Annotated in this window: 50 protein-coding genes, 1 other RNA gene and 1 pseudogene (1 of these 52 running past the window's edge); 38 read left to right on the forward strand and 14 right to left on the reverse strand. The window is 54.0% G+C overall.

Annotation, left to right across the window (positions count from 1 at the left end):
* Positions 1–279 precede the first annotated feature (279 nt).
* Both C7445_RS14905 and C7445_RS12090 read left to right on the forward strand, forming a co-directional pair.
* Positions 280–402, forward strand: a complete 123-nt coding sequence (locus C7445_RS14905; protein ID WP_279586217.1) for a hypothetical protein — start codon at positions 280–282, stop codon at positions 400–402.
* Between the two features lie 81 nt (positions 403–483).
* A complete protein-coding gene (locus C7445_RS12090; protein WP_134160661.1) occupies positions 484–714 on the forward strand; it encodes a hypothetical protein in 231 nt (76 codons plus the stop codon).
* A gap of 697 nt (positions 715–1411) precedes the next feature.
* On the opposite strand, the gene C7445_RS15090 is transcribed toward C7445_RS12090, so the two are convergent.
* Positions 1412–1504 (reverse strand): hypothetical protein, encoded by a 93-nt coding sequence (locus C7445_RS15090; protein WP_481725902.1) that lies wholly within the window; start codon positions 1502–1504, stop codon positions 1412–1414.
* Positions 1505–1604: 100 nt separating this feature from the next.
* Positions 1605–1898 (reverse strand): annotated as a pseudogene (locus tag C7445_RS15095) (transposase); the annotation flags it as partial.
* A 260-nt stretch (positions 1899–2158) separates the two neighbouring features.
* Between C7445_RS15095 and C7445_RS15015 the strand changes: the two are divergent.
* From C7445_RS15015 to C7445_RS12145, 11 genes are all read left to right on the forward strand, one after another.
* Positions 2159–2575, forward strand: a complete 417-nt coding sequence (locus C7445_RS15015) for a CBO0543 family protein (RefSeq protein ID WP_424923011.1) — start codon at positions 2159–2161, stop codon at positions 2573–2575.
* A gap of 176 nt (positions 2576–2751) precedes the next feature.
* A complete protein-coding gene (locus C7445_RS12100; RefSeq protein ID WP_134160663.1) occupies positions 2752–4245 on the forward strand; it encodes a rhamnulokinase in 1494 nt (497 codons plus the stop codon).
* 22 nt (positions 4246–4267) lie between these two features.
* Complete coding sequence (locus C7445_RS12105; protein ID WP_134160665.1) at positions 4268–6313, forward strand: bifunctional aldolase/short-chain dehydrogenase; 2046 nt, start codon at positions 4268–4270, stop codon at positions 6311–6313.
* A 20-nt stretch (positions 6314–6333) separates the two neighbouring features.
* Positions 6334–7563, forward strand: coding sequence for an L-rhamnose isomerase (rhaI, locus tag C7445_RS12110; RefSeq protein ID WP_134160667.1), 1230 nt, complete (start codon positions 6334–6336; stop codon positions 7561–7563).
* A gap of 95 nt (positions 7564–7658) precedes the next feature.
* The gene (locus tag C7445_RS12115) at positions 7659–9011 is read left to right on the forward strand and encodes an MFS transporter (RefSeq protein ID WP_208320914.1); all 1353 of its coding nucleotides are present in this window, start codon (positions 7659–7661) and stop codon (positions 9009–9011) included.
* Between the two features lie 31 nt (positions 9012–9042).
* On the forward strand, positions 9043–9405 hold the full coding sequence (locus tag C7445_RS12120; protein WP_134160669.1) for a sensory rhodopsin transducer: 363 nt from the start codon (positions 9043–9045) through the stop codon (positions 9403–9405).
* Between the two features lie 271 nt (positions 9406–9676).
* On the forward strand, positions 9677–11188 hold the full coding sequence (locus C7445_RS12125; protein ID WP_134160671.1) for a sugar ABC transporter ATP-binding protein: 1512 nt from the start codon (positions 9677–9679) through the stop codon (positions 11186–11188).
* A gap of 27 nt (positions 11189–11215) precedes the next feature.
* On the forward strand, positions 11216–12193 hold the full coding sequence (locus tag C7445_RS12130) for an ABC transporter permease (RefSeq protein WP_134160673.1): 978 nt from the start codon (positions 11216–11218) through the stop codon (positions 12191–12193).
* A 53-nt stretch (positions 12194–12246) separates the two neighbouring features.
* The gene (locus tag C7445_RS12135) at positions 12247–13197 is read left to right on the forward strand and encodes an ABC transporter permease (RefSeq protein ID WP_243835174.1); all 951 of its coding nucleotides are present in this window, start codon (positions 12247–12249) and stop codon (positions 13195–13197) included.
* Between the two features lie 59 nt (positions 13198–13256).
* Positions 13257–14306 carry an autoinducer 2 ABC transporter substrate-binding protein gene (locus C7445_RS12140; protein WP_134160677.1) on the forward strand — a complete coding sequence of 350 codons (1050 nt, stop codon included), beginning with the start codon at positions 13257–13259 and terminating at the stop codon, positions 14304–14306.
* 173 nt (positions 14307–14479) lie between these two features.
* On the forward strand, positions 14480–15244 hold the full coding sequence (locus tag C7445_RS12145; RefSeq protein WP_134160678.1) for a DeoR/GlpR family DNA-binding transcription regulator: 765 nt from the start codon (positions 14480–14482) through the stop codon (positions 15242–15244).
* Positions 15245–15436: 192 nt separating this feature from the next.
* Here C7445_RS12145 and C7445_RS12150 read toward each other — a convergent pair whose 3' ends face one another.
* The 4 genes from C7445_RS12150 to C7445_RS12165 all read right to left on the reverse strand — a co-directional run bounded on the left by C7445_RS12150 (position 15437) and on the right by C7445_RS12165 (position 18920).
* Entirely contained in the window at positions 15437–16114 is a 678-nt protein-coding gene (locus tag C7445_RS12150; protein ID WP_243835168.1) for a LutC/YkgG family protein, read from the reverse strand.
* The gene (locus C7445_RS12155) at positions 16107–17537 is read right to left on the reverse strand and encodes a LutB/LldF family L-lactate oxidation iron-sulfur protein (protein WP_134160682.1); all 1431 of its coding nucleotides are present in this window, start codon (positions 17535–17537) and stop codon (positions 16107–16109) included. The genes C7445_RS12150 and C7445_RS12155 overlap by 8 nt, the downstream gene beginning before the upstream one ends.
* Complete coding sequence (locus C7445_RS12160; RefSeq protein ID WP_134160684.1) at positions 17534–18280, reverse strand: (Fe-S)-binding protein; 747 nt, start codon at positions 18278–18280, stop codon at positions 17534–17536. The genes C7445_RS12155 and C7445_RS12160 overlap by 4 nt, the downstream gene beginning before the upstream one ends.
* 208 nt (positions 18281–18488) lie before the next feature.
* Complete coding sequence (locus C7445_RS12165) at positions 18489–18920, reverse strand: DUF2243 domain-containing protein (protein WP_134160686.1); 432 nt, start codon at positions 18918–18920, stop codon at positions 18489–18491.
* Positions 18921–19058: 138 nt separating this feature from the next.
* On the opposite strand from C7445_RS12165, the gene C7445_RS12170 reads away from it, so the two are divergent.
* The 7 genes from C7445_RS12170 (at position 19059) to C7445_RS12200 (ending at position 25216) form a co-directional block, all read left to right on the forward strand.
* Positions 19059–19265, forward strand: coding sequence for a DUF1657 domain-containing protein (locus tag C7445_RS12170; protein ID WP_058095398.1), 207 nt, complete (start codon positions 19059–19061; stop codon positions 19263–19265).
* A gap of 66 nt (positions 19266–19331) precedes the next feature.
* The gene (locus C7445_RS12175; RefSeq protein ID WP_134160688.1) at positions 19332–20192 is read left to right on the forward strand and encodes a DUF421 domain-containing protein; all 861 of its coding nucleotides are present in this window, start codon (positions 19332–19334) and stop codon (positions 20190–20192) included.
* Between the two features lie 11 nt (positions 20193–20203).
* On the forward strand, positions 20204–20677 hold the full coding sequence (gene spoVAC / locus C7445_RS12180) for a stage V sporulation protein AC (protein WP_134160690.1): 474 nt from the start codon (positions 20204–20206) through the stop codon (positions 20675–20677).
* 3 nt (positions 20678–20680) lie between these two features.
* A complete protein-coding gene (spoVAD, locus tag C7445_RS12185; RefSeq protein ID WP_134160692.1) occupies positions 20681–21709 on the forward strand; it encodes a stage V sporulation protein AD in 1029 nt (342 codons plus the stop codon).
* A complete protein-coding gene (gene spoVAE, locus C7445_RS12190; RefSeq protein ID WP_134160694.1) occupies positions 21706–22056 on the forward strand; it encodes a stage V sporulation protein AE in 351 nt (116 codons plus the stop codon). The genes spoVAD and spoVAE overlap by 4 nt, the downstream gene beginning before the upstream one ends.
* Before the next feature lie 144 nt (positions 22057–22200).
* The gene (locus C7445_RS12195; RefSeq protein ID WP_134160696.1) at positions 22201–24126 is read left to right on the forward strand and encodes an acyltransferase family protein; all 1926 of its coding nucleotides are present in this window, start codon (positions 22201–22203) and stop codon (positions 24124–24126) included.
* Between the two features lie 28 nt (positions 24127–24154).
* Complete coding sequence (locus C7445_RS12200) at positions 24155–25216, forward strand: Ldh family oxidoreductase (protein ID WP_134160698.1); 1062 nt, start codon at positions 24155–24157, stop codon at positions 25214–25216.
* A gap of 20 nt (positions 25217–25236) precedes the next feature.
* Here the strand turns inward: C7445_RS12200 and C7445_RS12205 are convergent, their stop codons facing one another.
* Positions 25237–26271 carry a glycoside hydrolase family 5 protein gene (locus C7445_RS12205; RefSeq protein WP_243835169.1) on the reverse strand — a complete coding sequence of 345 codons (1035 nt, stop codon included), beginning with the start codon at positions 26269–26271 and terminating at the stop codon, positions 25237–25239.
* A 193-nt stretch (positions 26272–26464) separates the two neighbouring features.
* Here C7445_RS12205 and C7445_RS12210 point away from each other — a divergent pair, with 193 nt between their 5' ends.
* Positions 26465–28312 (forward strand): bifunctional diguanylate cyclase/phosphohydrolase, encoded by a 1848-nt coding sequence (locus tag C7445_RS12210; RefSeq protein WP_166669134.1) that lies wholly within the window; start codon positions 26465–26467, stop codon positions 28310–28312.
* 17 nt (positions 28313–28329) lie between these two features.
* Here C7445_RS12210 and C7445_RS12215 read toward each other — a convergent pair whose 3' ends face one another.
* Both C7445_RS12215 and C7445_RS12220 read right to left on the reverse strand, forming a co-directional pair.
* On the reverse strand, positions 28330–29130 hold the full coding sequence (locus tag C7445_RS12215) for an SGNH/GDSL hydrolase family protein (protein WP_134160702.1): 801 nt from the start codon (positions 29128–29130) through the stop codon (positions 28330–28332).
* A gap of 88 nt (positions 29131–29218) precedes the next feature.
* Complete coding sequence (locus tag C7445_RS12220; RefSeq protein ID WP_134160704.1) at positions 29219–30043, reverse strand: SGNH/GDSL hydrolase family protein; 825 nt, start codon at positions 30041–30043, stop codon at positions 29219–29221.
* A 321-nt stretch (positions 30044–30364) separates the two neighbouring features.
* Between C7445_RS12220 and C7445_RS12225 the strand changes: the two genes are divergently transcribed.
* Positions 30365–31513, forward strand: a complete 1149-nt coding sequence (locus tag C7445_RS12225) for an acyltransferase (protein ID WP_279586218.1) — start codon at positions 30365–30367, stop codon at positions 31511–31513.
* An 87-nt stretch (positions 31514–31600) separates the two neighbouring features.
* Positions 31601–33136, forward strand: a complete 1536-nt coding sequence (locus C7445_RS12230; RefSeq protein WP_134160708.1) for an AMP-binding protein — start codon at positions 31601–31603, stop codon at positions 33134–33136.
* A 4-nt stretch (positions 33137–33140) separates the two neighbouring features.
* On the opposite strand, the gene C7445_RS12235 is transcribed toward C7445_RS12230, so the two are convergent.
* A complete protein-coding gene (locus C7445_RS12235) occupies positions 33141–33617 on the reverse strand; it encodes a hypothetical protein (RefSeq protein ID WP_134160710.1) in 477 nt (158 codons plus the stop codon).
* 178 nt (positions 33618–33795) lie between these two features.
* On the opposite strand from C7445_RS12235, the gene C7445_RS12240 reads away from it, so the two are divergent.
* On the forward strand, positions 33796–34764 hold the full coding sequence (locus C7445_RS12240) for a peptidyl-prolyl cis-trans isomerase (protein ID WP_243835171.1): 969 nt from the start codon (positions 33796–33798) through the stop codon (positions 34762–34764).
* 86 nt (positions 34765–34850) lie between these two features.
* Here the strand turns inward: C7445_RS12240 and C7445_RS12245 are convergent, their stop codons facing one another.
* Positions 34851–35060, reverse strand: coding sequence for a DUF378 domain-containing protein (locus tag C7445_RS12245; RefSeq protein WP_134160712.1), 210 nt, complete (start codon positions 35058–35060; stop codon positions 34851–34853).
* Positions 35061–35286: 226 nt separating this feature from the next.
* On the opposite strand from C7445_RS12245, the gene lysA reads away from it, so the two are divergent.
* The 3 genes from lysA (at position 35287) to C7445_RS12260 (ending at position 39798) form a co-directional block, all read left to right on the forward strand.
* Positions 35287–36612 carry a diaminopimelate decarboxylase gene (gene lysA / locus C7445_RS12250; protein ID WP_134160747.1) on the forward strand — a complete coding sequence of 442 codons (1326 nt, stop codon included), beginning with the start codon at positions 35287–35289 and terminating at the stop codon, positions 36610–36612.
* A 110-nt stretch (positions 36613–36722) separates the two neighbouring features.
* Complete coding sequence (locus tag C7445_RS12255; RefSeq protein WP_134160714.1) at positions 36723–38249, forward strand: fumarate hydratase; 1527 nt, start codon at positions 36723–36725, stop codon at positions 38247–38249.
* A gap of 253 nt (positions 38250–38502) precedes the next feature.
* Complete coding sequence (locus C7445_RS12260; protein ID WP_134160716.1) at positions 38503–39798, forward strand: Nramp family divalent metal transporter; 1296 nt, start codon at positions 38503–38505, stop codon at positions 39796–39798.
* A 23-nt stretch (positions 39799–39821) separates the two neighbouring features.
* On the opposite strand, the gene C7445_RS12265 is transcribed toward C7445_RS12260, so the two are convergent.
* Entirely contained in the window at positions 39822–41141 is a 1320-nt protein-coding gene (locus C7445_RS12265; protein WP_134160718.1) for a lipopolysaccharide biosynthesis protein, read from the reverse strand.
* A gap of 173 nt (positions 41142–41314) precedes the next feature.
* On the opposite strand from C7445_RS12265, the gene C7445_RS12270 reads away from it, so the two are divergent.
* Both C7445_RS12270 and pepF read left to right on the forward strand, forming a co-directional pair.
* Positions 41315–43066: a pyrimidine-nucleoside phosphorylase gene (locus C7445_RS12270; RefSeq protein ID WP_134160720.1), complete on the forward strand. Its 1752-nt coding sequence runs from the start codon at positions 41315–41317 to the stop codon at positions 43064–43066.
* A complete protein-coding gene (gene pepF / locus C7445_RS12275) occupies positions 43063–44919 on the forward strand; it encodes an oligoendopeptidase F (protein ID WP_134160722.1) in 1857 nt (618 codons plus the stop codon). The genes C7445_RS12270 and pepF overlap by 4 nt, the downstream gene beginning before the upstream one ends.
* Before the next feature lie 67 nt (positions 44920–44986).
* Here the strand turns inward: pepF and C7445_RS12280 are convergent, their stop codons facing one another.
* Positions 44987–46273, reverse strand: a complete 1287-nt coding sequence (locus C7445_RS12280; RefSeq protein ID WP_134160724.1) for a sensor histidine kinase — start codon at positions 46271–46273, stop codon at positions 44987–44989.
* A gap of 159 nt (positions 46274–46432) precedes the next feature.
* Positions 46433–47281, reverse strand: coding sequence for a pyrroline-5-carboxylate reductase dimerization domain-containing protein (locus C7445_RS12285; protein ID WP_134160726.1), 849 nt, complete (start codon positions 47279–47281; stop codon positions 46433–46435).
* A gap of 163 nt (positions 47282–47444) precedes the next feature.
* On the opposite strand from C7445_RS12285, the gene C7445_RS12290 reads away from it, so the two are divergent.
* From C7445_RS12290 to ssrA, 9 genes are all read left to right on the forward strand, one after another.
* Entirely contained in the window at positions 47445–48632 is a 1188-nt protein-coding gene (locus C7445_RS12290; RefSeq protein WP_134160728.1) for a phosphoglycerate kinase, read from the forward strand.
* Between the two features lie 30 nt (positions 48633–48662).
* On the forward strand, positions 48663–49430 hold the full coding sequence (gene tpiA / locus C7445_RS12295) for a triose-phosphate isomerase (protein ID WP_134160730.1): 768 nt from the start codon (positions 48663–48665) through the stop codon (positions 49428–49430).
* Positions 49430–51001: a 2,3-bisphosphoglycerate-independent phosphoglycerate mutase gene (gene gpmI / locus C7445_RS12300; RefSeq protein ID WP_134160732.1), complete on the forward strand. Its 1572-nt coding sequence runs from the start codon at positions 49430–49432 to the stop codon at positions 50999–51001. Before tpiA ends, gpmI begins: the two co-directional genes overlap by 1 nt.
* Before the next feature lie 126 nt (positions 51002–51127).
* Positions 51128–52408, forward strand: a complete 1281-nt coding sequence (eno, locus tag C7445_RS12305; protein WP_134160734.1) for a phosphopyruvate hydratase — start codon at positions 51128–51130, stop codon at positions 52406–52408.
* A gap of 53 nt (positions 52409–52461) precedes the next feature.
* A complete protein-coding gene (secG, locus tag C7445_RS12310) occupies positions 52462–52704 on the forward strand; it encodes a preprotein translocase subunit SecG (protein WP_134160736.1) in 243 nt (80 codons plus the stop codon).
* Between the two features lie 116 nt (positions 52705–52820).
* Positions 52821–53999, forward strand: coding sequence for an MFS transporter (locus C7445_RS12315; RefSeq protein ID WP_243835173.1), 1179 nt, complete (start codon positions 52821–52823; stop codon positions 53997–53999).
* A gap of 107 nt (positions 54000–54106) precedes the next feature.
* On the forward strand, positions 54107–56914 hold the full coding sequence (rnr, locus tag C7445_RS12320) for a ribonuclease R (protein WP_134160740.1): 2808 nt from the start codon (positions 54107–54109) through the stop codon (positions 56912–56914).
* A 118-nt stretch (positions 56915–57032) separates the two neighbouring features.
* Entirely contained in the window at positions 57033–57503 is a 471-nt protein-coding gene (gene smpB, locus C7445_RS12325) for an SsrA-binding protein SmpB (RefSeq protein WP_040290781.1), read from the forward strand.
* A 162-nt stretch (positions 57504–57665) separates the two neighbouring features.
* Positions 57666–57671, forward strand: a transfer-messenger RNA (tmRNA) gene (gene ssrA / locus C7445_RS12330) (it continues 365 nt past the right edge of the window).

Here is a 57671-nt window from a genome sequence, read left to right on the forward strand (position 1 = left end):
CCTGCGTCAACAAATCTTGTACGCTCATTAGTGATCCACCTTTCAGCATGGATACTCTCCCTTCTGAACCCGGCTAGGTCTGAAGAGAGATATTCAACTGAGGTGGGTCATTTTCATTCCGGCGAACCTGGGTCAATTATAGTCCGGCGTTAACAGATTTGCTCAACATTCGTTATCTGAAGATCGGGGATAAGGATGAGCTGGCTAAGGCTCTTTCGACGATAGTCAAGCGCATGGTGGAACAAAGTCAGGGCAATGGCGCGGGAGCACAATTGTTCGGTGGAGGACATCAGCTTGGTGGAGGACATCAGCTTGGTGGAGGACATCAGCTTGGTGGAGGACATCAGCTTGGTGGAGGACATCAGCTTGGTGGAGGAATATCCCGAAGAGATAGAGTGGTAGAAGAGCGGGGAAGAGCTTGGGATAATAGAAGGGACACGAAACTTGAAAAGGCAACTTTCGCGCCAGAAGGGGTGACTGCGCTTGTATGACAAAGAAGTTCCGCCGAGCATAGCCGACCTTGTTCGCTACGTTTCCTTTCTCATGCTCGCTGCTCGGATTACAGAACGTCACGTGGAACCCGAAGTGCGCCTGAAATCGCTTGAACAACTGCGTCAACCGCACGAAATCGCCGATTCTCCGTCCTGCTGCCGTCGCGTTATCAATGACCAGTCGAGGCGGGACGCCCTCGATGTGGAAGAAAATGTACGGTAACCCCTGGTAAAGGCACTCCGCGATCTCACCACGAAAGTACTGGACAAACCCTGCGTTGCTGTAACGATACGGCGAGGTACTTCGACATGCAGCGCAGCCCGTTGATGAACATGTTGCATTCTCCAAAGTCGGCCTGCGCCTCTCTGGTCAGACATTCCAGTTCAAGGAATCCGGTACGGCTCATTTGCTGGCGCTCACGGTACGCACGGACATACCGGTTTACCGTTGGGTAGGAGCAGTTAAGATCCGGATACAACTTCACCAAGCGGTCTTACACGCGCTTTCCGGCGTGTCGCTGCTTGTACCGATTCTGAGAATCCGCAAGCAGCCACGCTTCAATCGTCGCTTTGTAGGGGGCGAGCTTCGACGGCCTGTCCGCGTGTACAGGAGCTTCGGGAGAAAATTCTTTCCTGCATCATGTACCTACACACGGTTTTCGGATCGATACCTAATTTGTGTAAATCTGGTACGCTCCTTTCTGCTGCGACTGCAGCTCTTTGATCCGATGGATCTGCTCCATACTCGTCGTCATCCCTTCTCCTCCTTGTCGGACTACAAGGAGGATTGTAAGAATTGAAGTACATAAACGGGATCGACTGGATGATTTTCCAGATCCGATCAATGAATTCATGATGCCATCAGCAGGGACTTCCCGTTGATAAGACCAGGGATTTTTCGTTGACCAGAACCTCCATTTTTATTTGACCATACACAGCTTGGAACGCTCACTCTCAGGACGCCTGAGCGATGCATAATACCAGCTTCGAGACACGCCCAATATTTTGCACATCTTCTGAACCGGAAATTTGGATCTGTATCTGTGGATGAATTGGTATCTTACTTCCGTCGCTTGTGAAGATGCGCACAGCTTTTAAGATCGCATTTTCCTCTCGCAGTTCACGGATTTTCCGCTCCAGGTCCCGCAAGGCCTTCGTCTCAGGCTTGAGGTTTCCGCTACAGACGAGCGGGGTAGAGGGATCCTCCTTGTACTTCGCCATCCAGCCATACAACGTCTTTTGCGATACGCCCAGTTCCTGAGCTACCTGGCTCGCCGGCTTCCCACTCTCCAAAGCCAACTGCACTGCATGCAGTCGGCGCCCTCCACTCTCACGACATGTACAGCTTCTGCTGGGGTGTTTGGCGAGTCCATGATATAGCCATTTACCTGAGAGCACGATGCTCATTCCGCTCCGTGCTCAAAAAGATGAGAAAGTGAAGTTCGGAATTGGGTTTCCCGTGGTCTGCTGACAGCAGCCGTATCAAAAGACATCTTATCGAGCACCTGAAACGGGGAAACAGGAATATGATTGAATTGAAATGGGACATAAAGGGGACCTTGAACAATGAGCTACAACGGTATTTGGACAATCTCATAAGGCAAGGATGCTGACCGATGACCCTGCTTGTGGTCTCCCTCATAGTGTTTTACGCCGTTGCCATATTCATGCCAAAACATATCTCAGGACTTCAAATTTGGTCCGTCTCGTTGTTTTCATTGGTGACCGAATGCCTGTCCGATATGATCTTGGATCTGAAGTTAAACCTGTTCGGCTACTTTTCTCCAGGATATCAATGGTCTGGCTTCCTTCCAATATTTCTATATCCCCCGATCAATGCGGTTTTCTTGAACTACTATCCGTACAAAGCGAGGAAATGGTATAGGCTGCTCTACATTGTGGGCTGGATTGCGTTTTGTCTCGGTTACGAGATAGCCGCACTGAAGTCGAAGTTTTTTTATTATCATCACTGGAAACTGTGGTACTCCGCAATGTGCTACCCCGTTTTATTGCTCATGGTTCTTTGCAACTTCAAGTTTACACAGTGGCTCCAGCGCCGCGATCGTTCGGCTCATGGTGGATAGTAGTCGTGTCATCAGTTTGGCGTTCGATGTAAACGGCTGTGCCTGTGGTTCCCTCGCCCACAAATCACCCTGTATTCAAACATAAACAAAAACAAATACACAAAAATGTAGGTTGTTGATGTATAATCATGTTGTGATAGCACTTTCAAACCAGTGAGGCGCGAGGAGGTGATCCTATGCTGAATTTGGTTGCTGTTGATCTGGGAGCCTCCAGTGGGCGTATGATGGTTGGTCAGTATGACGGCCGCGCTTTGACACTCACCGAACATGAGCGTTTTTCCACTCTCCCCGTGACGAGCGGAAGATGGTTGCACACGAACATTCAGTTTATCTTCGAAAGAATGCTCAAGGGATTGGTACGCAGTGCCACGCACGTTGGTGTGGTATCAGCCGTCGGCATTGACAGTTGGGCGGTTGATTTCGGGCTTATCGATCGATTCGGTAGCCTGATCGACCACCCTCGTCATTACCGCGACGAGCGCCATGCGCAAGCAATGAAGGCTGTTGTGGAGCGAATTGGCATTCATCGTCTGTTTCAGGAGACGGGCATTCAAATCCTTCCGTTCAACACCCTTTTTCAACTTTACGGGATTCAAATGGAAGAACCAAACGTGTTCGATCGCGCCGCTACCCTCTTGTTGTTACCTGACTTACTGAACTATATGTTGACGGGCGAGATGCGTGCCGAATGGACGAATGCGACGACCACCCAGATGATCCGAGTCCAAACGCGCTCTTGGATGAATGACCTGCTACAAGAACTGGGATTACCCACAACGATCCTGCCAACCATCGCACAACCTGGCAGTGTCTTGTCGAGGTTGGCACCTATGCAGCGCGGTATGCATGAAAACCTATGCGATGCGAAGGTAGTGCACGTGGCTTCGCACGATACGGCTTCAGCTGTTGCAGCCGTTCCTGATCACGCTGATCCCTATCTCTATATCAGTTCGGGTACGTGGTCATTAGTCGGCACAGTCGTACAACGTCCAATTACAACTCCATTGGCGGAGCACTACAACTTCTCGAATGAGGGCGGTATCGGCAATTATCGCTTCTTGAAGAATGTTATGGGTCTCTGGCTTATTCAGGAGATTCAGCGTGAGGTGCAAGCCGGTGGTCAGGTGGCAGACATTCATACACTGCTGCAATTAGCAGAACGGGCCCGGCCGTTCCCGTTTGTCTTGGATCCTGACGATCCGCTTCTGTTACATCCCGCCTCGATGGTGCGCACGATTCATGAAATCTGTGTGCAGACAGGTCAACGGCCCCCAGCTGAACTAGGGGAACTTGTACGAGGCGTGCTAGAATCCCTGGCCTTCAAATACCGCACCGTGTTGTTAGAACTTCAAGAGGTGACGGGGTGTACCTTTTCTCGTGTGCACATCGTCGGAGGCGGATCGCAGAACCAGTTGCTGTCGCAGTTTGCTGCGAACGCGACAGGATGTCCCGTCATCACGGGCCCGGTGGAGGCGAGTGCGCTGGGGAATGTGATGTTACAGCTGGTTGCACTTGGTGAATGTAAGTCGGTCTCCGAAGCCAGAGAGGTCGTCTTGCGTTCCGTCGCCACTGCTTTGTATGTTCCGCAAAGTGCCGAGGTGTGGCAAGAGAAGTATTCTGCGTTCCAACAAGTTGTCCGCCGCCAGGCGGCTTCCAGAAAGGCTATCTAAAGAATGTAAAGGAGGACGGCAAATGCTTGCGACTCAGGATTCTACTGTTTTGCAGGAACTCGTCGATCGATCTCGCCGTTTGGCGTCGGATCGTAGCGTGTGTAACTGGGGGGGAGGCAACACGTCGGCGAAGACGACGATGAAGGATCACCTTGGGCGTGATGTACCGGTGATGTGGGTCAAAGGCAGCGGTTCCGATCTCGCCGATGCGACGGACAAAAATTTTACGGCACTGCGCCTTGAGGACATTTTGCCACTCATGGAGCGCGACGCGATGAGTGACGAGGAAATGGTCGACTATTTGACACACTGCATGATGGACAGCAAACATCCACGTTCGTCGATCGAGACCTTGTTACACGCGTTCGTCCCGTTTCCACACGTGGATCACACACACCCGGACAGCATCATTGCCATCTGTTGCTGCGACAATGGCCGAGAGATAGCGAAGGAGCTTTTCGGCGATCGCGCCGTTTGGGTGCCATATATTCGCCCTGGATTCACTCTATCGAAGTTGATCGGCGAAACTGTTCGCAACCATCCCAATTGTGAATTGGTCTTGATGGAGAAACACGGGCTCATCACATGGGGCCATACGTCCGACGAGTGTTACCAGAACACGCTGCGGATCATCCAAGAGGCGGCAGACTACATTGAACGGCACATCGATCGCGATCGCGTCTTCGGTGGCGTGCAAGTTGCGGCCTTGCCAGCGGAACAACGGCAGGCGGTCGCAGCAGAAGTTTTACCATGGGTCCGTGGTATTGTCACAGAGTTGCAAGGTGCTGTACTTACCTTCGACGACAGCGCCGACTTCTTGTCGTTTGTAGGCAGTCACGTCGCGCCAACGCTGTCGCAGATAGGTGCCGCGTGTCCGGATCACCTCGTTCATACGAAGCGCAAGCCGCTTTTCATCGACTGGAATCCCGGGATGGAGGGTGTGGATGCTCTTAAAGAAAAGTTGCGGACAGGATTGCTTTCGTACCGCGCTGAGTATTGCGCCTATTATGAACGCAATGTCGATTTCGATGTACCCATGCACGATCCGTTTCCGCGCGTCATCCTTGTTCCGGGATTGGGCGTGATTGGCACCGGCAAGAACAAGAAGATGGCGAACGTGGCGGTGGCTTTGTACCGGCGTGCGGTCGCTGTTATGCGCGGTGCGACAGCGTTGGGAAACTTTGTGTCACTCGATGAGAAAGAATCCTTCGATGTCGAGTATTGGCCACTCGAACTGTATAAGTTGACTCTTGCGCCACCAGAGAAGGAGCTCGCTCGCAAAGTTGTGTACATCACCGGCGGGGCCGGCGGTATCGGCAGCGCTTCTGCGCGGCGTATGGCAGCCGAGGGGGCGCATATTGTTGTTGCCGATCTCGCTGTAGACGCGGCGGATCGGCTAGCTCGCGAACTGAACGCACAGTTTGGCGAAGGCACTGCTGTCGGCGTGTCGCTTGATGTCACGAATGAAGCGGCCGTTCTTCGCTCATTCCGGGAAGCTGTGCTGGCATACGGCGGGATTGACATCTTCGTTTCGAATGCAGGTCTGGCCAGCTCGTCGCCCATCGTGGAAACGACGCTAGACGATTGGAACCGCAATGTCAGTGTTTTGGGAACAGGATACTTTTTGACGTCGCGTGAAGCATTCCGTTGTATGGTCGAACAGGGGCGCGGCGGCTCCATCGTCTTTGTGACATCTAAGAATGCAGTCTATGCGGGTAAGGACGCGGCGGCGTACAGCGCGGCGAAGGCGATGGAAAATCATTTGGCGCGCTGCCTCGCGGTGGAGGGCGGCGAGCACGGCATTCGTGTGAACACGGTGCTGCCGGATGCAGTGCTGCAGGGATCGAATATTTGGAATTCCGCTTGGCGCGATGAGCGCGCGAGAGCATACGGCATTGATCCGGAACAGCTTGAAGAACACTACCGCAAACGCACGATTCTACACGTGAACATCACCACCGATGACATTGCGGAAGGGATCTTATTCTTTGCTTCCAATCGATCCGCCAAGACGACCGGCTGCATGTTAACCATCGATGGCGGTGTGGCTGCTGCATTTCCACGTTGATGCGCAAAGGGGGATGTTAAATGAAAGCATGGAGTGACGAAGCTTACACCCTGTTCGAGATTCAACAGCGAGATCGGGGAATCGACGTGGACGCTGCCGTACGGCGGCTGTCCGCGCTTGCCGTGGAGACGCCTTCGTGGGGATACGGCGACTCGGGAACGCGTTTCAAGGTGTTTCAGAAAGAGGGCGTACCGCGCAATCCCTACGAAAAGATTGACGATGCGGCTGTTGTTCACCAGTTGACTGGTGCATGCCCATCGGTCGCCATTCACATTCCGTGGGATAAAGTGGATGATTACCAGTATCTGCGCGATTACGCCCTGCAGCGCGGCCTGCGCATCGGCGCTGTCAATCCAAACCTGTTCCAGGACGACGATTATATGCTCGGTAGTGCAACGAATGCGGATGCCGTTATTCGCAACAAGGCGATCCGTCATATGTTGGAGTGCGTTGACGTCATGCGTGAGGTGGGGTCCAGTGCATTAAGCCTGTGGTTTGCCGATGGCACGAATTATCCGGGGCAGGGACACATTCGTCGACGCAAGCGCTGGTTGCAGGAGGCCCTCACCGAAGTGTACGCCGCACTCGATCCTGGGATGCGTATGCTTATCGAATACAAGTTTTTTGAACCAGGTTTCTATCATACGGATCTCGCCGATTGGGGTATGGCTCTCCAAGCCGCCAACCAATTAGGGGGACAGGCGCAGGTTTTGGTGGACATCGGACACCATGCGCCGGGTACGAATGTTGAGCATATCGTTGCCTATTTGCTTGATGAGGGCAAGCTTGGCGGGTTTCATTTCAACAGCCGTAAGTATGCAGATGATGACTTGATTGTCGGTGCGATGAATCCCTATGAGCTGTTCCTGATTTTCTATCAAATTCTCGATGCCGAGCGCGATACGGATGGATTGGTGGCACGTACAGCCTATGAAATCGCATACATGATCGATCAGAGCCACGTGATCGAGCCTAAGATTCCCGCCATGATTCGCTCGGTGTGCAACATTCAAACGCAGTTTGCAAAGGCTTTGCTGATTCAACATGAGGAGTTACAGGACTTACAGGCCAAGAACGACGTGTTGGGTGCTGAACATGCTGTGCGTACCGCCTTTGAGTTTGATGTAACTCCGCTTGTGTGCCGGATGCGCGAAGAACGGGGATTGCCGATGGATCCCATGCGTGCATATTACGAGAGCGGATATGCCGAGAAGATCTGCGAGCGCGGTGTCGGAGGTAGCGGATGGTAATCCATCGCGACAATGGCCCATGTCGATCCGGGTGAAAGCGTGTACAAGAGGAGTTTGCGAAATCGTTGTCTTGCAATACAAAAGGAGGAAGCGGGTTGACGGCGAAAGCATCAGATCAATTAGAGCGTGAGGAAGTTGCGACTCGTGAGCAATGGAAATGGACAGCTGTAGCTTCCATGGCTAACTACATCGATGCCGGTTCCATTGTTGCTGGTGGTTCTGGGTTGAGTCTGTGGGCTGCCCATTTTCACATGAGCAATGGGCTCATCGGTATGCTTGGCGCGTTTAGTTCGAATGCTATTTCTGCTGGAGTTGGAGCCTTGATTGGCGGGCGTATTTGTGACGTGTACGGTCGTAAGAAGATATACGCTTGGGATTTACTTGTCTATGCATTTGGTATATTATGGATCATTTTTGCAGTAAAGATGTGGATGTTGTTTGTGGGCTACGTGCTCGTAGGCCTCGCGGTTGGGGCAGATGTCCCGGCTTCGTGGACACTGATTGCAGAGTTGGCTCCAAAGCGTTCACGTGGCAAGATGAGCGGATTTGCGCAAGTGTTATGGAACCTTGGACCTGTCATCACTCTGCTTTTGGCTTTAGCTCTATCAAATCTAGGTTTGTTAGGTATACGCCTACTGTTTCTACACCTGTTGGTCCTTGCAATGGTGACATGGGCCATGCGCCGAGGCGTTGTCGAGTCGGAGCGATGGAGGGTTGCCGTGCAACGCGAACGTGAATCAAATAAGGGTATGCAAGGGAAACGCCATGGGATACAGGAAGTGTTTGCCTCACGGGCGAATGTGGGTGCTTTCGTGTTTTGTATTCTCATGTATGGGATATGGAACCTCGTCGCTGGAACCAACGGTTTTTTCCTTCCATTTATCCTGCGCACGGTAGGATCCGAAACGCAGGCGACGAGTGTAGAATTGCAGTGTTTTAACTTTCTTCTCACGGTCTTGGCCACGATTTTTGTCTTTATGCCACTGAATGATCGAGTGAATCGCCGTGGGTTATTTGCCATTTCCTCCGTGTTCCAGGTGACTGCGTTTTTGTTATTTGTGTTCTTTCACTTAAACACGACCATTGCTTTAGCCAACATTGTCTTGTATGGAATTGCATTTGGGTTTGGCCAGCAACCATTCTTCCAGTTGTGGTCAGGAGAGCTTTTTCCAACTCGTATACGTAGCACTGCACAAGGTTTGATGTTTGCCGTGGTCCGCATTGGCTTGGGTCTCTGGAGCTTTTTCGTACCAATCCTAACTGCAGTCGGGTTTCACAAGCTAGCATTGATTCTAACTTGTATGCTCGCCGTGAGTGGGCTAATTGGCGTTACGTTTGCGCCCCATACGGAAGGAAAATCACTGGAGGAAATTGAGGCTGAACGCTTGGCAGCATCTCACGAGACCTACTTAAGGACCAATACATCAATTCACACCAGCAGTAAATGAATGTTTAGCAATCCAATAGGGGGTATCAAGAATGGCCGACATGTGCAGATGGTACATCGCTGATGGCTATTTGCCATCTTTCAGCACAGGGCAACTTGAGAGTCATGAGTCACTTTGCGTACTGAATACCACAGAGCAAGCTGCCATGTTACATTTGACAGTCTATTTTGAGGATCGAAGTCCGATAATGGGTTTTCGCTTCAATTGTCCAGCCAAGAGAACGGTGCATGTGCGTTTGGATGCTGTGGAAAATGATGATGGTGAGTCTATACCACGTGGAGTTCCCTATGCCATGGAGATTGAATCAACAGTTCCAGTTGTAGTGCAACACTCTAGGATGGATACAAGCCAGAAAGCCTTGGCATTATTTACGACCATGGGGTTTTCGCAATAATTCGTAAGGCAAGTTTCGGATTACCAATATCGGTATCTCGAAACTTGCTCTTTACGGTTTGTGCAACATAGCTTTAGTCCATACGATTGCTTCAACTAACCATCGATACTTTGCGTCGATCGAAACAAACGCTCAGAATGACTGTTTATGTCTATTTCATATGTTTTAGTTCCGTATTCGTATTTACAGTTGGTGTTTTATGTGTATAATCAATGTTGAAAGCGGATACAGCAGGCGGTGTGGTTAATTTGAGTGATCGGAGTGTGGTAGTGTGCCTGAGGTAGTGTCTGCCACTGGGCTTATGAAAAGCTTTTCGGGAGTGACTGTGGTTAAGGGCATAGACATTTCGCTAAACGCCGGAGAGGCGCACGCATTAGTTGGCGAGAATGGTGCCGGAAAGTCTACAGTTATTAAGGTGCTGTCGGGTGTACATCAACCGGACTCTGGGGTCATCAAGTTTGATGGAAGAGAGGTTACCATTGCCAATCCAGCACATGCGCATCAGCTAGGAATTTTTACCGTCCATCAGGAACCTGCTCTTATGCCTGAATTGAGTGTTGCCGAAAACGTATTTATGGGGTTTCACCCACATCGTCATATAGGTCCAATTCGTTGGGTTAGGATGTCCGAGATGAACGCTAGATGCGAAGCTGTGTTTCAAAGACTTGGAATCCAGATGGATGTTCGAGAAAGTGCCGCAAGATTAACTATCGCAGAGCAACAGATGGTTGAGATTGCCAAATCACTAATCCATGATGTGAAAGTTCTCATTTTAGATGAACCAACAGCTACATTATCGCTACATGAAACGCAAACTCTATTTTCGATTGTTAAACGCTTAATGAGCCAAGGGACAGCAGTTCTTTTTGTATCGCATCGATTGCATGAGGTCTTTGAACTGTGTTCTCGTGTGACTGTTATGAGAGATGGGCAGATGGTAGCACAAAGATTAACATCGGAGCTGACAGACGAACAGTTGGTAAACTTAATGGTTGGCCGGAAAGTGGATCTCTCGTTATCCAGACCGTATATACGACAAGCATCATCCCCTTTATTGAAAGTTCGTAGTTTTAACAAACCACCTTATTTTCAGGATGTTAACTTCGAGATTTTTTCAGGTGAAATAGTTGGACTTGCGGGACTAATTGGTGCTGGAAGAACAAACGTGGCTGAAGCACTTTTCGGCATAGCGCCGGCGGATAGCGGAGAGGTGTATCTAGAAGGGCAAAGTCTGACCATTCGAAACGTGCAGAGCGCGATTGACCATGGCATTGTGTACGTTCCAGAGGATCGACATAAGCACGGGGTTGCGCTGTCGATGTCTATTCATCGAAACATAACACTGCCTAGTTTGCCCCGTACGTCTAAGTGGGGAATTTCTAGATTTGAAGACGAGAGTAATTTGGCGCGTCAACTCAAGGAGAGTCTTCGCATTAAGGCGAGTTCAACAGAGCAGACGGTTTCTGAACTATCAGGAGGGAATCAGCAAAAGGTCGTATTTGGTAAGTGGTTGGCACGCAAGCCGAAACTGATGATTTTAGATGAGCCAACTCGAGGTGTAGACGTCGGAGCCAAAGGCGAGATATATCGTGTCATACGTGAACTCGCGAACGATGGAGTGGCGGTCCTTGTCATATCTTCGGATCTGCCTGAAATCCTAACACTCGCAAATCGTATTTTGGTTATGCGCGAAGGGAGACTAGCAGGTTGTCTGAGTCGCGATGAAGCATCGGAGCAGAGTATTATGCGCTACGCTACGGGCGTTTCCTTGGTGTCACCGTAAACGACGAAGGACTGTGGGGTGAATCGGGTGAGGACTATTCATCAAAGTTGGCAAAGAGTATTGAGAAGGCGTGAAGCTACGTTGGTGGGCTTCATGACTGTAATGCTACTAGTACTTATGATAACAAGTCCTAGTTTTCTCGCACCGAGTAATCTTATTAATGTCTTGTTAAATACTGTAACCATAGGGATACTTGCTTTGGGTGAATGCGCTGTCATCATAACCAAGGGAATCGATTTATCTGTAGGTTCAACAATGGGGCTGGTCACGTTGGCCGTAGGAACCCTCATTTTGTCAGGAATACCCGTATGGGTGAGTCTTGCCATAGGGCTGGCTCTAGGGCTATTGGCAGGTTGTGTGAATGGCATCATGGTAAGTCTTGTAAAGCTACCTCCAATTATCGTTACCCTAGGAACATTGAGTGTATATTCAGGACTTATGTATACGGTGACAAACGGACAGTGGATTCAAAATCTCCCTAGCTCGTTGTCTTCGATCGGTAACTTTAAGATTTGGTTTCTGCCTGGGCCAGTATTCATTCTGTTGATGTGTTTGGTTTTTATGTCAATGTTTCTGCAACGGACAATTACGGGCCGTTACGTGTATGCAGTAGGGAATAATGTAACGGCAGCACGATTGGCAGGGGTTCAGGAGAGAAGAATTATTTTTATTCCATACGCAATCACGGGCGTTTTGGCAGCAATTGCAGGAATTCTCTACCTTGCATACAACGGATTTGCGACTCCAACTACAGGTTCTGATCTCAACTTGGAAGCCATCGCTGCTGCTGTGATTGGTGGTACCAACGTATTTGGTGGTAAAGGTACGGCGCTCGGAGCTGTCTTAGGTGCCATTTTATTGGGCATTATCTCAGAGGCTCTGGTCTTTTTCCACTTACCAGCCGTGTGGAATGAGGCGGCAGAAGGATTCATCATTCTAGTTGCAGTCATCTCGGACTCAGCGGTTACCAAGCGCGCGGCTCCAAAGGGAAGGGTGGTTTCATGAAACGTAGAGGATCTCTGTGGTCGGCCACAGTATTTGGAGTCTTCCTGGTGGAGATGATAGTGTTTTCGGCTGTAGCTCCTGGTTTTCTTAACTTCGAAAACTTGATGTCATCGACTAACAACTTTATGGCGGTTGGTGTCATGGCTCTGAGCATGACGTTCGTCATCATTACTGGAGGGATTGATCTTTCAGTCGGCTCTATGATGAGTTTGTGTGGAGTATCGATGGGACTGTTCTGGCAACATGGTCTCAATATTTGGATAGCAGCTATTCTAGCATTGGTGCTTGGCGCCCTGTTGGGGTTTATCAATGGACAAATCATTGTTCGAACAGGTATACAACCGCTAATCGCAACTTTAGCGACATTATTTATTTACGGTTCGTTGGCAATGGTTCTTGCGGGTCAAGGGGATGGGTCTATTTACGGTTTCCCTCAGAGTTACTTGTTCTTAGGCACGGGCAGTCTATTCAGGATCATGCCGGTTCAGTTGCTTGTCTTTAGTTTCCTGGCATTGGTGTTTGGATTCGTTCTTCAGCGAACGAATTACGGTAGGCGTGTCTATTTTATAGGGAACAATGAAGCCGCAGCGCTTTATAGTGGTGTGCGTGTACAGCATGTGAAGACATACACGTATGTGATCTCCGGTTGCATGTCTGGCGTGGCTGCCGTATTAATGGGATCCTACTTCGCTTCTGTTCGCGGTGACATGGGTCTCAATTACGAGCTCACCGTAATCACTGCCTGCCTGGTCGGGGGAGTGAATGTCTTTGGTGGCTCCGGCACCATTTTCGGCGTCGTTGTAGGTGCTTTTATCCTTGGCATGCTGCAACAAGGACTAAATATGTTGAATGTTTCTTCCGTAGAACAATCCATTGTTACCGGACTAATTCTGATTGCAGCCGTCGGTATACAGCAGATGAGTGGACTATTCTCCCGCCGAACCCGTCGCATTAAAAAAGATCGCATGAGCGACTTAGGCTTGGTGAGCACTGGGCGGGAGTAGTCATAGATGGACGCCTGTGAAGGCGTCTACAGAATTGAAGTGAGAAAAGGGGAATATTCATGAGAGACGTGAAGAAGATCGGAGCCGGATTGCTCAGTGCGGTGGCTATTTCTATGGCCGTCGCAGGGTGCGGCTCACCATCTCAGTTGACGCAGTCAACGAAGGCAGGCCAGATAGGCAATGCCAGCACAACACAAAAGCAGATCAAGGTAGCTCTGATACCAAAGGAAATTGGCATACCCTACTTTACCGGTGCCGATCAGGGTGCTCAGTTGGTGGCAAATAGACTGCATATCAGTCTCACGTACAATGGACCTACGACTGCTAGTGCCTCCGACCAAGTGTCTATGATTAATAGTTACGTTGCACAGGGTTATAATGTTATCGCAGTTTCTGCGAACGATCCTACTTCTCTAGCTCCGGCATTGAAAGCTGCGATGCAGCGAGGGGTCAAAGTCATCACGTGGGATTCCGATGTAATTCCTTCGGCACGTCAGTACTTCGTGGATCAAGCCACCGCTGAAGGGATTGGGTCTACGTTGGTTGAAATTACTGCAAATCACTTTAAAGGACAAAAGAATGTGCAAGTCGGTATACTCTCGTCTACCCCGACTAACCCGAATCAGAACTCATGGATTGCGGTGATGAAAAAGGTCATTGCGAGTAAATACCCGAATCTGCACATTGTGACGATCCAGTACGACCAGGAACAGCCTGATGTTGGCCTGACAGCTGCCGAAAATATGATAAAGGCCTATCCTAACATGAAGGCCATTATTTCTCCGGACTCGGTTGGAGTTCCGGCAGCTGCCGAGGCTGTAGAGAAATTAGGATTGAAGGGTAAAATTTATGTAACTGGATTGGCGGATCCGATTCAGATGAAGCAGTATGTTAACGACGGCACGGTTCAACAATTTGTGCTGTGGAATGTTCCTGAATTGGGTGAACTTACGATGTACGTTGCACGTGCTCTCGCTGACGGGACGATGCCGACCTCAGGCGAATTTAAAGCTGGTGGTCTAGGAACCTTTAAGGTTCAAGATCATACGGTATTGCTCGGAAATCCAACTGTCTTTACTAAGGCGTCGACTGATAAAGCAAACTACTGATTGTTACGAGGAACCTGGTATGCTCTTGTTTGTACAGATAGATCTGCAGAGTATGGGCGGTTTGCCTGACCTCGATTCACAAGTCTAAGATAGTATGTAAAACAGAAGTTGTGAGCAAGGAGAGAACTGGATAAACTCCCTCCTTGCTCACATGAGGAAGTGAATCGTACAAAATGTTACCGGCGGAGCGTCATCGGGCGATCTTACAATACCTAAACACACGTGGCAGCATTCGCGTTAAAGAATTGAGTCAACTATTCGATGTTACAGAGGAGACTGTTCGGCGGGATCTTCATATGCTCGAAGAAGAAGGCAAGCTTCGAAGAAGTCACGGCGGAGCCGTTAAAATTGATGAAGAAACGCCGAGCGAGACGTCCTATCTGATTCGCGAATCTGAGCATGTACCTGAGAAAGAAATGATCGCGAGACTTGCTGTCAGATACATCGAGCCCGGAGATCGTGTGATTTTGGATGCAAGTACTACGGCGCTGCATCTTGCCAGCATCATTCCGGATATGCCGTTGACCGTTTTAACAAACTCGGTGAAAATTGCCTTGGAGATGTCCGGGAAGGACAAAGTTGAGGTGATATCTACCGGGGGAATTTTACGCTCGAGTTCTTTGTCTTATGTTGGTCCCATGGCTGAGGATTCGCTATCCAAGTTTCATGTCAACAAAGCGTTTCTGTCGTGTAAGGGAATACACACTCAGCATGGCTTCACGGAGTCAAACGCGTTGCAGGCGCTCGTCAAGCGCAAAATGATAGATATTGCCGATACCGTCGTTGTGCTGGCGGATCACAGCAAGATCCAGGTGCAGGACTTTACACATGTTGCAGATTTACGGGAGATTGACTGGTTGATTACGGACGGTGATACGAGCGAAGTGGCTGTTGCTGCATTTGAACAGCTTGGCGTGAAGGTCGTCCGGGCCCTGTGAACGTCGGTGTTTGGTGCGGTTACATGTATGCAGTTATGTACGCATCTTCTGTCATATAAACAATTTAAGAAAAACGCGGCGTTCCGTTGCACCGCGTTTTTTTAGTGTAAGTGGCAGACAGCCCACAGCCGGATTGATAGGACAGGAGTCTATACGTTACGCGGGCTGGCTCAATACCAGTTGCCTCGCCCGTCATTCCAGATCCGTTAACATGAGTGCCATCACGCGTGCCGGTCCATGCACGCCGATAGTCTGGTCGTTTTCGATGTCCGATGACCTGCTGGCACCGCTGATAAAGTGATTCGATGCGGCAATCTCACCCTGCCCATGCGCTTGTACCAGTCGCTGTAATGCATCGCCAAGGCTTTGTACCAGTTGTGACTCGCGGAGTATGACGACGTGGATAAGCGGGATCTGGTGGACGGTCCGGCCTGACTGTGGCCCGCTGGCTATGACGATTGTCCCGGTGTCGGCGATGGCGCACGAGCAACCGGTGATGCCGACATGGATATGGTCAAATGCGCGTCTATCGGTTTGCTCTTCCCAACGTAAAGCATGCCAATGTTCAAGTACATCCTCCACATCGATCGGCCAAGGCGCTCGCTTACCCCACGCACCGATTTTATCGGACCCAATGTCGTTCAGCACACGTTCAAGTCCCGCGCGAAGTTCGTGAACGCTCGCATATTGTTCGATCTCGCCCGCAAGCCCTGTGAATTTCTCGATAAATGACGCAGTTCGAGACGCCTGTGTAGATGGCCGATCCGTCCAACATGCAGGTACGCCGATGGCCGTTCGAGGTGAAGGCGGATCGCCAGGCACACGTCCGAGTGGTTTGGCAATTCGTTCGAGAAATGTTGTTTTATCCACGCCCATTCCCCTTTCTCACAAGCTCGGGCCAAAGTTCGCGGAAAGTGCGTTTAGGCAGGGCAGGAAAGTCGCGGCTCGTCGTCCATCCGGCTACGGGGCCAATCTTGGCCCGGATGTAGCCATCATGTGCGAGGGGGAATTGCAGCCTTCTCGCGATCCGGATCGTCGTCTGATAGCGTCCGGCGTTCCCGAACACTTGCCGAAATGCCCGGAACGCTGCTTTTTCCGCTGGTTTCACATGGCCTGTCGCCACCAATCGCTGGCGCTCGCGTACCAGCATGTCATGTAGTGGAATCTTCACCGGGCATGCCTCGTAGCAAGCCCCGCAAAGACTTGACGCGTATGGCAGGTCTTGATACGTTTCGCCGTCGTTTAAGAGTGGGGAAAGTACAGCGCCGATAGGACCCGGGTAAACCGATCCGTAGGCATGCCCGCCAATCTGGCGATAGACTGGGCAAACGTTCAGGCAGGCACCACATCGAATGCAATGGAGAATGGCTTGAAAATCTGGATCGCCAAGTTGGCGTGACCGGCCATTGTCAAGAATGATCACATGCATCTCTTCTGCACCGTCAGCCTCGTTGTCGCGCCGCGGGCCGGTGACAATAGACATGTACGTAATCACGTTTTGGCCTGTCGCGCTTTTAGGCAAAAGGTGCGCGAACACCTCGAGATCGGACATCGTGGGTAGAACCCGTTCCATGCCCATGAGGACGATGTGGGTCTTCGGCATGTTCATCACGAGATCGGCGTTGCCTTCGTTTGTAAACAGCGCTATCGAACCGGTTTCCGCAATGCCGAAGTTGCAGCCCGTGATTCCGATGTCGGCAGTCAAGTACTCTTGCCGCAGTCTTCTGCGGGCGAAAGCCGCAAGATCACGCGTTTCGGTCGTGAGTTGTTCACCGCTTTCGGCCTCAAACAGGTCGCGGATTTGTTCGCGGTTTTTGTGAATGGCCGGGATGATAATGTGAGACGGCGTCTCTCCGGCCAGTTGGATGATGTACTCACCGAGATCGGTCTCGACGACTTGGACGCCCATCTCCTCGAGGTGGTGGTTTAGATGGATTTCCTCGGTCACCATGGACTTGGATTTTACGGCGCGCTTGGCGCTTTTCGCAGCGGCGATCTCCCGCACGATGTAGCTCGCTTCTTCACCGGTAGCGGCGAAGTGAACGTGTGCGCCGTGCGCTTCCAAATGTCTGGCGAATTGATCCAGGTAATAGTCGAGATGGGCGATGGTGTGTTGGCGGATCTGTTGTCCGCGCTCGCGCCATGCTTCCCAGTTACCAAATTCGCCAGTCACGGCTTGCTTTTTGTTGCGCAGGCGATCTGTCGTAAAATGTACGGCTTTCCGCAAGAAGTCGTCCGCCAGCGCCTGCTGCGCGCGATCGTGCACGTTGGATGAGCTGTGAGGGGTGCTCATGCGTTCACCGCCTTTCCAAGTTGCATGCCTTCCATCAGGAGTTCTGCCAGGTGCATCACGCGCACTGCACGATTGGTGCGGCGCAGTCGGCCGCCAATGTTCATCAGGCATCCCATGTCCGTGCCAACCAAGACTTCTGCATCGGTCCTTGCAACGTTTTCTGCCTTTTCGTCGACCATCGCGCCTGAAATTTCACCCATTTTCACGGCAAACGTCCCCCCGAAGCCACAGCAATCCGTCGCGTAGGGGAGCTCGACGATCTCGATGTCGTGCACGCCTTGCAGTAACTGCATGGGCTCATCCTTGACGCCAAGCAGCCGCGATCCGTGGCAGGATGGGTGATATGTCACCCGATGCGGAAAACGGGCCCCCAGATCCGTGATCTGCAATTGCTTGACCATAAATTGCGAGAACTCGTAGGTTTTGTTTGCCAAGTCCACAGCAGCCTGATGTAGTTGCGGATCGTTGGCAAACAACTGGGGATAGTAGTGATGGATCATACCGACACAGGAACCGGATGGACTCACAACGACATCGCTGTCCCGGAATGCGCGCAGGAGTGTCATGCCGACGTCTCGAGCTTCATCCGTGTATCCGCTGTTGAATGCAGGCTGCCCACAGCATGTCTGTTGAGGCGGGAATGAGACATCACAGCCGCATTCCTGCAGTATGCGGGTCAATGAAACACCGACGTTTGGAAAGACGCTGTCGACGACACAAGTGATAAACAAGCTGACTTTCATCGAGCAACCCTCCAAGCAACTCACAAAACATCTAAAAGACCAGAGAGAAAAGGGCCTTGTCGTACATTTCGAATGTTTGCTGCTGATTTGGGATAACGCTTTCATCCTTCATCATAACGCAAAATGCTAAAGAATGTTTTGAAACTTGAATGCAAACGCATCATAGCAAATAAACAGGCACAAATCAACGTAAACAAAAATCCGTTAGTCAATCGGTTGTCAGGCTGTGCATGCGCAAGAGCCCGATGCCGAGAATGAGCAACAAACAGGCGACGAGATCGAACGCGATGTCATACTGAATTTGCATTGGGCCGGGCCGAACATGATGAATTTGCAGAATGTGATGATCAATGACTCCCTCAAGCAGATTGAAAACCCCGCCTCCGAGTAGGAGGGCGCCCCAAAACCGACGGTTGCGCAGGGTTTTATCGCTCGCCCCATCCTGCCAGAGGACGAAGGTACCCGCCACCATCAAGGCCGTGGTTACAACATGTAACAACCCATCACTGACGATCTGATCATGCCGGTTTGTCCACATGTATGTACTGTGCCATTGCAATAGTTGGTGAAATACAATGCCGTCCAGCATACCCGTGAGTCCCATACCAAACAAAAGCGCGCCAAGTCGCGTACGTTCCATGTGTATCCTCCTCATGGTGCTCATGGCAAGTATGAGCGGCTTCGTCGCGCGGTATACACGAATTTCCACGCACCCTGTCGCATATGGGCACGACGCGGACGGAACATTACACTCATCACGCATGGAGGTGATTTGCCAATGACCATTGCACAGCAGGTCAAGACGACGTTGGCGAGTTTGAAGAGTGCGCAAGCGAATCTTGAATCGTTTGCCCTCGCGACCCAAAACAAGCAGGCAAAACAGGTCTATACGCAGGCTGCGCAAACGACGCAGTCGGTTGTGGATCAGCTGCAGCAGCGCGTGGGCCAGCTCGAAAAGGAAGAGCCGACGTACAAAGGTTTCTAAAATCGCAAAAATACAACGCAAATGTAGCCAGGAGGCATTGCCTCCTGGCTCAAAGGGGTTATCGAAGTGCCGGAATGGGTTCACATCATTATTCGGACGCTCATATCGTTTTGTGCCATGTTTGTATTTGCAAGACTGATTGGAAAGCGTCAGCTGTCGCAAATTACATTTTTTGAATACATAGTCGGTATCGCCATTGGCGACATGGCGTCGATTATTCCTGACGAGCTGGATTCTCCTTTGTATCACGGCCTATTGCCAATGGCGGTTTATACGATCCTGCCTATTGCGCTTAGTTGGGTGGCATTAAAAAGTAAATCGGCTCGTGATTTTCTGGAAGGTCATGCGCGGGTTTTAATTCGGGACGGAAAAATTTTAGAGGACAACCTCAAGAAAGAGCGTATGTCCACGGACGAGTTGCTTGAGCATCTTCGAAGCAAAAATGTGTTCAAAGTTGCGGACGTCGAATTTGCACTCATGGAGTCAAATGGTACGGTTAACGTCTTGTTGAAGTCCGAACAGCAGCCATTGACACCGAAACGGATGGGGTGGCAGGTACCACCGGAAGTCGAGCCTCAAGCCGTGATTATGGACGGAGAAATTATGGATGAGGCGTTGGCGACGATCGGATTTAATCGGGCATGGCTGAAGGCGGAGTTAGACAAGCAAGGGGTTGCCGTTGAAAACGTCTTTTTGGCGCAGGTAGATGCCACCGGCCAACTGTATATCGATGTATACGAGGATAAACTAAAAATCCCTGAACCGCAGACCATGCCGCTGACGAACATCGCGCTGAAAAAAGCGCAGGCTGATCTGGAGTCGTTTGCACTTGCGACCAACGACGCGCGGGCAAAACGCATGTATACGGAAGCTGCCAAACGCATACAGCAAGTGATTGACCAGGTTGGGCCATACCTGACTCGCTAGGGGGGACGGCGATGGCAAATCAAAAATTGAAAAAAGCCACACCCACGATGCAGCGATATCAGCAGTTTGCCAAAGCGCGTGAACCCGCGCGACCGATTTTGCGCAATTTCGCCGTGGCGTTTCTCGTAGGCGGCTTGATTTGCGTATTGGGACAAGCAATACAGGATCTGTTTGTGCATGTGTTCGGGTTTAGCCAAAAGGACGCTGCGAATCCGACTGTGGCCGTACTGATTGCATTGACCGCCCTGGCCACGGGAGTGGGCGCGTTTGACAAGTTTGCCCGCTGGGCAGGAGCAGGGACGGCTGTGCCGGTGACCGGATTTGCAAACTCGATGGTCTCTGCTGCGATGGAATACCGCACAGAGGGCTACGTGCTGGGCGTAGCTGGGAACATGTTCAAGCTGGCCGGATCCGTCATTGTTTGGGGCGTCGTCTCCGCGTTTTTCATCGGACTCATTCGGACGCTTTTAGTCATAGGGAGGTAAACCATGCTTGTTGGATATCAGAGTTGGGCATTTCCAAGCAACCCCATGATTTTGTCCACAGCCGTGATCGGTGGACCTATGGAGGGGAGAGGACCGCTAGCGGACGAGTTTGATCTTTTGCATAGCGATCTGCGGATGCAACAAAAAAGCTGGGAGCAGGCGGAGCGCATGTTGCTCGATGAGACATGTGCAAAGGCAATTGAAAAAGCGGGACTATCCAAAGACAACATCACATTTTTTATTGCAGGGGATCTGATGAATCAAATTATCTCATCCTCCTTTGCAGCACGCACATTGTCGATGCCCTACTTGGGTATTTTTGGCGCTTGCTCGACGTCTATGGAGGGGCTGGCGTTGGCCTCTCTTATGATTGACGCCGATTCCGCCCGATACGTGATGACAGGTACGGTTAGCCACAATGCGGCTGCCGAGAAGCATTATCGTTACCCGACCGAATATGGCGCACAAAAGCCTCCCACCGCCCAGTGGACGGTGACGGCGGGTGGGGCGGCGATTGTTACGGCGAACGACGGTTCGGGCAATCATCCTATCGTGACCCGGGCTACGGTCGGGCGCGTGATCGATATGGGGCTAACCGACCCGTTTAACATGGGGGCGGCCATGGCGCCTGCCGCGTTCGACACATTGGTGAGTCATTTTCGCGACTTCGATCTCGCGTACGACTACTATGACTTGATTATCACCGGAGATTTGGGGAAAGTGGGCCACCGCATTCTGCTTGATCTTTGTGAACAACATGATGTACCGGTTCCGCGAGATCGGTTCAAAGACGCAGGCATGATGGTCTATGGAGATATACCAGATGTATGGTCTGGCGGCAGTGGGTGTGGGTGTTCCGCCTCTGTTGCGTACGGTTATGTTCAGCGCCAATTGCGTGAGGGGAGGGTGAACAGGGTGCTCATGGTGGCAACTGGCGCATTGTTATCGCCGATTTCATACCAGCAGAAGGAGACGATTCCTTGTATTGCACATGCGGCAGCAATGGAACGTGGCGAGGGGAGAAAATCATGATTTATTTGTGGGCATTTCTTGTGGGTGGGTTTATTTGTTTGATTGGACAATTTCTTATGGACGTCGTCAAGTTGCCACCAGCCAATGTCGTTTCCTCACTCGTCGTCGCGGGAGCCGTCGTTAGTGGATTTAACCTATACGAGCCGCTTGTCCGATTTGCTGGCGCTGGTGCGACGGTGCCCATTACCTCGTTTGGTAACGCGTTAGTGCAAGGAGCCATTGCGGAAGGCAAAGTGCATGGTCTGCTTGGGGTCATCACTGGCATATTTGAGTTAACGAGCGCCGGTGTTTCAGCCGCGATCGTCTTTGCATTTTTGGCTGCTGTCATTTTTCGCCCAAAGGGGTGATTGAGAAACCAATCGGATCGAAATTGAAAGGTAAAGGATTTGTCCATAGAATTTCCATGAAACATCAAGCCCACGAGAATCGTCAGCTAGGTATAATCTTAGAGGGAATTCGACACGAACAGCGCCGACAGGGGGAGTTTCGACATGCCGAAGCCAATGGGTGGCAACGGCCGCTATATGCCAGGTCTCGACGGCTTGCGGGCACTCGCAGTGCTCGCTGTTATTGCGTACCATCTAAATCTCAGCTGGGCCCCCGGCGGTCTGTTGGGTGTGCAAGTCTTTTTTGTCTTGTCGGGCTATCTAATTACGGATTTATTAATTGCACAATGGAAGCGAAATGGACGAATTCTGCTCGGGGACTTTTGGTTGCGCCGCGCGAGACGATTGTTGCCGGCCATGTTCTCCATGCTCGTGGCCGTCATGGCTTGGGTGTGGTTCGAGGATCGAACGCAGTTCACGCAATTTCGGCAGGATGCAATTGCGTCGATTTGCTACGTGAGCAATTGGTGGTTTATCTTTCATAAGGTATCCTACTTCGCCAGCTTTGGGCGTCAGACACCGCTCGGCCACCTGTGGTCGCTGGCGGTTGAAGAGCAGTTTTACTTGATATGGCCACTTGTGCTGATACTCGGTCTACGATTTTTGCGTCGGCGCGGTAGTATGCTCATTGCGACGTTGGCACTTGCGCTCGTGTCCGCTCTCTGGATGGGTATCTTGTACCAGCCTGGCCTCGATCCCAGCCGCGTTTACTATGGCACCGATACGAGGGCGTTCGGCCTGCTGATAGGTGCATCTGTGGCATTTGTCTGGCCAAGTAGTCAATTTTCGCGCGGTCTTACGGTGTCGGTGCGGCGCTGGCTCGACGTTGTTGGCTTTCTGGCTTTGCTCTGCATCCTATGGATGATTTGGCAGACCAATGAGTACGAGAATTTTTTGTATCGCGGCGGATTGTTCCTCCTGTCCATAGCGACGGCCGTTCTCGTGGCCTGTCTCGCCCATCCGGATACGCGTTTGGGCCGTTTGTTCGGTATGCAGCCGTTACGCTGGCTCGGTGTTCGTTCCTATGGTATCTATTTGTGGCACTTTCCGATCATCGTATTGACCACTCCGCTGATGGATGCGAACCAGTTTAACGGTGGTCGAGCCGCGGCGCAGGTTTTGGCGAGCATCGTGATCGCGGCTTTGTCGTGGCGGCTGTTGGAAGAGCCGATCCGCCGTCTCGGCAGGCGCAAACATGTCGGTGCGCCGGATAGAACAGTGCGTGTACGTCGACGTCATCCTGGCAGATGGGCGTTTGCAGGGAGTGCTGCGGCCGTCGTCGTGCTCTTTTGCGCAGGCATGACGGCATATGCCCCAACGGTTGTCGCGACTTTGGGTAATGATGTGCGTGAACTGGATCACCAAGGCGGACCGCAAACGGATACAGATGGAACGCACCCGGTGAAATCTACCGTCGGGAATGGCGCGAGCGGTTCGGGGAAAGCTATCAATCGTGCTCCGCATAGTAGCACAGGAGCAGGCACAGCGATTGAGAAAACCACGGTCGATACCACCGGACATGAAAAGGCGCAGCCGATTTCGGCAAAAGCTCCAAAAACAGAAAGCGGTGTCGGTGTCAGCGCGATCGGCGATTCCGTCATGGTCGATGCTACTCCGTATTTGCAGAAGTTACTTCCAGGTATCGTGTGCGACGGCATGGTGGGCAGGCAGATGTATCAAGCGCCGGAGGCGGTTGCACAGCTCAAGGCTAAAGGTGAACTGGGCGATATCGTCATTATCGAGTTAGGCACCAATGGTCCGTTTAGCAAATCACAACTCGTCTCGTTGCTGCAGTCGCTTGGCCCAGTGAAACGCATTATTCTGGTGAATACACGCGTTCCCCGACCTTGGCAAAACGTGGTCAATCAAACGTTGGCGCAGGTTGCGCAGACGTTTCCGCATACGGAGTTGGTCGATTGGTATCAGGCGAGTGCGGGGCATAGCGCATACTTTTATGAGGACGGGGTGCACTTGAACCCACAGGGAGCCGCCTTTTATGCGTCACTGCTGGCCAAAGCGGTCGAGCAATGAGCCGATGTGGCACAGGAGATGATGCAGGTTGCAGTTGTCCGTGTCGCCGATTGCGTTGCGGCACTTTGCTCGCGCGTGTTTTTCGGCAGTTGGCGTTGTACAAGACGATGCGGATTGGGCAGCCACAGCGATGGTTGAAGCTGATTTGCAGGGGTTGAGCACGCATGGCACCATGCGCCTCAAAGCCTACATCGAGGGGTTACAACGCGGTAAAATCAATCCTCGACCGCAGATGGTATGGAAACGAACAGGGCCGGTGACTGCCATCCTTGATGGCGACAATGCCCTTGGCTGTGTCAGCGCGAAACAGGCCGCCAATTTCGCGGTCGATCTCGCGCGCAAGGCAGGTCTGGGTGCCGTGGCGGTGTATCGGGGAAACCACGTGGGAGCACTCTCTCTGTACGCAGAATGGGCGACACATTATGGAGTGATAGGGCTCTGCTGTTGTAACACGTATCCCGCTGTTCCACCCACGGGTGGACGTAAGCCGTTTTTTGGGACCAATCCCATTGCATTCGCGGCTCCGACGAATGCCGAATACTCGCTTTCCATCGATCTCGCGACAAGCGTCGTGGCCCGCGGTCATATCATTCAGGCGGCGCGGCGCGGTGAAGCAATTCCGGAGGGCTGGGCGGTGGACTGTGAAGGACGTGCCACCGTTGATCCCAAGGCAGCCTTGGCGGGTTCCCTTTTGCCGATGGCAGGTGCAAAAGGCTATGCTCTTGCGATGATGATCGAAGTATTGGCAGGGGTATTATCGGGTGCACGCGTTGGGGATGACGTGGGATCCATGTTTGGGACGGATGATGAGCCTCCTGGAAACGGATTCTTTTACTTGGCGATTCATCCTGAACACTTTGTCGGTCAAGGGGTTTTTTTGGAACGCATACAGACACTGATCGACGATGTGCACGATATTCCCTTGGCAGAAGGCAGTGAACGGATATATGTCCCTGGAGAACGGCGATTTCTCACCAAGCAGCGTCGGCGCGCAGAAGGGATTCCGATTTCTCGGGAGGTCTGGGACGACTTTATGGCGCTTGCGCAAGCTTTGGATGTGAACCTGCCCGAATACACACAGGCCCGGTGATCCTCACCGGGCCTGGATGTTCAATGAGCACTGACGATTCGTACCAATTCAGGATACACCACGCGCCCTGCCTTGTTGACTAAACCAAAGTTCATTTCCTTATAAGACCAGCAAGCCCTGCCAATCCCCAAGTTTCTGAGTAACTCGACGATATCCCGGTGCCAACCGATGCGACTGGTCAAAGGCGCCTCGTCGATCACGCCATATTCTCCACAGTAAAGCTGATGGCCGGATCGTTCCATAAACTCTACAGCCGGTTGCAGATAATGCTGCAACAACGCCTTGTCCATGAACGTGCCCGCCAAGTCGTTTTCGCCACCTCCGAATTCGGGATGGCTGTCGAGAAATTCAGCCAGACCCGGAAAGCGACCCGGATAGTTGATGGTCTGGTTGTATAACTTCGCGGCTTCCGACCAGCTTGCCTTTTGGTGTGTAAATAAGTGCGGCTTATAGAAATGGAAGGTGTAGACAATGCGGTTGTCGTTTGGCACGAGCTCGATATGGCGCAGTTCGTCAATGGAGTTGTAGTGATTGCCGCCATACACAATGATACGTTCGGGATCGATCTCGCGAATGGCACGAATGGTTCGGTGCGCCAATCGATTCCAGCGCTCACTCGTGGCATCGACCACTTCATTCATCAGTTCAAACCACAGTTGATCCCGCGTGCCTCGATACCGTTTTGTGAGCATTTCCCAAATAGCGATAAATCGTTGTTGATCCGATTCATCGTCAAACAGCGTATTCGTGTCAAGGGTTCCAAAGCTGTAGCCGGGGGCTCGATGCAAGTCGAGCACGAGGCCCAACCCATGTTTTTGACACCATTCCAAGCAATTGTCAATATAGTGTAGGCCTTCTTCAAGGTAGATGCCTGGATGCAGATCGCTTTCAATAACCGGGTAGTCGAGGGGCAAGCGCACGTGATCCATGCCCCAGGACGCAATACGCGTGATGTCCTCTTCGCGGATGAAGGTATCAAAATGCTCTTTGCTTGCTTGCCAGTATTGCGAGATCCATCCCCCAAGGTTGACGCCAGACATAAATGTTGAGGGCATGAACGCACTTCCTTTCCCATGGAGAACCAAGGTTGAATGTTCAGATGATAGCGTTTACAACTACAATACCACACGCCCGCGTAAAATGGGCACCGCCATTGGCAAAGTTGCTTATCTATCATATAATTCGGGAACAAGTCAAGTTGAAATGCGGTTTTGTGGACTATCCGGCCGCTCGCTGGGAGGGCTGGGCATGCACGACTTCGGTCGCCGCCGACGACCTTTGTTCTGGTTCATGGTTGCCATTGTAATCGTCGGCAATGTGCTCATCTTAGACAATATCATCGATGCGTTGCACATTCACCGCATGGCGGATCCCGTGGCCTATTTCGAATTGATGATCATATCGATGTTGATTGCGCCATGGGTCGTGAAAATGCCGAGTGGTGCATCGTGGCGCCCAGGACTTCCGTTTTTGATGCTGAGTATTTTTATGGCCGACCCCGTGTTCACGGCGCTTGTCGCGTTGCCGAGCCTGACGTTGATCACAGCGCGTGAGCGGGCAAGGTGGTGGAAGTACCCACAGACGTACGCGCATGTCGGCCTCGGTCTCTATGTTGCTGCGCAGGTCTACTGGCGGTTGGATGTAGCCTTGCACCAGATCATGTGTGGCCAGGCCTTAGCTGCGTTGCTAGCCCTCGCTGTTCATCTCGCTGTCAATCGCTTGATATCGGCCGTTATCGTAGCACTGCGAGAAGGGCGTACGCTATGGGAACAGATTGACAAAGTGGTTCGCGAGTTGCACTGGGGATATTTCAGTACATACCTGATGATCCTGATGGTCTCCCTGATACCGCAGGATTTGCGCGCCATTGGTATTGCCCTCGCGGCCGTGCTTCAGCTTTCCAGCTTCGCTGCGGTCGCAAGGTACACAAGAATCGAGAAGTTGCAGAAGTCCCTGACGACAGACGGATTAACCGGGGCGGAGAACCGCTACGCATGGGAGTGGCTGTGCAGTCATTCTGCCGATGCTCCGTTTGCCGGCTGCGTGGCCGTGATCGATCTCGACAACTTTAAGCTCATCAACGATAAATATGGGCACTTCAAAGGAGATCAAATTCTGCAGGCGCTTGCCGAAGCGTTAGGACAAACCCTTCCAGGATCGGCGAGACTGTTTCGCGTCGGCGGAGACGAATGGGTGGTTGTCGACATGCGTGAGGTAAATCCGTCCATGCTTGTCGAATCTGTGCGTAGGGCGGAGGCGCAGCTGGCCGTGGCGGCCAAACCAGGCGATCCGCTTGTCGAGCTGAGCGTGGGCGTCGCGGCCGGACCTGCCGACGGGACGGAACTCCAGGCGCTATTTCGCGTGGCTGATGCACGCATGTACGAATCGAAGCGAGCGCGTCGAGTATCGATGATCGGGATTGACGTCACGGTTCCGGAATCCGTATTGAGCTTGGTGGTCGCCATCGAATCGAAAGACGCCTATACAGCCGGCCATAGCTTGCGCGTTGCGTTTTACGCGCTGCGCCTGGCCGAATCGTTGAACGTGGATTCGCAAGGGCGCAAAGCGGTGTATCGAGCCGGCCTTGTGCACGATGTTGGCAAAATTGCCATACCGGATGGTGTTTTGAACAAGCCGGATCGCCTAGAGCCTGAAGAGATGCTCATCATTCGTCAACATCCGGAGATTGGTCACAGCATGTGCGCGAAGCTGGCGTTTCGGGAGGAGGAACTTCAGGTCATTCGGCATCATCACGAACGATGGGATGGCGGGGGCTATCCGGACGGTTTGGCGGGGGAAGAGATTCCGTTGTTCGCGCGGATTACGGCGGTGGTCGATGTGTATGACGCCCTGACGTCGGCGAGATCGTACCGTCGCGCCTGGACGCATCAGGAAGCGATTTCCTATCTCGCGGACAATCGGGGGCTTGCGTTCGATCCGGCGTGTGTAGATGCGTGGCTCCACCTATGCAAAGACGGCCCACTGCATGAGCAGTTTCCGGATTGGGTGGGAAGCGGCGGGATCGACATGCTCTCGCGTTACACGATGGTGCAATCGGCGAAAGAAGCCGGGGCGGCCCAATCGGTTCATGCATAGAACCGATGGCCGCCTTTTTACTGGGAGCTCGCCGCACTTGACTTTTCACTTTTGACAAATTGAGTTGCCAAATCGCTTGCCAGTAACTCGCCAGCAAGTTCATGGCCAAGTGTGTTGGGATGCCAGGCGTCTGCGCTGTATTGATCAATCGATTGGTGGTGTGAGGCGATGTACTGCTTCATCTGTGCAAATAGATCGAACACATATACATGCTGGCTGTGAAAGCTCTTGGCGATCGAAACCTCGATGTGAATCAAGTTGGCCTCGGATGCGATGTCATGTCCATAGGAAGCCCCCGTCGGCGGCGGCGTCACGACAATCACATCTGCATGGGCCTGCAGAGCAAGCTGAATTTCCTCTTGAATAGCCTTTTGAAAAGCTGGTATGGGCGTTTTGTTGGCAATGTCGTCCAGCATCCCCCACGATATGACGACCACGCGCGGTCGCACTGCCGAGAGGAAGCCAGGATATTTGGGAGCCATCTGCGTCGGGCCGTCGCCTTCAATGGATTTATTCACAAATGCAAAGGAGACAGGGCCTTCGTCGGACAATGTTTGGAACGCTCGGGCCAGATAACCGCCGCCTGTTTTGTCGTCCCATCCATGCGCGACCGATCCGCCCACCGCCATCACGGTTACGGGCTGCGCAGTTGGACCTGTGAACGCTGGTTTTGGGTTGGACGTTGTCGCTGGCGTCGTATGTACATGTGTCGAGGGTGCAGCCTGTTGCGAAGTACCACAACCGGTCAACGACGCGCAGACAAGTCCTACCAGCATAGCTGTGGAGGCCGTGAAGCGTGCTGCGTGCTTATGCTTCATTGGTTTCGTCCCATCTGTCAAATTTCCATCTATTATACCGCGCTGGTCGGAAATCGATCTTCGTTTTCGGCACAAAATGTTGTACGATTTACGCGGTTGTCGTCTGTGCGCTTTTCGATGGAATGAAGACAGGGGACGAAACGGGGAACTTGGACATCATGTCGCGGACGAGCAATTGGGCAGCCAAGGCATGGCCGCTTGCGTTAGGGTGCCAACCGTCGCCCATGTACGGCACGATGCTCTCGTGGTGAGCCGACAGATACCGCTTCATTTGATCGAATACGTTAAATACGTACACGTTTGGACTGTGGAAGCCCTCCGCGACTGTGATCTCGCTGTTCATTAGATTTTGTTGTGCAACGCGATACGTCGTATAGGAGGCTTTTGAGACAGGTGTCGTGACGAGCATCACGCCTGCGTGGTGCGCAAGTGCCTCGCTAATTTGCCAGCGAATCTGATCGTCGTATACGGGCAACGGTGTTTTTTGCGCCAAGTCATCGAGTCCACCCCATGCGATCACGACGAAATCAGGCTGGTAGGTGTCGAGCCAGTCGACGTATGAATCGCGGATGGTCAGAACCCCGCGGCCTGGTTCCGCCTTGTCGATGACCTGGTAGGTCGTTGGTGTCAGTACGGACATGGCGTCAAACGCGCGTTGAAGGTAGCCTCCTTCTTGGGGGTTATCCTTCCATCCTCGAGCGACAGACGATCCGATGACGAGGACGCGTACGTCCTGGGGGTTATCGGCGTCAGCAGGTACCGTTGTATTCGATTCGGAAGGCGCTGATGGGAGGGATGCCGGCGCATGCTCCGGCGTCACTGGTTCGGCAGCATGCACAAGATGCATGGGGGTCAGTATCGCAAAGGCGATTAGGCCGCTGGTCAATGCCCATTTCCGAAACGGAATCTTCATACTCTGGTGCCTCCTGCGCAAGGGGTTCGCGCTTAGGTTACCTATCCTAAGCGTTAGATTGACACAACTGTCTCAAATTCGGATTAAAATTGTTCTTTTGAGTCGAAAGTTTGCTTTGAAGATGTCAATTGTCCTTGCCCGCACATTGTATTGTGGCATGTGGACGTGGATCGCATGTAAACTTGGTGTATTGCTTTTGATAAAACTTTGAGGTTTTTCAACGGCAATTCAATGTCCATTCCATATACTCGATTTGTCACACGTGTCGGCAGGCGGAAGGAGGGGGTTTATCTGAAAAAGCCACATCTATATGAAATAGATCTGATGCGTGCTTGTATTATTTTGGGCGTTATCTGTGTGCATATCTTGTCTGGGTTTAACGTCACAACGTCAGCGAATTCAGGCTTGAATATTGCGTCCGGCATTCTCATCATGACGTTTCACTTTACCCGTGAAGCCTTTATGTTCATCACCGGCCTCGTCTTGTTTTACACATATTACGACCGTTCGTTTTCGGTCTTGTCCTTTTGGCGGAAGCGACTGCTCCTGATTGCTATTCCGTATGTCGCGTGGACCACGATTTACATTCTGTTCGAGGGCACGTATCTGACCAAGTTTCAATGGACGCGTTCTTATTTGACGCATGAGTTTGTGGGCGGATTGCTGACAGCGAATCAGTTCTTCATGTACTTTTTGCTGGTGTCCATGCAGCTGTACGTCCTGTTTCCTTTGATGGTGCGCTTTATGCGGCGCTACGAGCGTTTCCATCTATGGATTTTCGCATTCAGTTTTGCGATTGAAGTCGGTATTATGGTTTGGAATCAGGCGTCACTGCAATTTATCAATATTTATCAGCTACCCACTTGGCTTGGAGATCTCGTCCGCTATCGGGATCGCATTATTTTCACGTATGAATTCTGGTTTGTGGCGGGCGCACTGATGGCAATTCACTACACCAAGATCAAGGTCTGGGCGCTCGGCCATACGCGCATGGTTGTGTCGGTACTCTGTGGCTTTTGGCTCGCGCTGTTCGGATTCTACTTTCTCAATCGTTTTGTATTTGATCTCGTCGGTCAGCGCGTTCTCGACACCTTGCAGCCGATCATGGTGCCATACAGTTTCGTTGTCGCACTCGTTCTCTGGTTGATCGGCTTAAAGTGGCATAGCGTGAGCAAAGAGCCGAATATGCGTGCGCTGAGCAAGGTGATTCGCTTCTTTGGGGGCGTGAGCTTTGGGATCTTCTTGATCCATCCCATCGCGCTGCACTTTGTCGACAAGTTGAGTCAGCTTGTGCATGGGCCGCTGGGCGTACATTTTGCGTTGCTCCCGCTGTGGATTGCCATGACGTATGTATTGTCGGGCCTGGCGGCGTATTGCATCGGCAAGATTCCGTATATCGGATACATCGTCGGCGAAAAGGCGAATTGGCCGCGCGTGCAAAAGAGCCGAACGGTATCGAACGCCGTTTGATCCGACTTCGACTGTGTGCCCGGTGTAATCCGGTAAGATCCACTGAATTCACATTTGCCCCAGGCAAATCGAACGAGGTGTTACACCATGTCAAGACTACTACGAGCTTTGGATCAGGCGCTGCAAAACGGCGGCGCGCCACGAATTTTTGACGTAGGCCGTTGGCACGACGGCCATCAACTCAAGGCTGACGTCGAGGCGGCCAGAGCAGCCCTATTGCGGATAGGCGTTGTCCCTGGAGCACAAGTGATGGTTGCCGTGCCGAACTCGTATGCGTTTGTCGTGGCCTATCTCGCTTGTCTGTATCACGGTGCAGTGATCGTACCGGTCAATCCGGAGACCCCTGCTGCCGAGTTGTCCCGCGTCATGGAGCGGTTCGCAGCGCAGGCGGCGCTTGTTGTAAAGGACACGAGCGACGCCTGGGCTGGCGAACTCGAAGCCTCCGGCTTCGTACAGTGCGAAGTCAATCATACAGACCGTCTATCTCAGCTTTTGGTTCAATCTTGGTATTCACAAAAAATGCAGCCCATCGAAAGCCAAGCTGAGGCGCCCTCGGATGATACACCGGCTGTCCTCATGTTCACGTCTGGCACCACCGGCAAACCCAAAGGTGTGTTGCTGAAGCATCGGCATTTATTCGCGGCCGCAAACAACGTGATCGGCAGTCACGCATTGACGGAACGAGATGTAGCTTATTGCATTCTGCCGCTGTTTCATATCAACGCACAGGTGATTGTACTCCTCTCGACACTCGTGTCAGGTGGCCGCGTGGTGATGTGTGACAAGTTTCACGCGTCGTCGTTCTGGGGGGATATTCAGCGTCACGGCGTCACCTGGGTGTCGTGTGTGCCAACCATTCTCTCGATTCTTACGAAGCTGAGCGTACAGAAGGAAGCGGCAAAGAGCCTGCGCTTTTTCCGATCCGCATCAGCACCGCTGACGCCAGCCATTGGAGCGCGAATTGAGGCGATGTACGATGTTCCTGTCATTGAGTCATATGGGATGACGGAGGCCGCAGGGCAAATTTGCGTCAATCCTCTTCCCCCTGGCAGCCGCAAATCCGGATCGGTCGGTAGGCCTTACGGTCTGTCGCTGAGAATTGTCGATGCGGAGCACCGGCCCTTGCCGGCCTATGAATTGGGCGAGATTGCGATCCGCGGCAACAACGTGATTGAGGCATATGTAGGGCTCGCACCTTCACCTGACGAAGGCTACGGCGAGGGATGGATATACACGGGCGATCTCGGTTATCAGGACGAGGATGGGTATGTGTATATCACCGGTCGCGCGAAGGAAATTATCAATCGAGCTGGAGAAAAGCTCAGTCCGCGTGAAATTGAGGACGTGCTGAATGCGCATGAGGACGTGGCGAGATCGGCCGTCGTAGGGTTGCCTGACGCGATGTATGGGGAGCGCGTCGTCGCTTGGGTCGTGCCGCAGGATCCGGATCGGGTGCAGGCGGAGGCCTTGCGCGAGAGTTTACATGAACTCTGCGCAACCCATTTGGCGAAGTACAAGTGCCCGTCGCAAATCGTGATCGCGCGATCGCTTCCAGTCAACGCGACGGGGAAAGTACAAAAGCACATCTTGCGCGAGATTGAACCGCGCGATATGCTGGCATAGTCGTTCAGAACCACGTCTGGGGCGGACGGGGCGGAGACTGTTCGGGAGAGTTAAGCGGCTTTGCGTTGACTCTTTCCGGGTTATCCGCCTCGGTTCGGAGAGCCTCTATCTTCCGATTCACATCCTCCATAGCAGCGCCAATGCTCTCCAGTTGTCGCTGCATGGCGGCGAGTTCCTCCAGTCGCCGATTTGCCTCTTTCAGTTCCCTGTACAGTTGGGCAGTCGTATTGGGCGCTACCGTCGGCTTGCGAGAAGGGCGCACTGGCGGTTTGGATGGCGGCTTTCGAACTGTCGATGCTTCGCTTACTTTGTTTTTTCGTGCGGTTGCTGGCTGACGAAGCGATTGGCGACGATTGTTTTTGTCAGGATTAGCCATGACGGTTTGTTCATTCGGTTGTGCTTTCACTGTGCGTTCTGCCTCGTAATATGCGCGCAAAAGCATGGGCAGCCAGCGCAGCCGTTCCAGTCTCATTCGCCTCATACGTCTCCCTCCTCTGTACACCCTATGCAGAGTCCACGTATGTTGCATGGGCCGCTATCGCCTGTCGAAACGCAGTTACTTGAATTTTGGAGCTTTCAGATAGGACAAGCTTCAAGCAAATTTGGAACAAGGTTTGTTACAGTATTGGCGATGAATGGTCAGTCTGAGGAGGACGTAGATGAATAACACAAGGAAGTGGATTTCTCCAGTCATCGGTGCGGCCGCTGGTGCGGTAATCGTCGGTGGCGTCTGGTTTGGCACATATATCTTTCATGGGTCCGGCTCGGTGGTGGCGATGGTAGGGGGGAAACCTATCACACGTTCGGCGTTGCTGGCGGAGACGCAGGCGTATGCAGGAGCATCCATGCTTGAAGAGCTTATCTCCAACCAATTGATTGAAGACGCGGCTGCGAACAAGAAGATTACGGTTTCGCAATCGGAAGTCAATCAGCAATTGGCTGCGTTGGAGGCTCAAAATGGCATTACCTCGGATTCTGAATTGGCGTCGGTTCTGGCTCAGAACCACATGACGAAGGCACAATTGCTTGATCAAATCCGGGTTTCGGTGCTGGAGCAGAAGCTGGCTGAATCCAAAGTCAACGTGACAGACGAAGAAATTCAAAATTACTACAAGCAGAACAAGGCCTCTTTTACGGTGCCAGAAACGCGTGCGTTGTCCGATATTGTCGTGCCGACGAAGGCGAAGGCTGAGCAGATCGAAACCGAATTGAGCCAGGGCAAGTCGTTTGCGGAACTCGCCAAGCAGTATTCGACCGACTCGTCGACCAAGTCGAAGGGCGGCGCGATGGGGACATTCTCGCAGGCAGAACTCGCGGCGTCGCAACCTGCCATCGCGACGGCCGCCTTCAAGTTGGACAAGGGGCAAGTGAGTCAACCCATTGAGGTAAGCGGCAGTTATGAGCTGATCCAGTGCACCGCTGTGAACCCGCCGCATACGCCGACACTGGCGGAGGAACGTGCCACCATTGTTCAGGACATCAAGCAACAGAACGCGGAGAGCGAGCCGCAGTTGGTCGCTCAGCTCGTAAAGTCGGACAAGGTTGACATTTTAGATCCCAGCTATTCGAGCGTCTTGACTCAATTGGAGAATCCATCTTCCACGACTTCGTCTTCGGCGAGTTACTAAGCGAAGCCACAGGGCCGCCGAAGTGAAAGGGCTGTTCCAACGCCCGTGTTGGAACAGCCCTTATGTGGCTTACTGCAAGGTGGTGGTTAGGCTCTCGGCGTTTGGCTCTTCGCAAGCACCGAGAATAATTGCCACAGTGCTCCCAGGCCTACCACGCCATAGACGAAGCGCGACAGAGTGGTGGTTCCAAACAGCGCGTCAACCACGTTCAGGTTCGCAAAGCCGATGAGTCCCCAGTTCAGGCCCCCGATGATGATGAGCGCCCAAGCGATCCAATCGATCGCGTTCCAACGCATGGATACATCCCCCCAACTACTTTCGAAGCCGTACATGCTTAGCGTGATCGAGACCGTTCGTTTGTATGCAATGGGAATCCTCGGATAGCACGACTTGGCTATGGCGGTTGCGCAGAGATGCGACTATACTTATATCTGAATCTTTATGCAGGTTTCTGGACCGCAGCGGGGGATCAGATAGAGAAACACGACATCGTGAACAGGAGTGGAGATTGTGGCTCAGGACATGATCACGATACCGACTCGGGTCGATGCGCACGTCGAGATCGACGCCGCGCATCACCTGCGTATCGGCGGCTGTGACGCCGTCGAATTGGTGAACAGTTACGGGACGCCGCTTATCGTCTACGACGAGAACGTCATACGGCGCACCATACGTGCGTTCCACAACGTCTTTCGACAGGCTGACGTCCCATATCAAATTTCGTATGCGAGCAAAGCGTTTTGCACGTTGGCCATGTGCCAACTGGTGTATGACGAAGGGTGCGGCATCGACGTCGTGTCCGGCGGCGAGTTGCACACGGCGTTGACGGCGGGCGTGCCCGCGAAGGCGATTCACATGCATGGCAACAACAAGACCGTCGACGAACTTCGGTATGCGCTCGAATCGGAAATCGGTGCCATCATCGTCGACAATTTTTACGAACTGAGTTTGCTTGATGAGCTCACGCGCGAGTACGGGCGCGAGATCGACGTCTTGATCCGCGTGGCACCTGGCGTTGAAGCCCATACCCACGACTTTATTGCGACAGGCCGCCAGGACAGTAAATTTGGGTTCGATCTCGCGAGCGGGCAGGCGCAAATGGCACTTCGCCAGTTGACCGATTTGCCATTTCTGCGCTGTGTCGGCGTGCACGCGCACATCGGCTCGCAAATCTTCGATATCGAAGGATTCCAATTGATGATTGAGCGTCTGGCAGAGGTTTATCAGTACGGGCTGTTACAGCTCGGACTACCGTTTCAAGTGCTCAATGTTGGCGGCGGTTTTGGCATTCAGTATACCGACGAAGATGCACCACCGACCACCGAGACCTTGGCGGCTGTGATCAAAGCCGTCAAAACGGCATTTGGCAGCCGGAATATGCAAATCCCCACAATTTGGATTGAGCCGGGACGGAGCATTGCCGGCCCAGCGGGGGTGACGTTGTATCGAGTGGGCAGCCAGAAGCAAATTCCTGGCGTTCGCAATTATCTCGCGATCGATGGTGGGATGACGGACAATCCGCGCTTGGCTCTATATGGCGCGAAATATCATGCGATCTATGCCAACCGTGCCGACGCCGCGCCGGAAGCTACCTGGTCGATTGCGGGGAAGTGCTGTGAGAGTGGAGATATGCTGATTTGGGATGCGGCTTTGCCCAATCCGCAAGCAGGGGACATCCTTGCCGTGTTTGCCACGGGTGCATATACCTATTCGATGGCCAGCCACTACAACCGGATCCCCAAGCCTGCTGTCGTCTTTGTTCGGGACGGCAGTGCTGAGCTCGTCGTCCAGCGCGAGACTTGGGCCGACTTGATTCGCAGGGATGTGCCACTGCCCAACCGCGCATAACGCAAGAATATCCATTTTTGTGCACGGGCGATCCCACTGTCTCTATCCGCAAGTGATATACTTGTGGGTGGAGATAAGGTTCGCGCCGTTTGCGAAAGGGGATATTTCTGGTGACCACGAAAGCGTTTGAAAGCTTGCTTGCATTGATTACAGAGACTTCAACCAACTTGCCCCCAGACGTTCGCCGGGCTATCAAACGAGCGCAGCTCGAAGAAGAACTAGGCACTCGCGCGTCCATTGCACTCAACACCATCGTCGACAACATCGTCTCGGCGGAGGAAGATGTCCAACCCATCTGTCAGGATACGGGCATGCCTACGTTCATTGTGCATTGCCCCGTTGGATTCAATCAGATTGCGTTTGAACGCGAGATCGAAGCCGCGGTGCGCGAAGCGACCAGGCTCGGGAAGTTGCGCCCGAATTCGGTCGATCCGCTGACAGGTAAGAACACGGGGGACAACCTCGGCGAAGGGACACCTGTGGTTCATTTTCATCAATGGGAGCGCGACGAGGTCGAGGTGAAGTTGATCCTCAAAGGCGGCGGCTGTGAGAACAAAAACATTCAGTACGCCTTGCCGACGGAACTCCCTGGACTGGGACGTGCCGGGCGCGATCTCGATGGCATTCGCAAGTGTATTCTGCATGCGGTCTACCAAGCACAGGGTCAGGGTTGCAGTGCCGGTTTTATCGGCGTTGGTATCGGCGGGGATCGGACAACTGGCTACGAGTTGGCCAAAGAGCAATTGTTCCGATCGCTTGATGATGTCAATCCGAATCCACAACTGGCCGAGTTGGAACAATACATTTTAGATAAGGCAAATCAGCTTGAGATTGGCACGATGGGCTTTGGCGGAAAGGTGACGTTGCTGGGCTGCAAAGTCGGTGTGCGCAACCGCATTCCGGCGAGCTTCTACGTTTCTGTCGCCTATAACTGTTGGGCATTTCGCCGCTTAGGCGTCGTGCTCGATCCGGCAACAGGCGAGATTCGGCACTGGCTCTATAAGGACAATGAGGAAAAAATGGAACGGCCGACTCACGCGTTTGCGACCGACAGTGCCATCGTTTTGGAAGCACCGATCAGCGAGGAGCAAATTCGCAAGCTAAAGGTCGGGGATGTCGTACTCATTCGAGGTGAAATGCACACTGGGCGCGACGAAATCCACAAATACCTGATGAAACACGATGCACCTGTCGATCTGAACGGCGGTGTCTTGTACCACTGTGGTCCCGTGATGTTGAAGGACGACGATGGCACGTGGCACGTCAAGGCGGCGGGCCCAACCACGAGCTCGCGCGAGGAGCCATATCAGGCGGATATCATCGAGAAGTTCGGCATTCGTGCCGTCATTGGCAAAGGTGGCATGGGTGAAAAGACCTTGCAGGGGCTCAAAAAGTCTGGTGCTGTTTATCTCAACGCGATTGGCGGTGCGGCACAGTACTATGCGAAGTGCGTCAAGCGCGTCAATGGCGTCGATTTTCTCGAGCAATTCGGCGTGCCAGAGGCCATGTGGCATCTGGAAGTTGAGGGCTTCGCGGCCATTGTCACCATGGACGCCCACGGAAACAGTCTGCACAAGGATGTTGCCGAAGAGTCTCTCGTGAAGCTTGAGGATTTGAAAGATCCGGTCTTCGTTTGACACGCATTGATCGCAATCCGTTCGATCCCGCAGGGCAAACGACATCGCTCGTTTGCCCTGCTGTCTTCCTTTCATGTTCGGAAAAGACAAATAGTTTCCCTCGTGAAAAAATTTTATCCATTTCCAAAATGATGCGGCACATTTTCCGCGCAAGGGTATATAATATCACTATAAAGTTTCCCGAGACTAAAACTGTTGCACATATACAACAAACGTAGTTCATGAGACCCAGTCGGGAGAAGGAGGAATTTCCGTGAGTGTATCGACTTCGCATGTGGAGCGGGAGAGCAAGGCGGTTGCCGCAGCTCGGGCATCTCTGGACGAGCGCCGGCGGGGGTTGCGGGCGCTGCTTCCATTTTTGGGGCCGGCGTTTGTCGCCGCCGTCGCCTACGTGGATCCCGGCAATTATGCGACCAATATACAGAGCGGTTCCGAATTCGGCTACAAACTGCTGTGGGTCGTCATTCTGGCAAACTTAATGGCCATGTTGATTCAGAACATGTCGGCAAAGCTCGGCATTGCAACAGGCAAGAGTCTGCCGCAGATGTGCAGAGACCATTTTCCAGGATGGCTCACCTATGTGATGTGGGGATTTTCAGAGGTGGCGGCCATGGCCACGGATATTGCTGAATTTTTGGGCGCAACACTTGGCCTCAATCTGTTGTTCCATATTCCGATGATCATTGGCACGCTTTTAACGGGCGTTGTGACGTATTTGATTCTCATGCTTGAACGTTTTGGATTTCGGCCGCTCGAGAAGTTTATCACCGCTTTTGTGGTCGTGATCGCGCTCTGTTACGTCATCGAAACGGCGTTTGCACGGCCCAACTGGGGGGCCATCGCCTATCACAGCTTTGTGCCGTGGCTCGGCAACCAAAATGCCATTCTGCTCTGTGTCGGTGTGATTGGCGCGACGGTGATGCCGCACGCGGTATATCTGCACTCTGGCTTGACACAGCATCGAATCGTCGCGCGCAATGCCGATGAGAAGCAGAAGATTGCCCGCTTTAACACGAAAGAGGTCATCATCGCCATGTCGCTTGCCGGTTTCGTCAACTTGTCGATGATGTTCATGGCGGCGTCGGTGTTCCATGGCACAGGTCATTCTGGTATCGCGGACATCGGGACGGCGTATAAGACGTTGACGCCATTGCTCGGTTCGGCCGCCGCCGCCGTCTTTCTTGTGTCGTTGCTCGCTTCTGGATTTTCAAGTTCTGCCGTCGGCACGATGGCTGGCCAGGTCATCATGCAAGGGTTTGTCGGGTTCTCCATTCCTCTCTGGGTGCGGCGCGTCGTTACCATGTTGCCGACGGTCGTCATCGTGGCGCTCGGCGTGAACCCGACACAGACACTCGTCTTGAGCCAGGTCATTTTGAGCGTCGTGTTGCCGATGCCCATCATTGCACTCGTACACTTCACGAGTAAGCCAGCCATCATGGGCAGGCTCGTCAATCGTCGCTTGACCAGCGTGCTCGCCGTCGTGTGTGCGGTCGTGATCGTCGTACTCAATCTGATTCTCATCTATCTGTCTTTTGGCGGCACGCTGTAATGGCCGTCACGCGGTTGCACTGGTCATGCCCGGTGCAACACGCGGCGGCGTAAGGCGAGTGCCATGTCGCGATATGGTGCGAAGTCTTCGCGGCGCAATTGCCACAAGTCACGGCTGTCCCGCTTGGCGATCCGGTGGTACCAATACACGTAGAGTGCCAGTTCGAAGACGTATGAAATAGTCGACGCAACGGAAGCCCCATACATGCCAAACAGCGGGATGAGACCAAGGCAGATCAAGGCGTTTGCCGCGATCACGCAGAGATTGACCCACATCAGTGTCAAGGGCTTGCCCTGGGCATTGGTGAAGTACTGTGAAATCACGTTTGCTGTCGCCTTCAGGACGAGGCCTGGCAGCAGTACATAGAATGGTCCGATGGCATGGCCGTACTTGTTCCAACTGTAGATCAGCACGAGTACAGGCATGCCCACGGCCAATGCGATGGCGCCGAGTGTCGACGTGATCAAGGTCTGGCGGGAAGCCCGCTCGGTGATGGCGCCTGCGTCGTCGGTTGTCGCGGCGGTGACGCGGTGAAAGACCATGGTCGAGATGGTCTGTGTCAATGTGTTGAGGATTTCTGCCGCCGCCACAGCCACGCCATAAATCGAGATGATCGTTGCACTGTGGGTCGTCAGCAGCATCCAAAAGTCGGTTCGGTAATTGATGTAACCCGTGACAATGGCGAGCGACGACGCCGTCCCATAACTGTATAGGCCTCGCCATTCCACACTTGACCAACGCCACTTCAGGACCTCCCGAAATCCCAGTGCGCGATAGGCGACAAACAGCGTCATCGCGACACATACGATCCATGACAACAGCCAGATGCGAAACGTCCAGAGAAGCCGTAGAGCATGGGCCAGGTGGGGCTGAAAACAAATAAAGAGCAGGTAACAAACGAGAAAGACCACCGCCTGGGCAATGTTTGCGCGGTTCAACCAGGAGATTTCACCGAGTGAGTTGAGCAGTTTTGAGCTGTACCCGAAGAGAAACGTGAGCGGCATCCCAAAGAGCGCAAACATGACGGTCAACGACGGATGGGTCAACCAGGTGACCAGGGTCGCCGCAACCCACACGAGGATGCTGAATGAGTACATGACCAGGTTGCCCATCTGCACAATGCGCGCCTTATCTTCCGGCCGTCGAGGCAATGCGTAGGAAAAGTAGTTCGTGTAGCCGCCGGAGAAGGACTGGCCAAGGGTCGCGATGGTGGTCGATAACTGGAACTCACCGCGACTTGCCGTCGGCAGGTAGCGAGCCGCAATGGCGCTGTTGATAAACGTTAGGGCGGACGACGCCCCGCGGTAGACAAAGCTGTATAGGGTCAACTTCCGTTCGCTCACCGTTTTGCACTCCGTCCATCTGTCGTGTTTCGACCATTTTCCGCAACGAGTTTACTGTACCATGAATCCTGCAGGGAATGGCGAATTTCGAGCCATCGCAAACGTTGGATTGTTATGGTAGGATGTTGTTCAAGTTTTCGTGAGAAGGTACGGCGGATGGAGGAGCTCACGCAATGCGAACCGTGGATTTGATTGACAAAAAGCGTAGAGGCTTGGCCTTGTCGGACGAGGAACTCGCATTCCTGGTGACAGGGTATCTTGCCGGCGAGATTCCGGACTACCAAATGAGCGCCTGGCTCATGGCGGTCGCGCTACACGGCATGAGCGATACCGAGTTGAGCGCATTTACAGCATGTCTCGCGCAATCTGGCGAAACCCTCGACCTGTCGCTGATCCCTGGTATCAAAGTCGACAAACACAGTACAGGCGGGGTTGGCGATAAGACCACCATCGTCATTGCGCCACTGCTTGCCGCGATTGGCGTGCCGATGATCAAAATGTCGGGACGAGGCCTTGGGCACACGGGCGGCACCATCGACAAACTCGAGTCGATTCCTGGATTTCGCACCGACTTGTCGATCCCGGAGATGGTCGCTCAGGTGCAGCGAATTGGCGTGGCTCTGGCGGGGCAGACGGCGGAACTGGCGCCGGCCGACAAGCGCATCTACGCATTGCGCGATGTGACTGCAACGGTCGAGTCACTACCACTCATCGCGAGTTCTGTGATGAGCAAGAAGCTGGCCAGTGGTGCGGATGCCATCGTTCTCGACGTCAAAGTGGGCGACGGTGCGTTTATGAAAACTTTGGCCGATGCGAAGCGCTTGGCGCGCGCAATGGTCGAGATCGGGAATCGCGCCGGGCGGCGAACAGTGGCGGTCTTGTCCAGCATGGAGCAGCCTTTAGGGCAAGCCATCGGCAACGCCCTCGAGATCGCGGAGGCCATTCGCGTTTTACAGGGCGAAGGGCCACAGGATCTGACTGCAGTCTGCCTCGCTCTGGCCTCCGAAATGGCCGTGCTCGCTGGGGCAGCGGATCATGTGAAACAGGCACAGGAGATGTTACAGGCAGTCATCGTCGACGGGCGCGCCTTGGCCAAGTTGCGGTCGTGGATTGCGGCGCAAGGCGGTGACGCCGCGGTGGTGGACGATCCGGCGCGTTTACCGCACGCCCCTGTGCAACGAGCATGGACTGCACCCTGCGACGGTTTCGTCAAGGAGCTGCCGGCGCTGGCGTTTGGTTCGGCCGCAATGCGTCTTGGAGCAGGCCGGGCGAAAAAGGATGACATCATCCATCCCGCTGTTGGCATCGTCCTCCACAAGAAGATCGGCGATGCGGTCGGGGCCGGAGAAGCTGTCTTTACGGTGCACGCGGTCGATCAACCGTCGGCGCAGGCTTGTATCGATGAATTGGCGCAAGTCATTCAAATTGTGGAGAAACCTGTAGACCCCTTACCGCTCTTGCTGGGGCGCATCCAAGCCGGCACCGGGGACGTCGACGAAGATTTACTCGCGGCGGCCCAAGCGGCTCGCAATACCGCATATGTGCCTTACTCCGGTTTTGCCGTGGGTGCGGCATTACGGCTTGCGGATGGGCGGATTATCCAGGGGGCAAACATTGAAAACGCGTCCTATGGGTTGACAAATTGCGCCGAGCGTACCGCGATGTTTACGGCTCTCGTCGCCAACGGGGAAGCGGGAGAACGACCGCGCATCGCGGAAATCGCAGTGGTTGCAGACGCGCCCGAACCAGTTTCACCATGTGGCGCCTGTCGCCAGGTGCTGGCAGAGTTTTGCCCGCCGGAAACACCTGTCGTGCTTGCCAATTTGCAGGGCGACGTGTTGCGAACGACGGTCGGTTCGTTGCTGCCTGGCGCGTTTGGAGCAAAGCAAATGGTTTACACGCGTATGAAGGAGGCGGATGTATGAGTACACAAGCGAATTCGGACAAGAACGTTCGGGATGTTGGAGAGAGCCTACGGGCCAGTGAAGTTCGCGGGAAGCCACGCAGCGAGATCGATCCCGCATATCGGTGGAATCTGGAAGATATATATGCGGCGGAAGCGGATTGGCAGCAGGATGCACAGCGTCTGCAGGCGTTGGTCCAAGCGTTTGTCGGGCGCCAGGGCACACTTGGCCGATCCGCGGCAGATCTCCTGGCTGGGCTGAAACATCACGATGAGATCGGCATGGTTGCTGGGAAGTTGTATGTGTATGCGAAGATGAAGCTGGACGAAGACACAGCCAACGGAGCGGCGCAGACTCTATTCAACCAGGCCACGTCGCTTCTCGTTCAGGCAAACGCCGCGACGTCGTTTTTCGTGCCGGAGATTTTAAGTGTGGACGCCAATCAGCTGCAGGCGTTTGTCGATGCGACGCCGGAACTGCAAGTGTATCGATTTGCCCTTGAGGAAATCACGCGTCAGCGCGATCACGTTCTATCCCCGGAGGCGGAACAGCTGCTTGCGCAATTCGGTGAGGTGCTTGGCGCGCCCTCTGACATCTTTGAAATGTACAACAACGCCGATATGGTATTTCCGACGATTGCGGACGAGAACGGGCAGTCTGTCGAAATCACACACGCGATGTATCACGAGCTCTTGGAGCGAAAAGATCGGGACGTGCGCGAACGGGCGTTTACGGCGGTTTATGACACGTACAAGCGGCATCGCAACACCATTGCGGCGGTGTATGCAGCAAATGTCAAGCGAAACGTCGTCAACGCTCGCATCCGAAACTTCCCATCGGCTCGCGTGGCGTCGCTCGACGCGGACAACATCCCTGTCGCCGTCTATGACAACCTCATTCAAGCCGTCGAGGAATCGCTGCCTGCGTTGACTAAGTATTTACAACTGCGTAAGCGGGTTCTCGGGGTCGACCAGTTGCAGATGTGGGACTTGTTTGTGCCCCTTGTTGCGGACATCGATTGGAAAATCCCTTATGACGAGGCGAAGGCCACCGTGCTGGACGCCGTCAAAGTCTTTGGCGACACATACCTTGAGGCAGCCACGCGCGGGCTGAACAGTCGCTGGGTCGACGTCTATGAGACGCGCGGTAAGCGTTCAGGTGGCTATTCCTGGGGCACGTACGGCACGCATCCGTACATTCTGTTGAACCACACCGACACCGTGCAGGATATGTTCACGCTTGCACATGAGCTGGGTCACTCCATGCACAGCTATTTTTCGCGCAAGACGCAGCCATACGTCTACAGCGATTACACCTTGTTCGTCGCCGAAGTCGCTTCGACGTGCAACGAAGCGATTCTGTATGACTATCTCGGGCGCATCATTGCGGAGCCTGCGAAACGCGCTTATCTCCTCAATCAGCAGCTTGAAACCATTCGCGGCACGCTGCTGACACAGACATTGTTTGCCGAGTTTGAGAAGATGACGCACGATCACGCTGAGCAGGGTGGGGCATTGACAGCCGATTGGCTCGACGAGACCTTTTACCAGCTCAACGTGAAATATTACGGAAACGCGGTGAACGTCACCGACCGTACCGCTCATGGTTGGATGCGCATTCCACATTTCTATTCAGCGTTTTATGTCTACAAGTACGCGACAGGCATCTCGGCTGCGATCGCGCTTTCGCGCAAAATCCTCAGCGAGGGTCAACCTGCCGTCGCGGCATACGTAGACTTCCTGTCTGCGGGCAGTTCGGACACGTCCATCGAGTTGTTGCGCAAGGCCGGAGTGGATATGACTTCGCCCGAACCGGTGCGTCAAGCATTAACGCAATTTGAACAACTGGTGGAGGAACTCGGGAAGGTGCTCTAAAGGACGATGGCTAAGGGGCAGCAAATGTTCAGGCGTGCCCCTTTTTTTGTAACGCTGTCTCGCGAGGTCAAGTAACAGGTTGCGCCTTCGGTAGGTGGATGGAGACCACGGTTCCCCGGTCGACTTCGGAGTTGACGGTGATGTGACCGCGGTGCGCCTCAACAATGTGTTTGCTGACAAACATGCCAAGACCTGTGCCAGATGGCTTGGTCGTGTGGAACGGACGGAACAGCTGGCGCATATCTGCAATTCCGCAACCGTTGTCGATGATCGAGATGTCAATGTCTGCGCCGGAGTCTGCCAGCCTCAGGTTGACTGCGCCGTTCACGCGGCCCTCACAGGCGTGTACCGCGTTTTGGACCAGATTGATCAACACCTGTTTGATGCGGCCTGGCCGAAGTGTGGCAAACACGGCACCGGCGGGCACCGAACAGGTGAGTTCGACGCCGCACAAACTGGCCTCTGGCTGGAGAAAGTGGCATACGGATTGCAGCAGGTGGCAGACATCGATAGACTGTGGCCACTCGTTATCTGGCCGCGACAGCCCCATGAAATCCTCGAGCAATTCCTGAATTCGATCTAACTCGCGAATTGTCAATTGCAAATAGGCTTTATCCGTCTGCTGGCAGCGCTCGCCAAACAACTGCAAAAAACCGCGGGCGGTCGTCAGTGGATTGCGAATCTCGTGGGCAATCCCGGCGCTGAGCTGCGCCAAGGCCGACACCTTTTCGAACTCCTGGAGCTTCGTTCGCAGGCGGTCGATAAGGGAACGTCCGCGATCAACAGGCGGCTGGCTCTGCAGGCTTGTCCATATTTGTGCAATGCTGTAGGCCATGGCATTGGCCGTCTGCTTGACGAGCATGCTCGGTGCGGTCGTTTTGACCAACAGCACAATGTCCCGATTTACCGAACTGCTCGCATCCGATACGGTTGCCATTGCCAAGTGCCAGCCATCCCGCCAGGGATGCTCGTGCAACAATGCGGCTTCGCTCCGCTGCGGACCTCGCTCAACGTCCAGGCATCCGATCATGCCGGGGAACAGGTTGCCCGGTGCCAGCGAATCAAGCCGTTCGTCGATGGACGCTGGGATGCGCGCGCCTTGATTCACAACCCGGTCGAGGATGACGCGATCCGCATCAAGAATCAGGCAGACGAGTGGCTCGGGAAATGGGAAGCCTGCGACAAAGTCACGCACGACGCTACAAAACGCTTCATGCTCTACAAGTCTGCGCTCGAAGTCAAGGACACAGGGACGCCTGTTTCCGTCGTCCGTACAAGCCCGCTCGGACGTCTGCAACATGTGCGTGTTCAATGCGAAGTCATCTACTCTGATACTGGCCGAAGCATAGCTCACCGTAAGTTACCACCTTTTTGGATCGCACGCTCGTGTCAACAAATGTTTTGAAAACATTATGCTTTCCGTTCAATTTTTTGACAAGCGTATCGTGTGGAATTCATGCCTATTCGACAAAGGTTGTCAGAATTCGCCGTGAAACTCGATCGGCTTTTCGGTTTAACGGCCGTCGCGGGCCGGCAGTGGCTCAACCGTCCGGCCGGGATGGGTGTGTCGGGCAGTCGTCTTATGGAGGTTGGCGAACATCTCTTCGGCTCCGCCGAGCGTTTTCAGACCAGCTTCCGTGACACCGCCTGGCACGCAAATTTGTTCAAGGACCTGACCGAAGTCCGCACCCTGCTCGAGCAAAGCCGCTAACCCAATCAGTGTGTTGGTCACGAGTGACTCCGTTTCGGCATAGGGGATACCGCTGATGCGGCTGGCCGCCGTCGCCCATGCTTGACAGAGAAAAGCGAAGAACGCAGGGCCGCAGCTCGTGAGGTCTGAGCAGACGCGGACATCCGCGTCGCGCACCACGTAGGGCTGGCCGATACGTGAAAGCTTGCATTCGATCGCCTGTTGCACTGCGCGCTCCACGTTGTCTGGGTAGGTGATGAGCACGACACCCTTGTGTACCGATTGCGTCAGACTTGGCACAATTTTGATGGGCGTGGCTTTGGTCAGCCTCTGCCAGCTGGCGAGATCGACCGTGCTGATGGTCGTGAGCAACAGTTGTTCCGCCGTAAGGTGTGGCCCCACTTGTTCGGCGACGCGTTCGCCGTCGATGGCTTTTGTACAGACGAAGACCGCGTCGGAGAGCGCGGCGATTTGCTGTATCGTGTCACAAACGACGATCTGCGGACAGCTCGCCGCCACGGCCTCAGCCTTCGCGCGCGATCGGTTATATACGTAAACGGTCTCGCCGGACGTCTCCGCGAACGCCCTTGCCAACATGCCGCCCATGTGGCCGGTGCCGATGATTCCGATGGTCATGTGCCGCCACCTCCGATGCGATCTCGCTTTTGTCATTCATATTCAGCGAGCCTGGCCGATAGTCCGGACTGCCCTTTTGCCTGCACAGAATTCATCGAAACAGGCAAAACACTTTTTGCACAGGAAGTGGTCTGGTACAATACAACTTGTGAACACAACACCCGTGTAGATAGACAAGCAGGAGATGGGAGGTCTTTTCGTGCCAAAACGAACAATTGAAGACGTCACATGGCATGGTAAGCGTGCGCTGGTTCGTGTCGACTTCAACGTCCCGATGAACGATGGAGGCGAAATCACGGACGACACGCGTATTCGCGCTGCATTGCCGACGATTACATATCTGTCTGACCACGGCGCTCGAGTCGTCCTCATGAGCCATCTTGGGCGGCCCAAAGGCGAGCGCAACGAGAAGTATTCTTTGGCTCGGGTCGCGCATCATCTGCAATCGCTTTTGCCGGGCAAACGCGTATCGTTCTGTCAAGATGCGATTGGCGAGACGGCGGAACAAGCCGTTGCAGCTTTGTCCGATGGCGACATTCTCGTTTTGGAGAATGTGCGGTTTTATCCGGGCGAAGAGAAGAACGACCCAGACCTGGCCAAAGAGCTGGCGAAGCTTGGCGATGTGTTCGTCAACGACGCATTTGGAACTGCGCACCGCGCACACGCATCGACGGCGGGCATCGCGGATTACTTGCCGTGTGTCGCAGGCTTTTTGATGGAAAAGGAAGTTGGCGTCATGGGCAAGGCGTTGGCCAATCCGGAACGGCCATTTGTCGCCATCATTGGCGGTGCCAAGGTGTCGGATAAAATCAGCGTGATCGAAAATCTGCTTCCGAAAGTCGATGCGCTGCTCATTGGCGGTGGTATGGCAAACACCTTCCTCGCCGTGCAGGGTTACGATATGGGCAAGTCGCTCGTCGAGGCGGACGCGAAAGAGACGGCAGCTCGCCTACTTGAGCTTGCCAAACAACATAACAGCCGTCTGTTGCTTCCGGTTGACGTCGTAGCCGCGAAGGCGTTCGCTGCAGATGCTGAATATGCGGTGCGCAAGGTCGATGCGGTGCAAGCTGATGAGATGGCGCTCGACATTGGCCCGGAGACGGTGGAGCAGTATCAGGCGGAAATCCGTGACGCAAAGACAGTCATTTGGAACGGGCCGATGGGTGTGTTCGAGATGCCGGCATTTGCTAAGGGCACGTTCGCCATTGCGGAAGCGATGACCGAAGCAAACGCGACAACCATCGTCGGCGGTGGAGATTCTGTCGCAGCTGTCGAGCAAGCAGGTGTTGCGGTAAAGATGTCGCACGTGTCGACGGGTGGCGGCGCATCTCTTGAGTTTCTCGAAGGCAAGCTGTTGCCAGGGGTTGCGGTCATCGAAGAGAAGTGACTTCGGCCAATTGAGGAAGGGGGCACGTCCATGGCAAGAACACCACTGCTTATGGGCAATTGGAAAATGTACAAGACGGTCGCCGAAGCGCGGTCGTTCGCAGAATCGCTGGGGCAGCACTCGGCAAAGCTTGCCGACGGGATCGAATACGCCATCTGCGCGCCGTATACGGCTCTTCATGTTTTGCGCGTGATGTTACCGGCGAACGTGAGCATCGGGGCACAGAATGTGTATCCGGAAAAGGAGGGGGCCTACACGGGCGAAATCGCGCCGGGTATGCTTGCCGAATTCGGGACGCGATACGTCCTGGCTGGACACTCTGAGCGCCGCATGCTATTCAATGAATCGGATCAGATGGTCAACCACAAGGTTCGCGCCATTGTAGAGGCTGGTATGGTTCCTGTTTTGTGTGTCGGCGAGAATTCCTCGCAAAAGCAGGACGGCATTACGAAGGAAGTCGTTACAGGCCAGGTGCAGAAAGGGCTAGATGGACTTTCGGCCGATCAGGTTGTCGGAGCCGTGATTGCCTACGAGCCCGTCTGGGCGATTGGATCGGGCAAGACGGCGACGCCTGAGGATGCGCAGTATGTCGCGAGCGAAATTCGCGCGCTCGTTGCGGATTTGTTTGGCGAAGATGCGGCGGCTTCGGTGCGCATTCTTTACGGTGGCAGTGTGAAGCCTGACAATGTTGCGTCGTTCGTTCGTGAGGCGGACATCGATGGCGCGTTGGTCGGGGGTGCCAGCTTAGATCCGACCTCGTTCATTGAGATGGCGCAAGCGCTCAAGGAGGTTGTCTGATGGCGGACGCGACGTTTGCACACCGGTCCCGTCCAAGTGGCAGAGGCCCGGTGGCCCTGATTATTCTGGATGGTTTCGGTCTCAACCCGGTGCATGAAGGCAATGCGGTGTATCTTGCAAAGACCCCAACGTTTGATCATCTTTGGCAGACATACCCTCATACGCAACTGCAGGCGAGTGGTGAAGCGGTTGGGCTGCCGGACGGCCAGTTTGGCAATTCTGAGGTCGGTCACTCGAACATTGGTGCCGGACGTGTGCTGTACCAGGACTTGACCAAAATCACGAAAGCCATTCGCGAGGGCGACTTTTATCAAAACGACGTGTTGAAGCGGGCGATGAATGCTGCTGTTCGCAAGAACAAGACCCTGCATCTTTGCGGCCTGGTCTCCGATGGCGGTGTCCACAGCCACGTGAATCATCTGCTGGCGCTATTGCGCATGGCCGCCGGCCTAAACGTCCAAAAGGTTGCCGTCCATGCGTTTCTGGACGGCCGTGACACGTCGCCAAAGACTGGCGCTGGCTTCATCCGGCAAGTGGAGTCGCTGATGGCCGATCTTCGCGTTGGGCAAATTGCAACCGTCGTCGGCCGCTATTATGCGATGGATCGGGATCGGCGCTGGGAGCGCGTCGCCAAAGCGTATCACGCGATGGTGCATGGGGAAGGCGAGAAAGCGACGCGTCTCGCAGAAGCGGTGGAACAGAGTTACGCCAACGATGTCACCGACGAATTCGTCCTGCCGATCGTCCATGTGGATGCGCAAGGCGAGCCTGTCGCCAAGGTGGAAGACGGCGATTCGCTCATCTTCTTCAACTTCCGGCCGGATCGCGCGATTCAGTTGTCGCAGGCATTTACAGACCGCGAGTTTAGCGGTTTCGATCGCGGCGCGAATCCGCCGTCTGTGCACTTTGTTTCGATGACCAAGTACAGCGATACGGTCGGCGGCGAGATCGCCTTTCCGCCGGACAGTCCGCACGACACCTATGGCGAGGTGGTGTCGCGGGCGGGACTGACGCAGTTGCGCATTGCCGAAACGGAGAAGTTCCCGCATGTGACATTCTTCTTCTCTGGCGGCCGCGAGGCGGAGTTTCCAGGTGAAGAGCGGATTCTCATTCCGTCGCCGAAAGTCGCAACCTACGACCTCAAACCGGAGATGAGTGCGTACGAGGTGGCAGAAGCGGCAGCCAAGCGGATGCGATCCGGCGAGATCGACACGATGATCTTGAACTTTGCGAACCCGGATATGGTTGGCCATACAGGATCGCTCGAAGCGGCGATCAAGGCCTGCGAAGCGGTCGACGAATGTCTGAAGACAGTGTTGGATGCCATCGCTGCCGTCAATGGTGTGGCCATCGTTACGGCTGATCACGGCAATGCGGATATCATGGTGTTTCCGGATACGCATGAAGTTTGTACAACGCATACGACGAACCCGGTGCCATGCATCGTCACCTTACCAGGGGTAGAGCTGCGTTCGGATGGCATTCTGGCCGATTTGGCGCCGACGCTGCTCGATTTATTGGGGGTGGAGCAACCTCAGGCCATGACAGGTAAGTCGCTGATCGTCAAGTAAATCACGTTTTCTTGGCCAAGCGGATTGGTGCAGCGCGGGCGGATATGTCCGCCCGGTTGACATTGGTAAGCCCTGCGCGGGGAATATGACTCGCGCGGAAATTGACATGACAAGGAGTGGATCGGAATGTCCGAGATTTTTGACGTACATGCCCGTGAGGTGCTCGATTCGCGCGGCAACCCGACGGTCGAAGTAGAAGTTGAACTGGAAAGCGGCGCGATTGGTCGTGCCATCGTTCCGTCCGGCGCTTCGACGGGGGCGCATGAGGCTGTCGAGTTGCGCGATGGTGACAAGGGGCGCTATTTAGGCAAGGGCGTCTTGAATGCGGTCAAGAATGTCAACGAAGTGATCACGCCGGAACTCATCGGCGAGGAAGCATTGGATCAAGTCGCGATCGACGATTTGTTGATTGGTCTTGATGGCACGCCAAACAAGGGCAAACTTGGCGCGAATGCAATTTTGACTGTATCTATGGCTGTCGCGAAGGCTGCGGCTGCTGAACTCGGCGTGCCGCTGTACCGCTATCTCGGAGGCTTCTATGCGCGCACGTTGCCGACACCGATGATGAACATCTTGAATGGCGGAAAGCATGCGGACAACACGGTCGATATCCAAGAGTTCATGGTCGTCCCGCACGGAGCTGAGACGTTCCGCGAGGCTCTGCGCATGGGCGCTGAGATCTTCCATAACTTGAAGAAAGTGCTCGCCGATAAGGGCTTGGCGACGACCGTCGGTGACGAGGGCGGCTTTGCACCCAACCTGAAGACGAACGAAGAAGCGATTCAAATCATCGTCGAGGCCATCGAGAAGGCTGGTTACAAGCCCGGCGAACAGGCTTCCATCGCACTCGATGTCGCGTCGACCGAGTTGTACAAAGACGGCTTGTATCATTTTGAAGGCGAAGGTGTTACCCGTTCGGCAGACGAGTTGATTGCCTACTATGAGGCTCTTCTCGGCAAGTACCCAATCGTGTCCATCGAGGATGGCTTGTCTGAAGACGACTGGGGCGGCTGGGCGAAGTTGACGAAGGCGCTCGGCAACAAGTTGCAACTGGTTGGCGACGATCTGTTCGTGACGAACGTGCAGCGTCTACAGCAAGGCATTGCACAGGGCGTGGGCAACTCGATTCTCGTCAAGGTCAACCAGATTGGCACTTTGACGGAGACGTTTGCGGCTATTGAGATGGCGAAGCGCGCTCGTTATACGTCCATCATCTCGCACCGCTCCGGCGAGAGCGAGGACACAACCATCGCCGACATCGCTGTTGCAACCAACGCGGGCCAAATTAAGACCGGCGCACCTAGCCGCACCGACCGCGTGGCCAAGTACAACCAATTGCTGCGGATCGAGGAAGAACTTGGTGGTGCTGCGCAGTACGCGGGTAAAGCAGCGTTTTTGCACGCTTGACAAGCGTGCTAGACTAAGACTGGAAAACAACGTGGAGCGGAGGTGACAAGCAGATGATGTTAGCAGCGAAAATCGTCCTCGTGGCGTTGTGCGCGTTGCTCGTCCTTGTCATCCTGCTCCAATCGGGTAGAAGTGCGGGGTTGTCGGGTGTCATCACCGGCGGATCGAATCAAACCTCAAACCGTCGGGCCAAGGGACTCGATTCGTTTCTTGGCAAGGTGACGGTCGTATTGGCCATTCTGTTGTTCTTGGTGACGATGCTGATTGCGGCCTTTTACCACTACAATATTCACTGATCAGTCGAAACGGGATTTTGTATGTACAAGGGGCTGCTCGCTGTACATCCTATGTGATGACAGAGGGCGGGCCCCTTTTTCGCGCGACGGTGCGAGCTATGATCGGAGTGATAGAGTTGGGAAAGAAACAAGGATTCTTAATCATCGCGATTTTTATCTTATCGCTTGACCTGCGTCCGCCCATCACGTCGATAGGCCCGCTGATGACGCAAATTCAGCACGCCTTGCACATGAATTCCTTGACCGCAAGTCTGCTGACCGCCATCCCGGTTTTTTGCATGGGGGTTTTTGCGCCGCTCACAAGTACGGTTGGCGACAGAATGGGTATTGATCGGGCGATCTTTGCTTGTATGGCACTCATCGGCTTGGCGACTTTGCTTCGTTTCTTCGTGCACGCTTCGCCCCTGTTGTTGATTTCCGCATTTCTCGCCGGGGTGGGCATCGCCGTCATCGGCCCTTTGCTGTCCGGTTTTATCAAAGAACATTTTCCTGACCGTGCGGCGGCCATCATCGGGATTTACTCGGTCGGTATCGGTGTAGGTGCCACCGTCAGTGCCGGTTTGTCGATCCCGCTGGTATCAACGCTCCACTCTTGGCAGGCATCCTTGGGGACGTGGACCGTGCTCGCCGCACTCGGACTGGTGATCTGGGTGCCTGTGCTCGTCGCGGATCGCGGTTTTCGCGATGAGGAGCAGGCCAAGGGAAAGCTGCCATGGAACGTCGGGCGGGCTTGGCTTCTGCTGATTGCGTTCGGCTTGCAGTCTGGCATATATTACTCAGTCACGACCTGGTTGGCGCCGCAGGCAGAGCAAACAGGGTATTCGGCTGCCGGAGCGGGCGTGGTGCTCACGACGTTCTCCATCATCCAGATGTTCTCGAGCCTCGTCATCCCGATGCTCGTGCACCGCAGCAACAAGCGAACACCTTGGCTGATGGCTTGTGCAGTGTTTTCGATCATCGGTTTGGCGCTGTGTGCAATGCCACTTGCCATGATCGGCCCTTGGATAGCCGATGTCTTTTTGGGAATCGGCCTCGGCGGCCTCTTTCCCATTCTCCTCATTCTGCCGCTCGACGAGGCTTCGACGGGCGATGAGGCCAGCCGTTGGACGGCCATGATGCAGTGCGGCGGCTATATCATGTCCGGCGTCGTTCCGATGCTTGCAGGAGCTATCGAGGACGCAACAGGAAGTTATCATCAGTCGTTTTGGCTGCTGGTCGCGCTGGCCGCAGGTTTGTTTGTCTGTTCCTATTTTCTGAAGCCAAGGCCGCAGCAAATGACTGATCGCGTACGGTAAAACTTTCTACGGCAAGGGGTGGCGATCTCGCCTATTTGTGTCCATACTAGTACAGACATTACGTATCGGTTCGCGCTCAGGCGAGTCTGACGATGGAGTGAGTTCCCTTGCAGAGAGAACAACTGCTCGATTATATGGCCAGCGATATCTATTCGCCGCTGACCGCGCAAGAATTGTGTGAAGTCTTCGACGTCGAGCGGGCGTCGGAGTTTCGGGACTTCTTGAAGCTGCTAAACGAGATGGAAGACAACGGCGACATCATGCGCACAAAGAATAACCGCTACGCCTTGCCCGAGCAGATGAACCTGATTGTCGGGCGATTGCAGATGAAGGCTCGCGGATTTGGCTTTGTCATTCCAGAGCAGGAGTCGGAAACGGACATCTACATCCCGGCTACAGAATTGAATGGCGCCATGAGTGGCGACAAGGTTTTGGCGCGGGTGCGCGATACTCGTGGCAAAACAGGTGCTCATCGCGAAGGCGTGATCGTCAAAGTGGTGGATCGCGCCCATGAGCGCATCGTCGGGAAAATTGCCTTATATGCGTCGCATGCGTTCGTGACACCGCTCGACAAACGCTTCGCCGACGATATCTTTGTGCCGAAAGAGGATGTGCACGGCGCACACGACGGCTACGTTGTGGTCGTCGAGTTGACGTCGTATCCTTCCGCCACGCACGGACCGGTGGGCCGCGTTGTCGAGGTGCTCGGCCACCCCGACGAGCCAGGTGTCGATATCCTGTCGGTCATCCGCAAGTACGGGCTGCCTGAGCAATTTCCCGAGCAGGTGTTGCGTGCGGCGGAGGAGATACCTATCGAAATCGATCCCGCGGAAATTGCCAAGCGACGCGACTTGCGCGACGAAGTCATCGTCACCATCGACGGCGACGACGCGAAGGACTTGGATGACGCGGTCCACGTAAAAGTACTGGCAAACGGCCATTACGAGCTCGGCGTGCATATCGCCGACGTCGGCTATTACGTGAAAGAGGGCAGCGCGATCGACAAAGAGGCGTTTCGGCGAGGGACAAGCGTGTATCTCGTCGATCGCGTCATTCCCATGTTGCCACAGCGCTTGTCGAACAACATCTGCTCGCTCAATCCGCAAGTGGATAGGCTGACGATGTCGTGTGTCATGGAGATCGACGGGCAGGGCCGCATCGTTCATCACGACATCTTTCCAAGCGTCATCCGGACGGCCGCGCGCATGACGTATAACAACGTGCGTCGGATTTTGGTTGAGCGCGATCCAGAACTGCGCCGCAAATACGAAGCGCTCGTGCCGATGTTCGAGCTGATGGAACAGTTGGCGCTGATCCTGCGCGAAAAGCGCATGCGCCGCGGGGCTGTGGACTTTGACTTCGACGAAATTTATGTGAAAGTGAACGATCTCGGCGAGCCTGTCGACATTGTGCCCCGCCAACGCTCAATTGCAGAGCGGCTGATCGAGGAATTTATGTTGGCGGCCAATGAAACGGTCGCGGAGCATTTTCATTGGATGGGTGTGCCGTTCGTGTATCGGATTCACGAGGAACCCGATGCGGCTAAGATGCTGGACTTGAACGCGTTTTTGCACAACTTTGGGTATCACCTCAAGGGTGCAGGCGGCAGTAAAGTGCACCCTCGGGCACTGCAGGAAGTTCTGAGTGAAGTGGAAGGTACACGTGAGGCCCGCATGATTTCCACGGTGATGCTCCGATCGATGCAGCAGGCGAAATACCGGCCGGAATGCACAGGTCACTTTGGTTTGGCGGCGGAATACTATACGCACTTCACTTCGCCAATTCGGCGTTATCCAGACTTGACCATCCACCGTATCATGCGCGAAGTGCTGAGTGGCGGTTTGTCTCCAGAGCGCGAAGAGACGCTGCGCGAGTTTGTCGCGGAAGCGAGCCGTCAGTCGAGCGAACGCGAGCGGATCGCACAAGATGCGGAGCGTGAAGTCGATCAGCTCAAGATGGTCGAATACATGCAGGCGCATATCGACGAGGAGTTCGATGGCATCATCACGAGCGCGACGCAATTCGGTTTGTTTGTGCAGCTCGACAACGGCGTCGAAGGCCTGATTCACATCAGTGCCCTTGATGACGATTATTACGTCCTCAATGAACGGCAGATGGCGCTTATCGGGGAGCGAACGCGTCGCGTGTTTCGGATTGGCGATCCGGTCCGGGTTGTGGTGGCGCGTGCCAGCAAGGAAGAGTTGCGCATTGACTTTGGCCTTGTCGCGCATTTGCGCGAAGCGACGTTTGTGGGCGGCGAAGGTGGCGACGCCATCATCTATGACGAGGATCTGTCGCCCAAGGAGCGTCGCGAGAGTATTCGCCGCCGCGAATCGATGTCCGGTGAGAAAGGCAGGGGCCAGCGCGATCGCGGTATGGGTGGGCGTAACCGGCGAGATAAGCTGAGTGGGCGAACAGTGCGCGGCGGCACAGACCGTGCCGGACGCCGTCGGGACGCGGTGCCAAGCGCGGATCATGAAGATCCAATCATCGACGTTCGACATGCGGCTTCGCCCCCAGATATGCCCTATGACGAGTGGGATGCGGAGTTTCCGGATGCACGTGCGCTTCGTGAAGCAGAGGGAAGTCGTGGCAAACGCCAGCGGCAGAGCGCGGCGGATCGGTTCGCGAAGTGGGATCGGGAAACGGGAGGAGGCGACGGCCATAGGCGCGGTGAGCGCAGGACCGGGGGTTATCGCACGTGGCCGGCCCGAGATGAGCAGGCGGGCGGTCGGAAGGCGACGCGCAAGACTGGCGGGCGCAAGCAGGGAGACCGGGTGGCCGCGGAGGTGGCGGATCGTCCAAAGCGTGCGAAATCGGGGAAGGCACTGGTGGGGACGGGCGCACCTGCAGCTGGCAGAGGCAAACCGAAACGGGCCAAGGGTAAACCGGGAGGCAAGCGCGGGCGAAGGTGAGTTTGGGTCCAAGGGCTGCACATGCATCTATCGGATGCGGATTGCCTTGCTCGCTCTTGTGAGCCGTGTTATGATGAACTCTACGCTATATCATTGAAGCGGCTCTGGAGTGACACGTATGGCAAAGTCCGGTGAGGGAAAAATTCTTGCGCAAAATCGAAAAGCGTACCACGATTATTTCATCGAGGAGACGTTCGAGGCTGGCCTTGTGCTCACCGGCACAGAGATTAAGTCCATGCGTAAAGGTTCGGTCAGCTTGCGCGATGCGTACGCGCGAGTCGAAAAGGGCGAGGTGTTTATTCACAACATGCACATCGCCCCTTATGAGCAAGGCAATCGATTTAATCACGATCCGTTGCGAACCCGCAAGTGCTTGCTCCATCGCAAGGAGATCAATTATCTGTTCGGAGCTGTTCGCGAACGCGGAGTTACGCTCGTGCCGACAAAGATTTATCTGAAGAACGGATTTGCCAAGGTGGAACTGGGACTCGCCAAAGGCAAGAAGCTCCACGATAAGCGCGAGACGATGAAGAAACGCGATGCCAACCGCGAAATCGAGCGAGCACTGCGGGATCGTCAACGTGGATGACTTGGATGTTGGTGACCAAACAGCTTCTGTCTGGACAGTCCGGATGCGATTGGACAGATCAACAGCATTCTACGGTTGTCAGAAACTGTGGTTGGTGTTAGACTGATATACGTCAGTTCGGCAAGAACACTCTCGGCGATTAGCGATACAATCCCAAAACGCGGGGGC

The organism is Alicyclobacillus sacchari, from assembly GCF_004366795.1.
GTDB lineage: Bacteria > Bacillota > Bacilli > Alicyclobacillales > Alicyclobacillaceae > Alicyclobacillus > Alicyclobacillus sacchari.

Coding starts and splice junctions, on each gene's coding strand:
- C7445_RS15090 (WP_481725902.1), bottom strand. CDS start 1,504: ATGTGCAAAATATTGGGCGTGTCTCGAAGCTGGTATTATGCATCGCTC.
- C7445_RS15015 (WP_424923011.1), top strand. CDS start 2,159: ATGCCAAAACATATCTCAGGACTTCAAATTTGGTCCGTCTCGTTGTTT.
- C7445_RS12100 (WP_134160663.1), top strand. CDS start 2,752: ATGCTGAATTTGGTTGCTGTTGATCTGGGAGCCTCCAGTGGGCGTATG.
- C7445_RS12105 (WP_134160665.1), top strand. CDS start 4,268: ATGCTTGCGACTCAGGATTCTACTGTTTTGCAGGAACTCGTCGATCGA.
- rhaI (WP_134160667.1), top strand. CDS start 6,334: ATGAAAGCATGGAGTGACGAAGCTTACACCCTGTTCGAGATTCAACAG.
- C7445_RS12120 (WP_134160669.1), top strand. CDS start 9,043: ATGGCCGACATGTGCAGATGGTACATCGCTGATGGCTATTTGCCATCT.
- C7445_RS12135 (WP_243835174.1), top strand. CDS start 12,247: ATGATAGTGTTTTCGGCTGTAGCTCCTGGTTTTCTTAACTTCGAAAAC.
- C7445_RS12140 (WP_134160677.1), top strand. CDS start 13,257: ATGAGAGACGTGAAGAAGATCGGAGCCGGATTGCTCAGTGCGGTGGCT.
- C7445_RS12145 (WP_134160678.1), top strand. CDS start 14,480: ATGTTACCGGCGGAGCGTCATCGGGCGATCTTACAATACCTAAACACA.
- C7445_RS12155 (WP_134160682.1), bottom strand. CDS start 17,537: ATGAGCACCCCTCACAGCTCATCCAACGTGCACGATCGCGCGCAGCAG.
- C7445_RS12160 (WP_134160684.1), bottom strand. CDS start 18,280: ATGAAAGTCAGCTTGTTTATCACTTGTGTCGTCGACAGCGTCTTTCCA.
- C7445_RS12165 (WP_134160686.1), bottom strand. CDS start 18,920: ATGGAACGTACGCGACTTGGCGCGCTTTTGTTTGGTATGGGACTCACG.
- C7445_RS12170 (WP_058095398.1), top strand. CDS start 19,059: ATGACCATTGCACAGCAGGTCAAGACGACGTTGGCGAGTTTGAAGAGT.
- spoVAC (WP_134160690.1), top strand. CDS start 20,204: ATGGCAAATCAAAAATTGAAAAAAGCCACACCCACGATGCAGCGATAT.
- spoVAD (WP_134160692.1), top strand. CDS start 20,681: ATGCTTGTTGGATATCAGAGTTGGGCATTTCCAAGCAACCCCATGATT.
- spoVAE (WP_134160694.1), top strand. CDS start 21,706: ATGATTTATTTGTGGGCATTTCTTGTGGGTGGGTTTATTTGTTTGATT.
- C7445_RS12195 (WP_134160696.1), top strand. CDS start 22,201: ATGCCGAAGCCAATGGGTGGCAACGGCCGCTATATGCCAGGTCTCGAC.
- C7445_RS12205 (WP_243835169.1), bottom strand. CDS start 26,271: ATGCCCTCAACATTTATGTCTGGCGTCAACCTTGGGGGATGGATCTCG.
- C7445_RS12210 (WP_166669134.1), top strand. CDS start 26,465: ATGCACGACTTCGGTCGCCGCCGACGACCTTTGTTCTGGTTCATGGTT.
- C7445_RS12215 (WP_134160702.1), bottom strand. CDS start 29,130: ATGAAGCATAAGCACGCAGCACGCTTCACGGCCTCCACAGCTATGCTG.
- C7445_RS12220 (WP_134160704.1), bottom strand. CDS start 30,043: ATGAAGATTCCGTTTCGGAAATGGGCATTGACCAGCGGCCTAATCGCC.
- C7445_RS12230 (WP_134160708.1), top strand. CDS start 31,601: ATGTCAAGACTACTACGAGCTTTGGATCAGGCGCTGCAAAACGGCGGC.
- C7445_RS12235 (WP_134160710.1), bottom strand. CDS start 33,617: ATGAGGCGAATGAGACTGGAACGGCTGCGCTGGCTGCCCATGCTTTTG.
- C7445_RS12240 (WP_243835171.1), top strand. CDS start 33,796: ATGAATAACACAAGGAAGTGGATTTCTCCAGTCATCGGTGCGGCCGCT.
- C7445_RS12245 (WP_134160712.1), bottom strand. CDS start 35,060: ATGCGTTGGAACGCGATCGATTGGATCGCTTGGGCGCTCATCATCATC.
- lysA (WP_134160747.1), top strand. CDS start 35,287: ATGATCACGATACCGACTCGGGTCGATGCGCACGTCGAGATCGACGCC.
- C7445_RS12270 (WP_134160720.1), top strand. CDS start 41,315: ATGCGAACCGTGGATTTGATTGACAAAAAGCGTAGAGGCTTGGCCTTG.
- pepF (WP_134160722.1), top strand. CDS start 43,063: ATGAGTACACAAGCGAATTCGGACAAGAACGTTCGGGATGTTGGAGAG.
- C7445_RS12285 (WP_134160726.1), bottom strand. CDS start 47,281: ATGACAAAAGCGAGATCGCATCGGAGGTGGCGGCACATGACCATCGGA.
- tpiA (WP_134160730.1), top strand. CDS start 48,663: ATGGCAAGAACACCACTGCTTATGGGCAATTGGAAAATGTACAAGACG.
- gpmI (WP_134160732.1), top strand. CDS start 49,430: ATGGCGGACGCGACGTTTGCACACCGGTCCCGTCCAAGTGGCAGAGGC.
- eno (WP_134160734.1), top strand. CDS start 51,128: ATGTCCGAGATTTTTGACGTACATGCCCGTGAGGTGCTCGATTCGCGC.
- secG (WP_134160736.1), top strand. CDS start 52,462: ATGATGTTAGCAGCGAAAATCGTCCTCGTGGCGTTGTGCGCGTTGCTC.
- smpB (WP_040290781.1), top strand. CDS start 57,033: ATGGCAAAGTCCGGTGAGGGAAAAATTCTTGCGCAAAATCGAAAAGCG.